The organism is Streptomyces sp. NPDC006691, from assembly GCF_042869955.1.
Lineage (GTDB): Bacteria > Actinomycetota > Actinomycetes > Streptomycetales > Streptomycetaceae > Streptomyces.
This window is the reverse complement of record NZ_JBIAGW010000024.1, coordinates 1-56346: the sequence shown is the minus strand read 5'-3', so window position 1 is coordinate 56346 and position 56346 is coordinate 1. Positions and strand designations below refer to the sequence as shown.

The window sequence follows — 56346 nt, the reverse complement described above, 5'->3', positions numbered from 1 at the left end:
GGAGAGGCAGTACGAGAACATGCCCTCGCCCTTGGCCAGCGGGCCCAGGTACTTCTTCTTCAGCTCCTCGGAACCGGAGAGGATCACCGGCAGCGAGCCCAGCTTGTTGACGGCGGGGATGAGGGAGGAGGAGGCGCAGACCCGCGCGACCTCCTCGATCACGATGACGGTCGCGAGCGCGTCGGCGCCCGCGCCGCCGTACTCCTCCGGCACGTGCACGGCGTGCAGGTCGTTGGCGACCAGCGCGTCGAGCGCCTCCCGGGGGAAGCGGGCCTGCTCGTCGACCTCGGCCGCGTACGGGCCGATCTTGGCCTCGGAGAGCGAGCGGATGGCGTCGCGGAGCATGTCGTGCTCCTCGGACGGGCGGTACAGGTCGAACTCCGAGTTGCCAGCCGTTCCGGCCAAGGTCTCTCACTCCCCAAGGGACGCTAACTACCGTTAAGTAACCTAATTTTAGGGGGCGGGACGGCCGCAGGCATACGTGAGCTTGGCGACAGCCCGAAAAAGGGGCCCCGACCGGGCCCGACTATGCTCGGGCAGCGCGTTTGTCGCCCGTATGCCCGAGCCCGCCTCCCGAGCCCGTACTTCCAGGAGCACCGCATGGCCCTCAAGATCACCGTGATCGGCACCGGATACCTCGGAGCCACCCATGCCGCGGCCATGGCGGAGCTGGGATTCGAGGTGCTCGGCCTCGATGTGGTCCCGGAGAAGATCGAGATGCTGGGCCAGGGGCGCGTCCCCATGTACGAGCCCGGCCTCGAAGAACTGCTCCGCAAGCACGTCGCGGGCATCGAGGGCGCGAGCGGGCGGCTGCGCTTCACCACCTCCTGGGAGGAGGTCGGCGCGTTCGGCGACGTCCACTTCGTGTGTGTGAACACCCCGCAGAAGCACGGCGAGTACGCCTGTGACATGAGCTACGTCGACGCCGCCTTCGGCTCGCTCGCCCCGCATCTGCGCGAGGGCGCGCTCGTCGTGGGCAAGTCCACCGTGCCGGTCGGCTCGGCGGCCCGGCTCGCCGAGACCCTGCCCGAGGGTGTGGAGCTGGCGTGGAACCCGGAGTTCCTGCGCGAGGGCTTCGCCGTCGACGACACCCTGCACCCGGACCGGCTCGTGGTCGGCGTGGAGAGCGAGCGCGCCGAGAAGCTGCTGCGCGAGGTGTACGCGGGCCCCATCGGCGAGGGCTCGCCGTTCGTGGTGACCGACTTCCCGACCGCCGAGCTGGTCAAGACGGCCGCCAACTCCTTCCTCGCCACCAAGATCTCGTTCATCAACGCCATGGCCGAGGTGTGCGAGGCCGCCGACGGCGACGTGGTGAAGCTCGCCGAGGCCATCGGCCACGACGAGCGGATCGGCAAGAAGTTCCTGCGGGCCGGCATCGGCTTCGGCGGCGGCTGCCTGCCCAAGGACATCCGGGCGTTCATGGCCCGGGCCGGCGAGCTCGGCGCCGACCAGGCGCTGACCTTCCTGCGCGAGGTCGACTCGGTCAACATGCGCCGGCGCGGCCACATGGTGGAGCTGGCCCGCGAGGCGGTGGGCGGCGAGACCTTCCTCGGCAAGCGGGTCGCGGTGCTCGGCGCCACCTTCAAGCCCGACTCCGACGACGTACGGGACTCCCCCGCGCTGAACGTCGCCGGGCAGATCCACCTCCAGGGCGGCCAGGTCACGGTGTACGACCCGAAGGGCATGGACAACGCCCGCCGCCTCTTCCCCACGCTCGGCTACGCGCCGACCGCCCTCGACGCGGTACGCGGCGCCGATGTCGTCCTGCACCTCACCGAGTGGCGCGAGTTCCGCGAGCTCGACCCGGCCGAGCTGGCCGGGGCCGCTGCCACCCGGATCATCCTGGACGGCCGCAACGCGCTCGACCCGGCCAAGTGGCGGGACGCGGGCTGGACCTACCGCGCGATGGGCCGCCCGCGCGCCTGAGCCCGGCGGCCTTGAGCCCCGCGCCTCCGTGCCTTGAGCCCTGCGCCTACGCCCCGTCGAGGTCCTCGATGGTGGCGCTCGACGCGGCCCTGCGAGGGGCGGTCGCCCGGGCCGTGAACTCCACGTCCCGGATCACCCGGGCGAGGTTCTCCCAGGTCAGCGCGGCGACCTCGGAATCGGTCCAGCCCCGGTCGAGGAGCTCGGCGATCAGGGTGGGATAGCAGGAGGCATCCTCAAGGCCGGTGGTGCGCGGCGCCCCGGTGATCAGCCCGTACGTCCCCGAGAGCCCCACATGGGCCGGCCCGGCCACCTCGCGCACCCGCTCGATGTGGTCCGCCACATCGCGTACGGAGACGGCCGGGCCGCCCCGCTCGATCTGCTCCGGGGCGAAGCTCACCAGACAGACCCCGCCCTGGTGACCCAGCGCCTTCAGCAGGTCGTCGGAGGCGTTCAGGGGGTGCTGGGTGAGCGAGGCCGCCGCCGAGCGCGACAGCAGCGCGGGCGCCTTCGAGGCGTCCAGCGTGCGGCGCCAGGTGGCGGGGGCGGCGCCGGACAGGTCGAGCAGTATCCCCAGCCGGTTCGACTCGCGCACCACCTCCAGACCGAAGCGGCTCAGGCCCGGCTCGGTCCAGGGGGTCCCCGGGGTCAGGGCCAGTGCCCGTACGCCGAGCACGTGGTAGGCCCGCAGGGTGCCGAGGGAGTTGCCGAGGGCGTGGGCCGCGACCGGGCCGAGGAACGAGGCGATGCGGCCGCAGTTGCGGGCGTCCGCGAGGTCCCCGGCGGTCAGCGCGAGGCGCAGCCACTCGGGGGAGGCGGCGATCAGGGTACGGATCCGGTCGAGCCGTTCCAGGGTGGCGCCGGCCGGGTCGGGGCAGCCGGGGTCGGAGGTCAGCGCCCAGAACTGCGCGCCGACGCCGCCGGCCCGGAGCCGGGGCAGATCCGTGTCGAGCGAGCTCTCACCGACCTCCAGGTCGTGCCAGGGGGCCTGCGCGAGGGCCTTCGCCAAGGTGTTGTGCCCGTCCGCCACGGGGTGCGCGGCGAGCAGGTCGCGGGCGCGGCCGAGGCGGTCGTCGGTGTCCGGGGCGGGTGCCGGGTCCGGGGGTGCGGCGGCCGGCGTGTCGAGTTCGCCGACCGCCGAGGTGCTCTGGGGGTCGTCCTGCAGATCTGCCATGACGGGCTCCCGGTATCGGCGGTGACGGCAGTACGGCCACGGTGTCACGGCGGGGCGGGCGGGTCACGGCGGACGGCGCGTTCGGGGGACCCCGAGGGCTCCGCCCCCGGACCCCGCGAGCCCCTCACCCCGCGAGCCCCTGGGGCTCCGCCCCAGACCCCGTTCGCGCCTGAACGGCGCTCGTCCTCAAACGCCGGACAGGCTGAAATGCCACGATGCGAGCCCGCACCGGGAAGGCTCGGCGCTCGGGAGGGCTAGCCGTCCAGGTCCGCCAGGGTCGCGTTGGAGGGGCCGCGCCGGGCGGACTGGTCGGCCGCGACCGACTCCGCGTCACGCAGGGCCCGTACCGCGTTGGACCACGTCAGCTTCGCCAGGTCCGCCGAGGACCAGCCGCGGGAGAGGAGCTCGGCCACCAGGTTCGGGTAGCCCGAGACGTCGTCCAGGCCGGCCGGGGTGAAGGCCGTGCCGTCGAAGTCGCCGCCGAGCCCGATGTGGTCGACGCCCGCGACCTCCCGCATGTGGTCGAGGTGGTCCGCCACGGTCGCGGCCGTGGCGACCGGCCGCGGATTCGCCGCCTCGAACGCCTCGTGCAGCTTCATCGCCTCGGGCGAGGTGTCCAGGTGGTGCAGCCCGTGCGCCCGCAGGTTCTCGTCCGCCGCCCGCGTCCACGCCACCGCCGCCGGCAGGATGAACTTCGGCACGAACGTCGCCATCGCCACGCCGCCGTTGCCGGGCAGCTGGGCGAGCACGTCGTCCGGGACGTTGCGCGGATGGTCGCAGATTGCCCGCGCGGAGGAGTGGGAGAAGATCACCGGGGCCACCGACGTCGACAGCGCGTCCCGCATCGTCGTCGCCGCCACGTGCGAGAGGTCCACCAGCATGCCCATGCGGTTCATCTCGCGCACGACCTCGTGGCCGAACGGCGAGAGCCCGCCCACGCCCGGCTCGTCCGTCGCCGAGTCCGCCCACGCGAGATTGTCGTTGTGGGTCAGGGTCATATAGCGCACGCCCAGCGCGTACAGCGCGCGCAGCGTGGCGAGGGAGTTGTTGATCGAGTGGCCGCCCTCGGCACCCTTGAGCGAGGCGATGCGGCCCTCGGCGCGGGCCTTCTCCATGTCGTCCGCCGTCAGCGCGGGCGCCAGGTCGCCGGGGTAGCGCGCCAGCATCTGGTCGACGCAGTCGATCTGCTCCAGGGTCGCGCTGACCGCCTCGTCACCGGCCAGGTCGGTCCGTACGTACACGGACCAGAACTGCGCCCCGACCCCGCCGGCCCGCAGCCGGGCGAGGTCGGTGTGGGTGCGGCCGGTCAGGTCGGTCGCCAGGTCGCAGCGGTCCAGGTCGTAGCGGGCCTTCGCGCGCAGGGCCCAGGGCAGGTCGTTGTGGCCGTCGACCACGGGGTGCGCGGCGAGCAGCGCGCGGGCTTCGTCGAGATGAGTCGTGGCAGGTGTCATGGGACTCACTTTCCGAATCCGAAGGCGCCCGAACCCTCGACCTTCGCCCGCAGCCGCTTGCCCTTCTCGGTGGCCTGGTCGTTCAGCTCCTGCTGGAACTCCCGCATGCGGGCGAGGAGTTCGGGATCCTGGGTGGCCAGGATGCGGGCCGCGAGCAGCCCCGCGTTGCGCGCGCCGCCGACCGACACGGTGGCGACCGGCACGCCCGCGGGCATCTGCACGATGGAGAGCAGCGAGTCCATGCCGTCCAGGTACTTGAGCGGGACGGGGACGCCGATGACCGGGAGCGGGGTCACGGAGGCGAGCATGCCGGGCAGGTGGGCGGCGCCGCCCGCGCCCGCGATGATCGCCTTCAGGCCGCGGCCCGCGGCCTCCTCGCCGTACGCGATCATCTCGCGCGGCATCCGGTGCGCGGAGACGACGTCGACCTCGTAGCGGATCTCGAACTCGTCCAGCGCCTTGGCCGCGGCCTCCATGACCGGCCAGTCGGAGTCCGAGCCCATGACGATGCCGACGACCGGACCGGCGTTGCTGGTGGTGCTCATTCGGTGATCGTTCCCCTGAGGTAGTCGGCTGCGTGGCGGGCCCGCTCGCGGACCTCCGCGAGGTCGTCGCCGTAGGTGTTGACGTGGCCCACCTTGCGGCCCGGCTTCACGTCCTTGCCATACATGTGGATCTTGAGCTGCGGGTCGCGGGCCATGCAGTGCAGGTACGCGTAGTACATGTCCGGGTAGTCGCCGCCGAGCACGTTGCACATCACGGTCCACTTCGACCGCGGGCGCGGGTCGCCCAGGGGGAGGTCGAGGACGGCGCGGACGTGGTTGGCGAACTGCGAGGTGATCGCGCCGTCCTGGGTCCAGTGGCCGGAGTTGTGCGGGCGCATCGCCAGCTCGTTGACGAGGATGCCGGGCACCCCGTCGGCGTCGCGGATCTCGAACAGCTCGACCGCGAGGTGGCCGACGACACCGAGCTCGGACGCGATGCGCAGGGCGAGCTGCTGTGCCTCGCCCGCCAGCTCGTCGCCGAGGTCCGGCGCGGGGGCGATCACCGTGTCGCAGACCCCGTCGACCTGGATCGACTCGACGACCGGGTAGGCCACGGCCTGGTCGCTGGGGGACCGTACGACGTTGGCCGCCAGCTCCCGCACGAAGTCGACCTTCTCCTCGGCGAGGACGTCGACGCCCGCCTTGAAGGCGTCGGCCGCGTCCGCCTCGGAGCGCACGAACCACACGCCCTTGCCGTCGTAGCCGCCGACCACCGTCTTGAGGATGACGGGATAGCCGTCGCCCTCCGCGGCGAACGCGCTCACGTCCGCGGGATCGGCCACGATGCGGTGGCGGGGGCAGGGCGCGCCGATCGCGCTGAGCCGGGCGCGCATCACCCCCTTGTCGTGGGCGTGCACCAACGCGTCGGGCCCCGGCCGGACGGCGATGCCGTCCGCTTCCAGGGCCCGTAGGTGCTCGGTCGGCACGTGCTCGTGATCGAAGGTGATCACGTCACAGCCGCGCGCGAAGTCACGCAGCGTGTCCAGGTCGCGATAGTCGCCGACGACGACCTCGCTCACCACCTGGGCCGCCGAGTCCTGCGGGGTGTCACTGAGGAGCTTGAATCTGATGCCGAGGGGGATACCCGCCTCGTGGGTCATGCGGGCGAGCTGACCGCCGCCGACCATGCCGACTACCGGGAACGTCACGCCTCCAGGGTATCCGCCGCCCCGGCGGGCCCTCCAGGGCCGGGTTCCGGTGCGCGGAATCCGGGTGCCCACGGGCAATGCACAGGGGGGGTGGTTAGCATGGGCGGGTTGACTGGCACGAAAAGCACACCGACTCGGACGGGGCTGGGCGATCACCATGAGTGCACAGGGCGCGTCGCCATCGCGGCTGCGACTGCTCGTCCGCGAGGTCGCCAAATTCGGCGCCGTGGGCGGTCTCGGGGTGCTCGTGAACATGGGCGCCTTCAACCTGCTGCGGCACGCGACCGACCTCCAGGTGGTGCGGGCCAGTCTGCTGGCCACCGCGATCGCGATCGCGTTCAACTACGTGGGCTTCCGCTACTTCGCCTACCGCGACCGTGAGAAGAGCGGCCGGGCCCGTGAGCTCACGCTGTTCCTGCTGTTCAGCGTCGTCGGCGCGGTGATCGAGAACGGAATCCTGTACGTGGCGACGTACGGCTTCGAGTGGAACAGCCCGTGGCAGAACAACTTCTTCAAGTTCCTCGGCATCGGGCTCGGCACCCTGTTCCGGTTCTGGTCCTACCGCACCTGGGTGTTCCGCGCGCTCCCGGCCCGGGAGGCAGTACAGACGGCCGAATCGTTTCTCGACGACCCCCGGCCCGCCGTCCCCGCCAAGCACTGACCGTCGGCCCCACTGACCGCACCCCCGAGCAGGCCCCCGGGCCGCTTCCGGGTCCTGGCCGGCCGCTTCCGGGGCCCAGCGGATCGTCGGCTCAGCGGATCGTCGTCGTACGCTCCGGCTCCCGGTGGCCGCGCGCCTCGCGGCTGAGGAAGAGCGCGAACACGGCCGGCTGCTGCTGGAGCATCTCAAGGCGTCCCCCGTCGGCCTCCGCCAGATCGCGGGCGACCGCGAGGCCGATGCCCGTGGAGTTGCGGCCGCTGATGGTCCGCTCGAAGATCCGCGCACCCAGGTCGGGCCGCACTCCGGGGCCCTCGTCGGTGACCTCGACCACGGCCTGGTTGCCGGTGACGCGGGTGCGCACCGCGACCGTGCCGCCGCCGTGCATCAGGGAGTTCTCGATCAGCGCGGCGAGCACCTGGGCGACCGCGCCGGGGGTGCCGACCGCCTTGAGGCCGGTCTTGCCGGAGCGGACGATCGCGCGGCCCTCGCCGCGGTAGGCCGGGCGCCACTCCTCCAGCTGCTGCTTGACGACCTCGTCGAGCGAGAAGACCACGGCCGAACCGGTGCGCGGATCACGGCTGTTGGTGAGGAGCCGCTCCACCACGTCGGTGAGCCGCTCGACCTGGGTGAGCGCGATCGTGGCCTCGTCCTTGACCGTGTCGAGGTCGTCGGTGAGGGCGATCTCCTCCAGGCGCATGGACAGCGCCGTCAGCGGCGTGCGCAGCTGGTGCGAGGCGTCGGCCGCGAGCCGCCGCTCCGCCGTGAGCATCCGGCCGATCCGGTCGGCCGAGGAGTCGAGCACATCGGCGACCCGGTCCAGCTCGGGCACCCCGTACCGCTTGTGCCGCGGGCGCGGGTCGCCCGAGCCGAGCCGCTCGGCGGTCTCGGCGAGGTCGGTGAGCGGGGAGGCCAGCTTGTTGGCCTGGCGTACGGCGAGGAGTACCGCGGACACGATGGCGAGCAGGGCGACCGCGCCGATGATCAGCAGCGTGCGCCCGACCTCCTTGGTGACCGTGGAGCGGGACTCCTCGACCAGGACGGACTCGCCGCGCTCGCCCACGGCGGTGCCCTTGATGACCGTGCCCTCGGGCTTCTGCCCGATCTCCATCACCGGGCGGCCGGGGATCGCGATGCGGGCGTAGCGCTTGGGGTCGATCTGTTCGTTCAGGACCTGCGCGTTGATCGTCTCGTTCGCCAGGGTGCGGCTGTCGACGACGGACACCAGCCGCAGCGCCTCGGAGTTGACGCTCTCCTGGGCACTGCTGCTGATGGTCCGGGTCTCGACGATGACGAGGGAGACGCCGAAGACCGCGATCACCACGAGAACGACCGCGAGTGTGGAGTTGATCAGCCGACGGCGCATGTGCGGAGGTGCTCTAACTCTTCTCGAAGCGGAAGCCGACTCCGCGGACGGTGGCGATGTAGCGCGGGTTGGCCGCGTCGTCGCCGAGCTTCTTGCGCAGCCACGAGATGTGCATGTCGAGCGTCTTGGTCGAGGACCACCAGGTGGTGTCCCAGACCTCGCGCATCAGCTGATCGCGGGTCACCACCCGGCCCGCGTCCCGGACCAGGACCCGCAGCAGGTCGAACTCCTTGGCGGTGAGCTGGAGCTCCTCGTCGCCCATCCAGGCGCGGTGCGACTCGACGTCGATCCGCACGCCGTGGGTGGCGGGCTGGGGCGCCGGCTCGGTGGCCCCGCGCCGCAGCAGCGCCCGGACCCTCGCGAGGAGTTCGGCCAGCCGGAAGGGCTTGGTCACATAGTCGTCGGCACCGGCGTCGAGGCCGACCACGGTGTCCACTTCATCGGCGCGGGCGGTGAGCACGAGGATGGGGACGGTGTGTCCCTCGGAGCGCAGCCTCCGGGCGACTTCGAGGCCGTCCATGCCGGGGAGCCCCAGGTCGAGCACGACCAGGTCGGCGCCCCCCTGCAGTCCGGCGTCGAGGGCGGTCGGGCCGTCCTCGCGCACCTCGACCTCGTATCCCTCCCTGCGCAGGGCGCGGGCCAGCGGCTCCGAGATGGACGCGTCGTCCTCGGCGAGCAGTACACGGGTCATGGAGGTGATGGTAGTCCGCGACGGCGACAATGCGTCAGGTGATCCACCCGCCCTGCGGCTCTGTGGAGTGATCTTGTTTAACACCTTCGAATATGGGTGAGCGGTTCCAGGGAAGCCTGTGATCCATGTCTCAAGTCCTTCCATATGCCGCAGTGTGGTGACGTATGGTGTCCCGACGCCTATAGCACTACTCAAGGACCTTTGGCCTGCTTGGCGCGCCAAGGGTCTCTTTTCTGCACAAGACCGGCTGAGCCAGTCTTGAGATCAGTGAATGACCTACGGGCCGGGCCCCAGCGCGACGAAGCGCACGGGGTGTGGATCCCGGTGTGGTCCGTCCGTTCCGCGCTCCCCCACGGAGCCGGACCCCGAAGGCGTCGGGGGGACGGCTGCCATGCCGGTGCCGGCCCTCCCCCACCGGGCGCGACTCAACGCTCACGAAGCGCGCGTCCCGAGCAAGCAAGGATCGACCATGGCGTCCAGCCTGACGAAGGACTCCGCCAGTACCACTGGCAGCGAGAAGACCTTCTTCGGCCACCCCCGCGGCCTGGCCACTCTGTTCATGACCGAGATGTGGGAGCGGTACAGCTTCTACGGCATGAAGGCCCTGCTCCCGCTGTACTTGATCGCGCCCGGTGGCCTTCACATGAATCCCACCACCGCCACCGCGATCTACTCCGTCTACATGGCGATGGTCTACCTGCTCGCCATGCCGGGCGGCTGGATCGCGGACCGCTTCTGGGGTCCGCGCAAGACGGTCGCGATCGGCGCCGGCATCGTCATCCTCGGCCACATCACGCTGGCGGTTCCCTCGACGCCCTCGTTCTTCGCGGGTCTCGTGCTGGTCGCGCTGGGCTCCGGCCTCCTGAAGGCCAACATCTCGACGATGGTCGGTCACCTCTACAAGGGTCCCGAGGACCCGCGTCGTGACGGTGGCTTCACGCTCTTCTACATCGGCATCAACATGGGTGCCTTCCTCGCCCCGCTGTCCATCGGCACCGTCGGCGAGAAGGTCAACTGGCACTTCGGCTTCACCCTCGCCGCGATCGGCATGGCGCTGGGCCTCGCCCAGTTCCTGCTCGGCTCCCGCCACCTGAGCGCGGAGAGCGACGTCGTCGCTCAGCCCGTGACGCAGGAGGAGAAGCGGTCCGTGCTCCGCAAGGGGCTGATCTGGCTGATCGTCGCCGCGGCCCTCTACATCGGCCTCGCCGTGACGGGGAACTTCGCCGACTGGGCGATGATGCCGGTCACCATCGCCGGTCTGGTCATCCCGATCGCCGTTCTGGCCCGCATGAAGCGCGACAAGGACCTCAGCGAGGTCGAGCAGTCCAAGCTCTCGGGTTACGTCTGGTTCTTCGTCGTCGCCGCCGTCTTCTGGATGATCTACGACCAGAACGGCTCGACGCTGTCGATCTTCGGCAAGAACTCGACCACCAACGACCTGCTGGGCTTCCACTTCCCGACGTCCTGGTACCAGTCGCTGAACCCGGTGTTCATCATGGCGCTGGCCCCCCTCGTGGCCTCGGGCTGGCTGTGGCTGAACAAGCGCGGCAAGGAGCCGAGCACGGCGGTGAAGTTCGCCTCCAGCCTCGCGCTGATCGGCATCTCCTTCGTCGTCTTCCTCATCCCGCTGATCGACACCGCGAACAACGGCGGCCGGGTCAGCCCGATGTGGCTGGTGGCCATCTACTTCGTCCAGACCGTGGGTGAGCTGTGCCTGTCCCCGGTCGGCCTCTCCGTCACCACGAAGATGGCCCCGGCGAAGTACAGCTCGCAGATGATGGGCGTCTGGTTCCTCGCGGTCACCGCCGGTGACTCCCTGGCCGGTCTGCTCACCTCGCCGCAGCTCAACGTCAACCTCAACACCGTCGGCGCGGTCAGCGTCGAGGCGGTCGTGGCGGTCGTGGCGGGCATCGGCATCTGGATGTACCGCAACAAGGTCAAGCGGCTGATGGGCAGCGTCAACTGACGCGCTCCGTACGCCTGTGAAGGGCCGCCGCACCGAAAAGGTGCGGCGGCCCTTCGCTTTGCCGGGGGCGTCAGCGCGTGCCGCGCAGCCGCTTCCACGGGGTGAAGGTGAAGATCGCGCCGCCGAGCAGCAGCACGGTGCCCGCGACCAGGCCGAGCGCGCGCAGGGCGCCGTTGTCGCTCGCGCCGGTCTGGGCGAGGCCGCCGGAGCCGGCCGTGGAGGCGCTGGATCCGCCGGTGGCCGCCGAGCCGCCCGCCGCGCCACTGCCGCCCGCCGCGCCGCCGGGCTGGGCCGAGGTGTCCAGTTCCAGGGAGACGGGCGCCGAGCCGGAGACCTTGCACGGGATGTGGATCGGGGAGCCGCCGAGCGTCACGTCGATGGACAGGTCGCCCGGGCTCAGCGTCGACTTGCCGGAGGCGCCCGGCTTGTAGGTACCCGTCATGTCGGTGAGGCTGACCGGGGCGCCCGACTTGATCGGGTCGGGGTTGGCCGGGCCGGTGACGGCCACCGTGCCCTTGTCGGCGCCGCCGACGACGACCTGCATGGACGGCTTGAGCGCGCCCGCCGGAAGGTCGGCCGGGCTGTTCATGACGCCCTTGGCCGTCTTGACCGTCAGGCCGTAACTCCCGCCGCTCTTCTTGGCGTTGATGGTCACCTTGGACTGGATACTGGCCGGTCCGGGCGAGGTGCAGGCGAAGTTGACGGCGACCTCCTTGCCCGGGAAGTCGGTCTGGCCCCCGCTGCCTCCGGTGGTCCCGCCGGAGATGGTCCCGCCGCTCGTGGTGCCGCCGGAGGTCGATCCGCCGGACGTGGACCCGCCGGTGGTGCCGCCGGAAGTCGTCGTGGCGCCCGAGGTGGTGGACCCGGTGGTGCCGCCCGAGGTGGTCGAGCCCGTGGTGCCCCCGGACGTCGTCGTGCCCCCGGTCGTCGAGCCACCGGTGGTGCCGCCCGCGTCCGTCACCTTGATCGTCGCGGAGACGCCGACCGTCGCCTTCGGCGTGCACTTGGTGTCCGTCGACATGATCTGGTTGACGTTGATGTTGTAGGCGTCCGGCGTCAGCGTGACGTCACCGGCCTTGGTCAGCTTCAGCTTGGCCGTCATGTCCGAGAGGACCATCGGGCTGTTCTTGGGGATGGGCGGGTTCTGCCGCGGGCCCTTCATCGCGATGTCCGCGGTCTGCGCGCCCGCCGCCTTCAGGGTGCCGGTGGGCTGGACGACGTCCTTGTTGAGGTCGAGGACGTTCGGGTTGTTCGAGGCGGCCTGGGTGAACTTCCAGACGACGTCCACCTCGTCGCCCACCTTGGCCGTGGCGGGCGCGGTGATCTGCACCTTCGTCGTACCTTCGACCGGCGGCAGACCGGAGATGGACGGCGGTATGCACTCGGTGGCGTACGAGACTTCGGCTGCTTGTGCGGGACCTGCGGCCAGCATGATCCCCGCGCCGCCGAGCATCAGCGCGAGACCGGCCGCGCTCATCCTCCGTTGCGTGGTCACGGATTTCCCTTCGTCGTGGAACGTTACGGACGGTTGGGGTGGTTCTCGGACGGTGCGGAGTCGGGGGTGAACCACGGCAGCGCGGCCGTGGTTCCGTGCGGGGCGGCGCCCGGATCGGGGGCGGGCGCGGCAGGCGGCGGGCCTCCGGCGGGCGGTGGGCCTTCGGCCGGCGTCCGGCGCACCTTCGGCAGCCTCACGGTCACGTCGGGCAGCCGTACGCCCCGGTGGCGGGCCTGCTCGGAACGCCGGGGGACGCGCGGGCGCAGCCGGTCGACGACGACCATGCCGATGCGGAAGACGGCGGCGGGCACCACCAGGCAGAGCAGGATCCAGAAGAGCGTGACGCCCCAGGGCCGGTCCACGCCCCACGGCTCGGTGGCGAGCAGCTTCTTCGCGTACTGGAGTGAGACCTGGTAGTCGCCGTGGGCGCCGGGCGACAGCTCGAAGTCGAGTTTGATCTCGGCCTTCTGGCCGGCCTGGATGGTGCCCTTCCACTGCCGGTCCTCCCACTGGGGCGCGAACACGCCGTGGGCGGTGCCGAGTTGGAACACGGGATCCTTGACGGGGCCCGAGCCCAGGTTGCCGACGGTGAAGACCAGGGTGCGGGCGGGCGGCGCGCCGAACCAGGTGAGCAGCGAGCCGCTGCCGTCCAGGCGCGGCTCGGTGAGCACCGCGAGCTTGCCCGCGCCGGCAGCGGGCAACGGCTCCTCGGGATGCCCCGTGATCTTCAACTCGGTGTCCACCACGGCCTGTTCGCCCTGCACGGTCGCCACATGGACGACGCACGGGCAGGGCTTGGGCGGCGGCGCGGCCGAGAGGACCTTGCTGAAGGACCCCTTGTCGTCGGTGGTGACGGCCTGACCGTCCGCGTTGGAGCAGGAGTTGGTGCCGCCGATGACGCCGAGCTCGGGGTTGGACTCCCCGCACACGAGGAGCATGAGCAGCGCCCCGGGCCGCCACCCCTTGCCGGTGACGGTGATGTCCGCCCCCTTGGGGACCTCGCTCCGGGAGAGCGCCACGCTGCGCCCGGGCACCATCGGGGCCGCGTACGAGGATCCGGTGATCAGCAGGGCGAGCAGGCAGGACAGCAGACCGGCCAGCAGCGGGGCGAGGGCCGCGCCCCCGGGACGTGGCTTCACTGAGGGGCTCCTGTCTGCGCCAACTCGCGTTCCACTAGCGGGACTTCGACCGGCTCGGCGGAGCGCCGCCGATGGCGCCGGACCAGCCGGAGGGCGGCTGCCACGCCGCCGAGGGCCACCAGAGCCGCCCCGGCGACCGCGCCCCACGGCACGAAGACGGCGCTCGCCCGGGCCGTGGCGTGGGCCCCGCCGTCCGCGGTCACGTCGAGCCGTACGGTGACCCGGTCGAGGGCGGGCGGATGCGGCCAGGGTTCGCTCAGTTCGACGCGCTGGCCGGGCAGGAGCTCGACGGGCAGCGCCTTGGCGGGGTGGTTCGGCCCGCGCCCGAACACGCCGTCGGCGCGCAGCGCGAGGCTCGGGGCCAGGTCGGTGTTGCCGCGGTTGACCAGGGCGTACCGGATCAGCCCGTGGGCCTTGTCGACGCGTACGGACTCCACGGTGAGGGCGCTCAACGTCGGGCCCGCTACGCGGAGTTGGAGACGCACCCCGACCTGGCGTCCGCCCGCTTCGGCCAGCAGGGCGGCGGGGTGGTCCCCGGGCTGCGCGCCGGACGGGACGGTGACGGCGAACGGTACGTCGGCGCGGGTGTGCGGCGGGATCCTGACCTCGGGTGCGGCGAGGGCGATCCAGGGGTCGGGGGTCGGGCGCACGGCGAAGTCCCCGTTGGTGGCGTTGTAGGCGGCGGCGCCGCGCAGCCTCACGGTGAGCGGGGCGCCGGAGGGGTTGCTCAGCGAGACGGTGTCCTCAAGGACCGCGCCGGGCGGTCCCTCCAGATAGAAGTAGGGCCGCCCGTCGGCGCTGGGGCGGGTCCCGCCGCCGGATGCGGGCGCGGCGGTCCAGTCCCCGCTCGCTGTCGGCGCGGCCACGGCGGCGGGCGCCGAGAAGGCGCACAGCAGCAGGGCCGTGACCGGCAGGGCCAGGCGGATCGGACGCATCGGCGGCTCCTCGGACGCGAGGCGGGTTCCTTGCGGGGTGCCCTTGCGGGGTGCCCTTGCGGGGGTTCGTCGTTGGTTCGCCTGCTGGGGTTGCCCGCGAGGTCTGCTTGCGGCGTTTCCTCGTGCGGCTCGCTCATGAGGCTTCCTCGCGGGGTCTCCTCGTGGGCGTACGGACTCAGGCCCGTTGGTTGCGCCGGGTCAGCCAGAGCACTCCGGCCGCGCCGACCAGGACGACCGTGCCGCCGAGCGTGCCGAGCGCCACGGCCGAGTCGAGCGGGCCGGTCTTGGGCAGGGCCGCCGGAGCGCCGCCACTGGTACTGCCACCGCTGCCGCCGGTGCTGCCGCCGCCACCGCTGCCGGTGCTGCCGCCCGAGCCGGCGGCTCCGGTGACGTCCAACTCCAGGGACGGGCCGGGGCTGTTGCTGGCCGTGCAGGTCGTGGTGGTGCCGAGCGCCTTGATGGTGAGGACGCCGGCCGTGAGGGTGACCTTGCCGTTGGCCTTGGGTACGTACGTTCCCGACAGGTCGCTGATCTTGATGGGCGAGTTGGCGGGAATCTCCGCGGTGTTCGCGGGGCCCTTGACCGCGATGGTGCCCTTGTCGGCGCCGCCCAGGTTGATCAGGGCGCTGGGGTTCATCGCGCCGGCGCCGAGCGCGACCGGGCTGGAGGACACACCCTTCTGGAAGGTCATGGTCACGTTGTAGGAACTGCCGCTCTTGACCGCCTTGATGTCGATGGGCGAGACGGCGCTCTTCGCCCCGATCGGGGTCTGGCAGTTGTAGTTCACGTCCACGACGGACGCCTGGGCCGCGGGGGCGGTGATCAGCACCACCGAGCCCGCCACCGCCGTCGCCAGCGCGAGGGCTGTCCTCTTCCGGTACGACACCTCTGGTTCCCCTTATGCCGGTTGAGCCGGAGGCCGCCAAGTTACTGACGGCACATCAGATTGGGCGCTCAAGGTACGCCGGGGAGGTTGTCGAGGGAAGACAAAGAACGGGCCGGATCGAGGCCCGGGCACGCCTGCGCCCCGGCGGCCCGGAGCACGGGTGACCGTGAACAGGAGTTACCCGGGTGCCCCGCGTTGCGCCGGAAGGGGACCGCGCGAGCGCACCGGCCGGGGCCGCCGGGACCGGCCGAATCCCGGGCATCGGGGGGCGGCCCCTTCCGGAAGCGAGGGGCCGGACCCCGCGGGGAGCGGGCGGCGGGACCCGCGGAGAGCCGGGCGGGCGCGTGGGGCCGGGCCCGCCGGCAGGAGCGGGCAAGGGAAGGCGAGACGCCGGTCGATGACATCGGCCGGCGTCCATGGATCGGTGGATCGGCACACCAGACATGAGGGGCTCGGCAAACGCCCGAGCCCCTCATGTCGAAGGCGGGAGAAACCCGCGGACACCCCGGCCTCGCCCAAAGGGCGAGGGCGACGAAGGGCTTACGCCGGGGCCGCCAGCTCCGCCCAGACCGTCTTGCCGGCCACGCCCGGTGTGCGCACCACGCCCCAGTCGAGGCAGAGGCGCTGCACGATGAACATGCCGTGTCCGCCGGGTCGCCCCGCGCGGTGCGGGGTGCGGGGCGCGGGCTGGCCCGAACCGAGGTCGCTGACCTCCAGGCGCAGCACCTTCGCGGTGTGCGAGACGCGCAGCCGCTCGGGACCCTCGGCGTGCAGGCACGCGTTGGTCACCAGCTCGGAGACGACGAGCAGCACATCCTCGCAGGCGGCGCGGCCCTCGGCCGTCGCCGCCGGGAGCCAGCCCCAGTCGTAGAGGGCCTGCCTGGTGAAGTCGCGGGCCATCGGAACGATGCCGCTCGCCCCCGACAGCTCCAGGACGCGTGCGGATACTACGGGGGCCGGGCTGTCGTTTTCCGACAGCCCGGCGTCGGGCCCGGCACCTTGGGATTCGGGCCCACGGTCGCCCGGAGCCTGCTCCCGGGTGGTGCTCATCAGCGCTTCACCTCACCGATTCGCCAATGTCTTCAGTCTGGTCTCCTGCCCGGACGAATCCGGGTCAGTCACTCAGAGCGGTATCGAGCGAATCATGCACGGTGAAGACCGCCTCCGCCCCCGTGATCTCGAATACCCGAGCCACCACGGGCTGCATGGCCACCAGATGCACCCCGCCGCCCAGCTCCTCCGCCTTGAGGCGGGCGCCGAGCAGCACGTTCAACCCGGTGGAGTCGCAGAACTCCAGCTGCGAACAGTCCACGACGAGCCGAATGCGCCCCTGGTCGAGGGCTTCCTCCAGCGGCTCCCTGAGCAGATCCGCGGTGTGGTGATCCAGCTCACCCGCGGGTGTCAGAACCTCGCTGTGACCAACGGTGCGGACTCCGACCCGGAGCCGGCCCCGATTCGTGCTGCCGACCGTGCCGCGGTCCATGCCGTCCCTCTTCGCCGATTCGTCGTAACTTCCCAGGAACACTACGCCTTCCCTACGCCATCTGGAACCCGAACATCACACCAAAACAGACATATACCAACAAAGAAGCCTTGCGAGAGCCTACTTAAAGCGGGTAGGGGTAGTAGGGACAGCTATTCAACACGACCGGCCACGGAGGCGCCGCACACCGCGGACAACACGTATGGGCATCGGCAGCCATATGCCGAGAACGATGGAGGAGACCCATGTCACCCCGGCTCGACGAATCGCTTGCGGATACGTCGATCAAGCAGGAACCGCAGGACATCCGCCCCCCACATGCACGATCGCACGAAACCGAGGGACTTGAGGGACTTCCCGAAATCCCGCCCTACACCGAGGTCGGCCCCGTCGACGCCCGGGCACTGTCGAAGACGCTCTTCGCGCGCCTGAACGCACTCGAAGAGGGCACCCCCGAGCACGCCTACGTGCGCAACACCCTGGTCGAACTGAACCTCGCCCTGGTCAAGTTCGCCGCATCGCGCTTCCGCACCCGCAGCGAGCCGATGGAGGACATCGTCCAGGTCGGCACGATCGGTCTGATCAAGGCGATCGACCGGTTCGAGTTCGACCGCGGGGTGGAATTCCCCACCTTCGCGATGCCGACCATCGTCGGCGAGATCAAGCGCTTCTTCCGCGACACCTCCTGGTCGGTGCGGGTTCCGCGCAGGCTCCAGGAGCTCCGTCTGGACCTCGCCAAGGCGGGCGACGAACTCGCCCAGCAGCTTGACCGCTCGGCCACGGTGGGCGAGCTCGCCGAACGCCTGGGCATCACCAAGGAAGAAGTCGTCGAAGGCATGGCGGCGAGCAACGCGTACACCGCGAGCTCGCTGGACGCCCAGCCCGAGGAGGACGACGCCGAAGGCGCGCTGAGCGACCGCATCGGCTACGAGGACCACGACCTCGAAGGCGTCGAGTACATCGAGTCGCTGAAGCCGTTGATCGCGGAACTGCCCGCGCGGGACCGGAAGATCCTGTCGCTGCGCTTCGTCGCCAACATGACGCAGTCCGAGATCGGCGAGGAGCTCGGCATCTCCCAGATGCACGTCTCCCGGCTCCTCGCGCGCACCCTGCGCAAGCTCCGCAAGGGGCTGACCGTCGAGGAGTGAGCACAGCTGTCCGAAGGGCCCGCACCGTCGAGGTGCGGGCCCTTCCGCGTTGTTGACGCGGCGGTGCGCACTGGGTCACATTGAGCGCTGGGCCTGCGGGGGTCTGGGGGGACTTCATGGCGTACGAAGAGCTTGAGGCGCCGATGCGCGAACGCCTGGGACGCGAGTGTCTCTACGTGCCGTCCGGCCGGCTCGGGCTCTACCTCGCGCTCAGACACCGGTGCCCGCCCGGCGGCCGGGTCCTGATGTCGCCGGTCAACGACGACGTGATCTTCTTCGTGGTCCTCGCGGCCGGCCTGCGACCCGTCCAGGCGCCGCTCGACCCCCTGGACGGATCCCTCGACACGGCGGCCGTACCGGACGCGCTCTGGTCCGGGCTCTCCGCCGTCCTCACCACCAACCTGTACGGCAACCCCGACCCCGCGCCCGAACTGGCTTCCCTCTGCGCCCGGTTCGGCATCGCGCTCATCGAGGACGCGGCTCACGCCATCGGCAGCGAGACGGCCGGGCGCAGGGTCGGCACGTTCGGCGAGGCTTCCGTCTTCAGCCTCTCCAAGCACACCGCGGCCAAGGCGGGCGGCTTCCTCGCGCTCGCCGACCCGGGCCTGCGCGAGGCGCTCGCCACCTCCCGCGACGCACTGCTCGCCCCCCGCAGGTCCGGCGCCGAACTCGCCTACTGGGCCCGCCCGTACGCCGAGTCGGCCGTACGGGGGCTGCGTCTGGCCCCGGCCGCCCGGGCGGTGCTGCGGATGCTCGGCCGGCAGGAACGCGAGGACATCCGGATGCCGCTGCGTCCCGCGGAGCTGACCCGCGCCGCCGAGTCCGCACCCGGTCTCGCCGCCTTCCACTCCTGGGCCCGGGTCGACATGCACGACTACCGGGCGACTCCCGGAGGGGCCCGGCTCGCCCGCATCGGGCGGAAGCTGGGCAGGCTCGATGACGTACTCGACGCGCACCGCGGGGGCGCCGAGCGGCTGCTCGCCACCGAGTGGGCGCGGCCGAAGCCGGGGCCCGTCCAGCCGCTGTTCCGCGTTCCGCTGCTGGTCGAGGACCGCGACGCGGCCCGCGCGGCGCTCGCCCGGGAGCGGATCACGGTGGGCTATCTGTACGACCCGCCGCTCGACGACTACGCGGGCGAGGCGTTCACCGATCCCTCGCCCGCACCGGAGGCCGCCCGCTGGTTCGCCCAACACGCCCTGCCCGTCGACCCGTTGAGGGCCGAGCGCACCATCCAGGTGCTGCGCGCGGCCGGCGTGCGGCCCGCGCGGGGCGGCCCGGCCGGTGCCTGACACGGCCCGAACGGGGATCGAGGACATGGCCACCGCGCCGTCGGACCGGGCCGTGACGGACGGCGGCGAGCCCACCGGCAGCGGCGACTCGATGTTCCGCAACGCCTACGCCCTCATGCTGTCCACCGCCGTCTCGGCGGCGCTCGGCCTCGGCTTCTGGCTGGTCGCGGCCCGCTACTACAGCGAGGAGTCGGTCGGACAGGGCTCAGCGGCCATCGCCGCGATGAAGCTGCTCGCCTCGATCACCGCCACCACCATGATCGGCGCGGTGGTCCGTTACGTGCCGCGCGCCGGGCGCTCCACCGCGACGCTGGTGCGCCGCGCGTACCTCGCCAGCACCGGCGTGGTGGTGGTGGCCTGCGTCGTCTTCCTCTTCTCGCTGCCGCTGTGGGGGCCCTCGTACGCGCCGCTGTCCGGGCTCGCCGCCGGGGCGGTCTTCACGGTGTCGTCGGTGACCTGGGCGATCCTGACGCTCCAGGACGGCGTCCTCACGGGTCTGCGCAAGGCGATCTGGGTCCCGGTCGGCAACGCGGTGTTCTCGCTCGGCAAGCTGCTCCTGCTCGCCGTGTTCTCGGCGCTCACCCTCGGCGTCTTCGTGTCGTGGGCCGTGTCGATGGCCCTGTCCGTCCTGCCGCTCGGCTGGCTCGTCTTCCGCCGCCTCATCCCGGCGCAGGCCGCCGCCGACCGGGACCGGCCGGTTCCCGAGCTGCGCGAGATCGGCCGCTTCCTGGCCGGCGACTCGGTCGGGGCGCTGTTCTCGCTCGCGATGATCAACCTGCTGCCGGTGATGGTCGCGGTGCGCTTCCCGGCCGCACAGAACGGCTTCTTCTTCATCGCCTACACGGTGGGCGGAACCATGGAGTTCATGGCCGTCAACATGGCCTCCTCGCTGACCGCGCACTCCTCGCACAGCCCCGACAAGCTGGCCGACGGAGTGCGGGGCGCCCTGCGCCGGATGGCGCTGCTGCTCATCCCGGTGGTCCTCTTCCTGGTCCTGTTCGCCCGCCGGATCCTCGGGCCCTTCGGTGACGACTACGCCCAACACGGCACGCTGGTACTCCAGTTGCTGGCCGCCGCCGCGATTCCCCGGGTCGCCGTCGAGCTGTACATCGGGGTGCTGCGCGTCCAGGGCCGCACCGGCATGCTGGCGATCCTCCAGTGCGCGATGTGCACCCTGGTCCTCGGCGGCGCCTCGGTCCTGCTCGGTGTGTTCGGCATCTCCGGGGCGGGCTGGGCCCAGCTGTGCGCGATGACCCTGATGGCCCTGTGCTGCGTACCCGGACTGCGCGGCGCCCTCGCGGGCCGCGCCGCCATCCGCACGCCGAGTGCCACCAAGCCGCCCGACTTCGGCACGAGTTGGGCCCGGAAGGCACAGGCGGCCAGGACCGAGGAGGCGCGGGAGTACGGCACGCGCTGGGCCACCCAGACCGCGTATCTGCGCGGCGGCATGGACACGGCGACGCCCGCCCTCGGCATCCCGGTGTACGTCCCCGGGGCGCACCCGGAACAGGGCTCCGCGACGACCCTGCACCTGCGCCTGCCGCCCGGCCCGGCGGCCCGCGAGAGCGACGAATCGCGCCTCACCACCGCGCTGTGGCTGCTGCTGGGCCTCGCCGCGGGACTCTTCTGGGTGCCGCTCTCACGGGCCGGGGGCGCGGCGGGACCGCGGCTCGACGGCACCGGTCTGCTGCACGCGCTGCCGCCGGTGAGCCTGACCGCGGGGGTGCTGCTCATCGTGGTGTGCAGCGCGGCGCTCTCCCTCTACCGGCCACGGCCCGGCCTGTTGGCGGCCGGCCTGTGGGTGACGGTGGCGGCCCTGCACACCGCCCCGGTCATCCTCGGCGTACCGCCCGAACGGCTGTCCGGCCCCTGGCACACCCCGCTGGCCCGCTTCCTGTCCGAGACGGCGGGCCTGGCCGGGCCCTCGGGTGTGGAGCGCTGGCTGCCCGTGGTCCTGCAACTGCTCTGCCTGGCCCTGGCGACGGTGGCGCTGCTGGCCCTTGGGGTGCACTGGCGGATCACGGCGGCCGTGGTGTGGGTGCTGGCGGTCGCGGGCTGGGCGGCCCAGCGGACGTTCGCCGGGGTGGCGCTGCCGGTCTTCGTCGGACTGTGCGCGGCGACGGCGGCGGCACTGGTGCACCGCCGCCTCAGTCCCCCTCGCGCCTGACCCGCTTCGTACGCTCCACCGCCCCCCGGGTCGCGGCCGGCAGCGGCAGCCCCGGAAACGCGCAGGCGACGGTGGAGAACGCGGCGAGGGACACGAGGAAGGCGGTGGCCGAGAAGCCGTGCACGAGGAAGAGGCAGGTGGACACGAGCGCGCCGAACGAGAGGCTGAGCGGGGCGGCGAGCGCGAGCGCCTCCAGTCTCGCCCCGGGTCGCAGGGCCCGCGGCTGCGGGTGGAGCAGGGCGAGCCCCGGGCCGAGGCTCACGTACAGCAGTACGGGGATCCAGCGGGCCGGGGTTGCGGCGGGCAGCGCGGTCGCGCCGAGTGCGGCCCAGCCGGACAGGGCGAGGACGGCTCTGATCTGGTTCTGGCCGATCGTCATGGCGACCTCCGGGTCGTGGATGGCTGGGCGCTCAAGTCCCGCGGCCCGGGGCCCTCCCGGGAACGGGGGCTGGGGGCGGAGCCCCGAGGGGCGGCTCAGTCGGGGCGCGGGGGGACGTATTGGAGGACCTCGCCGTAGGGGCCCCGTTCCAGCAGCCGGAACCTCGGCGAAGCCTCAAGCTTGGAGCGCAGCTCCGCGAAACCTCCGGGCGGAAGCAGCCCCTCCCCCGCCGTGTAGACGTCCTGCGTCCGCGTGAGGACGAAGTACACCGGCCGCCCGTCATGGGGGAGTTGCGGCTCCAGATACCCCACCGGGTCCCGCAGCATGATCGCGTTCTGCGGCTCCTCCTGCTCGGCCACGTACCAGTGTTCCAACTGGTCGTAGCGGTGCAGCGCCTGCGGGAAGGACCCGGTGACCGCGAGGATCATCGAACCCTTGGGCGCGCTGTCGAGGAGCCGGGTCACCATCGCCGTCTCGGCGGGCGGCGTGTAGTACATCCGCTCCTTGCCGTAGTACGCGGGGATGAACCCGGCCACCAGCAGCACGAGCACCACCGGCAGCGCGACGGCCGCCACGCGGCGGCGGACGACGGGGCCGATCCGCCCGCCTCCCTGGCCCGCCGCCGCCGGGACCAGCGCCGCCGCCGCGAAGAACGCCGCCCCGGGCAGCCCGAACAGGTAGACCCGGAACAGCATTTCACCGCCGTAGTCGTTGACGGCGAACAGCGGGACCGGAGCCACCGACACCAGGAGCAGCGGCAGCGCGCTCCTGACCAGCTTGCGCCGCAGGACCACCGCGATCGCCGCGAGCACCGCGACCACCAGGACCATCACGATGTCGGCCCGGCCCTGCAACACCGGTCCGTGACCGGTGAGTTCGCCCGCGTAACCGGCCCGCGAGTTGTTCAGGAGGTTGCCGACGGACTCCTTCAGCGAGGACAGCGTCTCCACGAACAGCGGGCGGCCCATCGTGACGTCCCAGATCAGCATGATCACGGCCGTGACGGCGAGCAGCCCGGGGTTGCGGTAGCGCCGGGTCAGGTTGAGCGCGAACAGGGCGACGCACAGCATCACCGGGGTGAGCTGGTGGGTGAAGTTGATGGCGGCGATCAGCGGGGCCAGGATCGCGACGCAGACCGCGCGCTGGCGCCCGGTGGTGGGCGGCGGGACGCTCGCCGCGGCCGGGTCGAGGTTGGCCCGGGAGCGCAGTTCGCCCGCGGCCCCGGGACGGACGAAGTGGCGGAACACCACGGCCAGTACGGCCAGGTCCAGGATCAGTGCCAGGCCCTGGGGCGAGAAGTAGTCCTGGCCGACCCAGTTGGCGACCTCGAAGATCCACACGCCGGTCCACACCAGACGCCAGTCCTCGGCGAAGGTGCGGTAGATCAGGACGAGCACCGGGATGAGGACGACGCCGTAGAACAGCGGCGCCCAGTTGAGGTACGACGCCGCGGTGTCCACGCCGAAGGCGCGCACCAGGCCCGCGTTGAGCGTGAAGAAGCCCGGCCACTGGTCGTACGCCGCCATGTTCCCGGACAGCGGCACGCCCGGCCGCAACTCCTGGTTGGCCAGCAGGTGGTTGACCACCGCGTCGTGCTTGGACGCCCATGGGTAGCGCACCGCGTCGTACAGGATCGAGGTGGGCGCCTTGAGGGCGAAGAGCAGGGCCACGCTGTAGAGGCCGGGCCACCAGGGCGCGGTGCCGGCCCGCCGCAGACTGACGACGAATCCGCCGGTCAGGACGGCGAGCGAGAGGTAGAACGCGGCGGGCAGCCGGTCCATCAGGCCCCAGTCGTCCATGTGCCGGAAGTCGATGCCCGGCAGGGAGTACACCCACAGGGCGGTGGCCGACACCAACGGCAGCCAGGTGAAGAGGATCTGAGGTCTCATCAGGTCCGGCACGGAGCGGCGCCGAGCGCCCGCCGCCGGGCCGTCCGCCCGCTCGTCGGCCGCGTCACCGGGGGGCTGCTGCGCGCTCCCCCGGGCCGGTGCGGGCACACGGTGCTGCACAGTGCGACTCCCCCCACGCATGTGGTCACGGCCGTCACGCCGCGGTCCCCTGGCTGTCCCCTTCGAGCGAGTATAGGAACACTCCTCGCACCCGTGTGGCTACACCGCGAACGGCCCCGGGCCCGCTCATCCCGCGAAGACGGGACCCTTCACCGCGGCTCTCGTGCGGCGGTACAGCCGCCAGCCCACGGTCAGCGGCGAGTCGTTGTAGGGGGCGGCACGCGCCCCCTGCCCGCACATCCACGCCGTCACATCGGCGAGCGTGTGGCTCCGGCGCACGATGAGCCGGGCGATCCGGTACGCGTCGTCGCGCTCCGAACTGAGCGCGTGCCGTACCGCGACGGCCGTCTCGTAGCCGGCGGCGCGCGCGGCCCGGCGCACGGCGGGGTTGTTGTAGCCGTGCGGGTAGGCGAGATGGTCGATCCGGTGGCCGAGGACGTCCTCCAACTCGGCCTTGGCGTCGGCCAGTTCACGGTGCAGGGCCTGGCGCCCCAGGGTGTCGAGCTGGGGGTGCGAGACGGTGTGGGCGCCGATCTCCACTCCGTACTCCTCCAGGAGCCCGGCCTGACCGAGGGTCATCATCGGCGCGGGCGGCAGCAGACAGCGCCGGCCGCGCTTGATCGCGCCGGTGGTGAGGTAGGCGGTGGCGGGCACGCCCCGCTCGGCGAGCGCCTCCGCGGTGCGCCGGGGCAGGTCGGCGAAGCCGTCGTCGAAGGTGAGCACGACCGGCCGGGGCGGCAGCGGGGCCCGCCCGGCGAAGTGGGCGGCGAGCGTCCCGATGGTCACGGGGGTGCGTCCGCTGTCCCGGATCGCGTCCAGGTGGGCCTCGAACTGCCGCGGCGGGACGGTGAATTCGGCGATCCAGGCGGGCGGGTCCTCCATCACCGCGTGGTACAGGAGCACCGGGACGCCCGGCGCCCCCGCGCTCACCGGGTCACCTCCCACGGCCGCCGGTGGCCGCGCACCCGGTGCCGGGCGCGGAGGTAGCCGAGCGGCCCGTACAGCATGCCCCGGCGCTCCAGGCGGGACAGTGCCCGCGGCCACGGATGGTTCCGCGCGCCGTGCTCTCCGGGTACGGCCTGCTCCCCGGCGTCGCGGTGCGCGCTGATGGCGAGCGCGTGCGCGAGTCCGCGCGGCACCCGGGCGAGCAGCGCGGGCAGCAGGGCCGGGCGGCGGGCGATGATCGCGGTCAGATAGGCGGTGAGCCCGGCGCCGTAGCCGTAGGCCTGGTTCTCCAGATCGCGCCAGGTCTCGCGGTGGTGGTGCCAGACCAGCGCCTCGGGGGTGTAGCTGAGCCGGTGTCCGGCGACGACGACCCGGGCGAAGGCGTAGAGGTCGTCACCGCCCCTGGCCGGGGTGCCGGTACCGGTGGCCGGGTCGAAGCCGCCGATCGCACGGATGACGTCCGCCCGGAAGGCCATGTTGGCGCCGGAGCCGAACCGGCCCGCCGTGAACGGGAACAGCGGCTCGTCGGGCGGGGGTCTGCGCGGGTCGAAGTGGCGGGGCGCGAAGCCCTTGGTGAAGCCGCCGTGACTCTCCAGGAGGATCTGGGCGGGCGTGGTGAGGCGGGCGGGCAGGATCAGTCCGGTCGCACAGCCGAGCCGGGGGTCCGTCGCGAAGGGCGCGGCGAGCGAGGACAGCCAGCGCGGGTCGGCGATCACGTCGTCGTCCGTGAACGCGAGGATCTCGCCGTGCGCGGCGGCGACGCCCCGGTTGTGGGCGGCGGCGAGCCCCGGCACGGGCTCGACGGCGTAGCGGACGCCGAGCGGGGCGTAGCGGCGCTCGATCAGCTCGCGGGTCCGGTCGGTGGCGGGGTTGTTGTCGACGACGAGGATCTCGTGGTCGGGATGGTCCTGTGCGAGCAACGAGTCCAGGGCGCGGGCGAGTTGGGCGGACCGCTCGCGGGTCGCGACGACCACACTGGCGCGGACCGGCGTCGGCGCGGGCGCGGGCCGCTCCTCGGGCACGAACCCGGTGAGCTGCTTGCGGGCCGCCGCCGCCAGGACCCCGGCCGCGTCCTCGCCGTGGTGCACCCGCCCGAGGACCGTGCCGACCGGCCGCCCCCGCAGCCGGACCAGGACGTACACCTCGCCGGGGCCGATGGGCGGCCCGCCCGGCGCGGGTCTCAGGGAGAGCACGTCCCCGTCGAGCCCGTCCAGGTCCAGTTCCCCGACGCCGATCCCCTGCCCGGCGTCGCGCTGTCTCTCCAGGTCCTGGGCCCATGGCCCCTGCGGTGCCTGCGACGACCTGTCCCACACTGTGCTGTCCCCCCGTGCTCCGCGTCTTCCGATGGCCTCGACGGCCGCGCCCCGACGGGGGCTACCTTCCGGCGCCGCGCAACCGCGCGGCCCGCTTGAGGCCGCGCTGCGCGAACCCGGCGAGCCCCGGCCGTCGCCGTACGAACCCATGGGCCCGGCGGGAGGGCTCCCGGCCGATCCAGTGCAGCACCGCGCCCGCGCCCGGCCGGGTGGCGGCCCCTTCGTACACCGGTATCTCGCCGGTCTTCAGGGCGTCCTTGTACTCGGCGGCCCCCCGGCCGAGGTCGAGCATCCCGATGCCCTCGGCGGCCGCGGCCTCCGCCATCCGCAGATGGAGCACCAGGCCCGGCGAGTACTTGGCGTACTCCGGGTCGTACGACGGGAACCAGCAGGCCAGAACCGTGCGCGAGCGCAGCCCGAAGTGCGCGGCGATCGGCGCGTCCCCCGCGTACAGCACCGAGAGCACCCCCGAGCAACCGGGCGCGCGGGTGTGGGCGAGCTGTCGTACCAGGGTGCTGATCCACTCCTGGGCGAACCGGTCGCGCCGCCCGGTGCGGCGGTACTGCGCGGACTTCCACTCCATGAGGCGGGCCAGCGCCGCCGGGTCCCGCTCGTCGAAGACGAACCGGACCTCGCCCGTCTGACGCCCGAGTCTGCGCTCCTTGGCGGTGGTGGTCCGGAAGAACTTCGGCGACCGCTCCCGCAGGATCGCCTCGTACGCCGCGTAACCGGCTCCCACGTCGATCACGTAGGAGGCGTACTCGGCGGCGGCGTCCGGCACGAACAGGGACTGGCCGTCCTCCAGATTGTCGAACTCCCAGGAGGACAGCCCGCACGCACGCAGCAACTCACCACTGCCGCATGTCAGTTGAGACCGGCCGATGATCCCCTGGGCGTCCGAGACGCCGAACCCGATGGCGCGGCCCTGCCCCAACTTCCCTTTCTGGTAGGGGAAGAAGGCCGCGGGCTCGCCGCCCTCGTACACGACGGCCACCCGCGCCGAGGAGCGCACCCGGCCGACGGCCAGGGTGAACTCCGGCTCCATGAAAGGATTCTCCGGCGCCTGCGTCCTGGCCCGCAGTTCGCGCCAGACGTCCAGCTCCGCGGCGCTCAGATCGCCGGGTCTGACCACCCGCACACGCCCCCCGGCCCCTGCGGCGGCGCCGCTCCCGCGCGGACTGCCCATTTCGACCCCCCGGTCTCCCCCGAGCCACGCTGCCCCTGGACGGTACCGGTCGATTTCACCCGACGGTAGGTACCGTTCCGCGGTTTGTGACCATATGGAGACGCTTGGTACGCCGTCGACGTCGTGGCCCGTTCATGACCTGTGCGAGCGGGCGGTACGGGAGGGGCCGGGCGTACGGGTGGGGCGCCCGGCGTGAGCTAATGCACGGTATGAGCTACTTCATGACCGACCTGTCGGGCGCCTCCGTCGAAGAGCCCGACGAGGCCACGATGCGCACGATCCTCGACGGCCTGGCCGACGCCGACGACGAGCACCCCGATGTCTCCCTGACCCATGAGAACGGCTGGTCCCTGAGCGCCTTCCCGAGCGGCGAGCTGCTCTGGCTCCTCTGGGAGAACCTGGACGAGCCGGACGCACAGCCGCGCCAGATCCCGGCGGTGGCCAAGGACGAGGTGCTGCGGCTCTTCGGGCTGCTCGCGAGGGGCGAGACGGCGGAGATCGACCGCCTGGCCGCGTCCTGAGGCGCGGAGGTCGGACCTGAGCCCCGGAGGCGGCACGGGCCCCGGAGGCCGAGGGGCGTGCGGCGCATATTCACCGGGCAATCGCGCTCCCGTGCGCCGTCCCGGCCGGGGAACCGGCACCCCGGGTTCCGGGCATCTTCCCCTGCGTAGCCGGAGGCGCAGCGGTCCGGGGAGGGCCGCGCGGGCGAAGGGGACACGGCCGATGGAGAAATGGCTGTGGCGGCGGAGTTCATGCGGGACGGCGGATGCGGCGGCGGTGCCGCCGTCCGTCGCCCGGGAGCCGGATCCGGCGGCTCCCGAACGCAGGGTGGCCGGGGCGGCGACGGCCGCCGCGGCCGGCTCCGCCCCTCCTTCGTCCACGCCGGGGCCCGGCCCTTCCACGCCACTGGCCGGGCCCCGACCCCCGCACGCTCAGACCCGGCGGCCCGCCCGCCAGACCTCGTCGACCAGGGGCACGCCCGGGCGGTAGGCGAGGTGGACGTGCGAAGGCGCGTCCAGGAACGCCAGGTCCGCGCGGGCGCCGGGAGTCAGGCGTCCGATGTCGGTGCGGCGCAGTGCGGCGGCGCCGCCCGCGGTCGCCGACCAGAGCGCCTCGTCCGGCGTCATCCCCATGTCGCGTACGGCGAGCGCGATGCAGAACGGCATCGAGGACGTGAAGGACGAGCCCGGGTTGCAGTCGGTGGACAGCGCGACGGTCGCACCGGCGTCCAACAGCCGCCGCGCGTCCGGCCATTGAGCCCGGGTGGAGAACTCGGCACCGGGCAGCAGGGTCGCGACCGTCGCGCTGTTGGCGAGCGCGTCGACGTCCGCGTCCGTGAGGTGGGTGCAGTGGTCGGCGGAGGCGGCATCCAGCTCCACGGCGAGCTGTACGCCGGGCCCGTACGTCAGCTGGTTGGCGTGCACGCGCGCCAGCAGCCCCTTGGCCTGGCCTGCGGTGAGGACGGCCCGCGCCTGGTCCCCGTCGAAGGCGCCCTTCTCGCAGAACACGTCGACCCAACGGGCGTACGGGGCACAGGCGTCCAGCATCGCCCCGGTGACCAGGTCGACGTAGGCCGCCGGGTCGTCGGCGTACTCGGGGGCCACGATGTGCGCGCCGAGGTAGGTGACCTCGTCGGTGTGCTCGGCCGCGATGCGCAGGGCGCGGGCCTCGTCCTCGACGGTGAGCCCGTACCCGGACTTGGTCTCCTGGGTGGTGGTGCCCTGCCGCAGCGCCTCCGCGAGGTAGCGGGCGACGTTGGCGCCCAGCGCCTCGTCGCTCGCGGCGCGGGTGGCTGTGACCGTGGTGCGGATCCCGCCGGCCTGGTAGGGCCGGCCGCTCATGCGGGCGTTGAACTCCTGGGTCCGGTCGCCCGCGAAGACCAGGTGGGAGTGGGAGTCGACGAAGCCGGGGATGACGGCCCGGCCCTTCGCGTCGACGGCGTCGTCGGCGGCGGGGGCGTCGGCCGTGCGGCCGGCCCAGGCGATCCGCTCGCCCTCGATGACGAGGGCGGCGTCCTCGACGAGGCCGAGGGGCCCGTCCCCCCGCTCGGGGTCGTTGGTGACGAGGCTGCTGATGTTCCGCACGAGGGTGGTGCGCATGGGTTCCTTTCCGCATTCGGCTCCGGGTCGGCCGCCGGGGGGCTACGTTCGCAAGGCGGCGATCGCCGTCGACAGGGCCGAGGGCACATCCGGTACCAGGGCGTGGACCCCGTCCCGCACCACGACCCGGCCCCCCACCACCACGTGCCGCACATCGGACGCGGTCGCCGCGAACACCGCCGTCTCCGCGGCGAGCCGCGGCACCGCGCCGGCCGTCCGGACGGAGTCGAGCGCGATCGTGGCCAGGTCGGCCGGGGCCCCGGCCTCGATGCGGCCGGCCTCCGGCCAGCCGAGCGCCGCGTGGCCGTCGGCCGTCGCCGCGCGCAGCAGCGCGGCCGCCGTCCAGTGCCCCCGCCGCCGCGTTCGCAAGCGCTCGTCGAGCTCCATCGCACGCGCCTCTTCGAGGAGGTCGATCACCGCGTGGCTGTCGCTGCCCAGCGAGAGCGGGGAGCCCGCCCGCTGGAGGGCGACCGCGGGCCCGATGCCGTCGGCGAGGTCGCGTTCGGTCGTGGGGCACATGCATGTGCCCGTCGCGGTGGACCCGATGAGCGCGATGTCCCCGTCCGTGAGGTGGGTGTTGTGCACGCCCGTGGTCCGGGTGCCGAGCACCCCGTGCTCGGCGAGCAGCTGCGTGGGTGTCATGCCGTACGCGTCGAGGCAGCCCTCGTTCTCCGCGGTCTGCTCGGAGAGGTGGACGTGGAGCGGGGCCCGCCGGGCCTCGGCCCATGCGGCGACCGTGCCCAACTCCCTTGCGGGGACGGCCCGTACGGAGTGGACGGCCGCGCCGATCCGCGCGTGCTCCCGCTCCTTGAGCGCCGCGCAGCGCTCGGCCCACGCCTCGGCGGTGCCGTCCGAGAAGCGCAGCTGGTGGCGGTCGGGGGCCGCGCCGAAGCCGGAGGAGAGGTAGGCGGTGTCGAGCAGCGTGATGCGGATGCCCGCCTCGGCGGCCGCGGCGATCAGCGCCTCGCCCATCGCGTTGGGGTCGTCGTAGGGGGTGCCGTCCGGCGCGTGGTGCAGATAGTGGAACTCGCCGACGGCGGTGATCCCGGCGAGCGCCATCTCCGCGTACACCGCGCGGGCGAGCGCGTGGTAGGAGTCCGGGGTGAGCCGGGACGCGACCTGGTACATGGTCTCGCGCCAGGTCCAGAACGTCCCCGAGCCGACCTGCACGGTGGCGCGCAGGGCCCGGTGGAAGGCGTGCGAGTGGGCGTTGGCGAGGCCGGGCACGGTGAAGCCGCGCAGCACCTCGGCACCGGGCGGCGGGGCCTCGACTCCCGTGCGGACGGCGGAGATCCGGCCGTCGCCGGCGACCTCCACGACCACGCCCGGCTCGACGACGGGGTCGAGCCAGGCGTGCTCAAGCCAGTACGTCACCTGCACGCCAGGCCCTCCAGTACATCGGCGAGTGCGAGCACCCCGGCGACGCAGTCGTCCTCGCCGGCGAACTCGGCCGGGGAGTGCGAGACGCCCGTGGGGTTGCGTACGAACAGCATGGCGGTCGGGATCGAGCCGGACAGGATTCCGGCGTCGTGTCCCGCGCCGGTGCCGAGCACCGGGGTGTGACCGCCGAGGATCTTGGCGATCTCGTCCCGCAGGGCGTGCTCGAACTCCACGACGGGCGTGAAGGACTCCCGTACGACGCTGAGGTCCACGCCGTCGCGCTCGGCGCGCTCCTTCGCGGCCCGCTCGATCGCGGCGACGACCGTGTCCAGGGTGGACTGGTCGGCGGCCCGCGAGTCGAGCCAGCCGCGCACGAGGGAGGGGATGGCGTTGACGCCGTTGGGCTCGCAGGAGATCTTGCCGAACGTGGCGACCGCGCCCGCGAGTTCGGCCTCGCGGCGGGCGGCCAGGACGGTCTCGGCGTACGTCAGCATCGGGTCGCGGCGGTCCACCAGGCGAGTGGTGCCGGCGTGGTTGGCCTCGCCCGCGAAGTCGAACCGCCAGCGGCCGTGCGGCCAGATGGCGGAGGCGATGCCGACGGCGTCGCCGCTGAGGTCGAGGGCGCGGCCCTGTTCGACGTGCAGCTCCACGAACGCGCCGATGCGGGCGAGGCGTTCGGGGTCGGGGCCGATGGTGTCCGGGTCGTACCCGGCCCGCTCCATGGCCTGCGGGAGGCTGATCCCCTCCTGGTCGCGCAGGCGGTGCGCGGCGTCCACGGTGAGCTGTCCGGCGGTGAGCCGGGAGCCGACGCAGGCGAGGCCGAAGCGGGCGCCCTCCTCGTCACCGAAGTTGGTGACGGCGAGCGGGCGGGTCAACTCCGTTCCCCTGCGCCGCAGTTCGTCGAACGCGGCGAAGGACGAGACGACGCCGAGGGGGCCGTCGAAGGCGCCGCCGTCCGGGACGGAGTCCAGGTGCGAGCCGGTGACGACGGCGTCACCGGCCGCCGGATCGCCGTCCCAGGCCCACTGGTTGCCGTTCCGGTCCAGCTCGTAGGCGAGTCCGCGGGACTCGGCCTGCGCGCGGAACCACTCGCGGCACTCGGCGTCGGCGCCGGTCCAGGCGTGGCGGCGGTAGCCGCGGGTTTGGCTGTCGCGGCCGATGGGTGCCAGCTCGCGCCACATCTCCTGGAAGGAGGATCCCCCACCCCGCCCCTTCCCGAGACCCTCCGGGGGATGCGGCTGGGCTGCGGACCGTGTGTGGCTGGTCGCGCCACCGGCGGGGTTGGGGTTGGCCACCTCCGTGGCTGCGGCGGGGTCGCTGGGTCCCTGCTCGGCCGCGGACCGTGCGGGGCTGGTCGCGCAGTTCCCCGCGGCCCTGGAGGGGTCGGACGCGGGGAGCCCCGTCGCCTCGGCCGGGGTCGCGGCGGTTCCCGCGCCCCTGGCGGCACCGGGCGCCGGCGTGTTCAGCCCGGCCGGCGATTGAGGACGAGCGCCCTCAAGGCGCGAACGGGGGTCTGGGGGCGGAGCCCCCAGGGTCGGGTCGGGGGTCACTCGCTCTCGCCCTCCCGCATGGGAACGCGCACGCCCTTCTCGTCCGCCACCCGCTCGGCGATGTCGTACCCGGCGTCGACGTGCCGGATGACACCCATCCCGGGGTCGTTGGTGAGGACCCGGCGGATCTTCTCGCCCGCCAGCTTCGTACCGTCCGCCACCGAGACCTGCCCCGCGTGGATGGAGCGGCCCATGCCGACACCGCCACCGTGGTGGATGGACACCCAGGACGCCCCGGAGGCCACGTTCACCATGGCGTTCAGGAGCGGCCAGTCGGCGATCGCGTCGGAGCCGTCCAGCATCGCCTCGGTCTCGCGGTACGGGGAGGCCACCGAACCGCAGTCGAGGTGGTCGCGGCCGATCGCGAGCGGCGCCGCGAGCGTGCCGTTGCCGACCATGTCGTTGAACATGTCGCCCGCCTTGTCCCGCTCGCCCTGGCCGAGCCAGCAGATCCGCGCGGGCAGCCCCTGGAAGTGGACCCGCTCGCCCGCCATCTTGATCCAGCGGTGCAGCGACTCGTTCTCCGGGAAGAGGTCGAGCAGCGCCTTGTCCGTCTTGTGGATGTCGGACGCCTCACCCGAGAGGGCCGCCCAGCGGAAGGGTCCCTTGCCCTCGCAGAACAGCGGGCGGATGTAGGCCGGCACGAAGCCGGGGAAGTCGAACGCCCGCGCGTAGCCCGCCAGTTGGGCCTCGCCGCGGATCGAGTTGCCGTAGTCGAAGACCTCGGCGCCGGCGTCCATGAAGCCGACCATCGCCTCGACGTGCCGCGCCATCGACTCACGGGCGCGGGTGGTGAAGCCCGCCGGGTCCTTCGCCGCGTACGCCGCCATGTCGTCGAAGGCGACGCCGACGGGCAGGTACGCGAGCGGGTCGTGGGCCGAGGTCTGGTCGGTCACGATGTCGATGGGGGCGCCTTCGGCGAGCATCCTCGGGAGGAGTTCCGCCGCGTTGCCGAGCAGGCCGATGGAGAGCGGCTTGCGGGCGTCGCGCGCCTCGACCGCCAACTGGAGCGCGTGCTCCAGGGAGTCGGCCCGCACGTCCAGGTAGCGGTGCTCGATCCGGCGCTCGATGGCGCGCGGGTCGACGTCGATACAGATCGCGACGCCGTCGTTCATCGTCACGGCGAGCGGCTGGGCGCCGCCCATGCCGCCGAGCCCGGCGGTCAGGGTGATCGTCCCGGCGAGCGTGCCGTGGAACTTCTTCGCCGCGACCGCGGCGAACGTCTCGTACGTGCCCTGGAGGATGCCCTGCGTGCCGATGTAGATCCAGGAGCCGGCCGTCATCTGGCCGTACATGGTGAGGCCGAGGGCCTCCAGACGGCGGAACTCCTCCCAGTTCGCCCAGTCGCCGACCAGGTTGGAGTTGGCGATCAGGACGCGCGGCGCCCACTCGTGGGTCTGCATGACGCCGACCGGCCGACCCGACTGGACCAGCATCGTCTCGTCCTGCTTCAGGGTGCGCAGCGTACGCACCATCGCGTCGAAGGAGCGCCAGTCACGGGCGGCCTTGCCGGTGCCGCCGTAGACGACGAGCTTGTCGGGGTGCTCGGCGACCTCGGGGTCGAGGTTGTTCTGGAGCATGCGCAGCGCGGCTTCCTGCTGCCATCCCAGGGCGCTCAGTTCCGTACCGCGCGGTGCCCGTACGGGGCGGGGTCCTGACATGGCGATGCCTCCTCGTGACCTGATCCAGTTATTCACATCCTGGGTTACTGAATAGAACTAGTCAATAGCGGCGTAGGCTCTGCGGGCGGGCCGACCCGGTGATTGGCTGGATCGCATGACTTCCCAGGCAACGTCCGCCACGGCCGGGACCACCGCGGCCGAGCGCCGCGATCAGGCCGTGCGGGCCGCGGTGGAGCAGGGTCTGGCCGGGCCGGACGCCGCCATCGTCGCCCTCCTCGACATCACCGGCATCCGCGCGGGCGCCGCCGCCCTGCGGGACGCCTTCGCCGCCGTCACCGAGGCCCCCGTGCTGCACGCCTTCGCCGTAAAGGCCTGCCCGCTGGTGCCGGTGCTCCGGCTGCTGCGCGCGGAGGGGATCGGCGCCGAGGTCGCGAGCCCGGGCGAGCTGGCGCTGGCCCGCGCCGCCGGAACGGCGGCCGCCGACACCGTGCTCGACTCCCCCGCCAAGACCCCCGCCGAACTGCGCGAGGCGCTCGCCCTGGGTATCGCGGTGAACGCGGACAACCCGCAGGAGCTGGCCCGCATCGACGCGCTGGTGGCGTCGACGCCCACCACCTCGCCGATCGGCCTGCGGGTCAATCCGCAGCTCGGCGCCGGGTCCATCGACGCGCTGTCCACGGCGACGGCCACGTCCAAGTTCGGCGTCGCGCTGCTCGACGACGGCGCGCGGGACTGGGTCGTACGGGCCTATCGCGAGCGCCCCTGGCTGACCCGGCTGCACACGCACTCCGGCTCGCAGGGCGTGGCGCTCTCCCTCATGGCGCGGGGCGTACGGGTGGCCTACGAGCTGGCCGAGGAGATCAACGCGGCGGTAGGGCGCCGGCAGGTCGACACCGTCGACATCGGCGGAGGACTTCCGGTCAACTTCGGCTCCGACGAGGAGACACCGACGTACGCCTCCTACGCCCGGCTCCTCAAGGAGGAGGTGCCGGGTCTGTTCGACGGGCGGTACGGCCTGGTGACCGAATTCGGGCGCTCGCTGCTCGCCAAGCACGGCACGGTTCTCGCCCGGGTCGAGTACGCGAAGAGCTCGGGCGGCCGGCCCATCGCGGTCACCCACGCCGGGGTGCAGATCGCCGCCCGCACCGTGTACGCGCCCGCCTCCTGGCCGCTGCGGATCGCGGCGTACGACGCGAAGGGCCGCCCCAAGTCGGGGCCGTCCGTCGCCCAGGACATCGCGGGGCCCGCCTGCTTCGCGGGCGATCTGCTCGCCGAGAACCGCCCGCTGCCGCTGCTCGAACAGGGCGACTACACCGGAATTCTGGACACGGGCGCCTATTATTTCGCCCACCACTACTCCTACAACTCCCTGGCCAGGCCGGGCGTTTACGGCTTCACGGCGAGCGACGAGGGTGTCCGGTTCGCGACCGTGCGCGACCCCCAGCCCATCGAGGACCTGGTCGCGGAGGCGGGCGGCGCCCACGCCGACGGGCTCCTGTGAGCCGTCGGGCATAGTCCCGCCCGTCCCGAACTGCCGCGCCCACAGCAGGAGTTCGGTTTCTGCCCAAAGGGCCGCACCCTAGCCAAGCGTGGCAAGCGCCGCTGGAAAATGCCAGAACTCCCACCAGCGGTTGCAACGGTGCGTAACGTCTTGGTCGCTGCCGCACGCCCGTTCCGGCGGCCCTTCGTGACATCCATGCGCCGCGCCGGGAGGAGGTTCCGCGTGCCCGGAATCGACGAGTGCCTGCTTGAGGCGATGCTGCTCCCCGGAGCGCTCGGGGCGGGTGTGGCCGACTGGACGAGCGGGCTCGCGCTCGGCGCCATCGGCCAGTCGCCCGGCGGGGACCACGAGGCGACCGCCGCCGAGACCGCCGAGCTGGCCCGTACGGCCGCCGAGCATCCGGGGTTCGGCGCCGCCGCCGAGGAGGGCTCGGCCGTCGGCCCGCCCGTCGAGGACCTGATCATCACCACCCGTACCGCCTATCACGTGCTCTGTTTCGTCGAGACGGCCTTCGACAGCAGCGTCTTCCTGCATCTGTGGCTGGACCGCCAGGACGGCAATCTCGCGCTCGCCCGGCTGCGCCTTCGCGACCTGGCCGAACGGCTGGTGCTGTGATGAGCACCGCGATACGGAAGCCGCCCCAGGAGACGCGGCACGGCGTCTCCCCCATGCTGGTCCGGCTCGTCACCGAACGGGCCACCGGCGCCCTGCTGCGCGACCGCGGCACCCTCTACCTCTGCGACGGCCAGGTGGTGCACGCGGAGAGCCCCGCGGCCCCCGGCATCGACGTGCTGCTCACCGCCGCCGGGCGGCTGCGCCCCGAGGGCTGGCAGGAGGCCGTGGACCGGGCGGGGCCGCGCGGCCGGGTCGGCCGGTTCCTGGTGGAGAGCGGCCAGGTGGGCGACGGCGAACTGGAGATATGCCACCTCGGCGCGCTGCACGACGCGGCGTTCTTCGCGCTCGCCCCCACCAGCGGCCCCACCCGCTTCCGCTACGGCGTCGCGCACTGGATGGGCCCGGTCAGACCGGTGCCGGCCGAGGCGGTGGAGCGGGAGGCGGCCCGCCGCAGGGAGCTCCTGGAGGGGATCTGGCCCTGCCCGGACCTGGACACCGCCCCCGTCGTGCGCAGCACGCGCCCGCCGGACGCGCCGCTCACCCCGCGCCAGCGGGCGGTGCTCGCCCTGGCCGACGGGGCGCGCACCCCGCTGGACATCGCGCGGCTGCTCGGCCGGCCCGCCTTCCACACCCTGGTCGACATGCGCAGGCTGGCGGCCGTCGGGGCCGTCGAGCCCCCGCGCGCCCCCGCGCCGCCGCCGGACACCCACGCCTGGGCCGCCCGGATGGCCGCCGAGACGACCGCCCCCGACGTGGCGCTGCTGCGGCGGCTGCGCGACGCACTGGAGGCCACGCTGTGATCCGCGCACTGCGGCAGCGTGCCGAGAGGAGACAGCTCATGGCGGCCGAGACGGAAGTCGCCGAAGTCCTCGAAGAACTACGGCGGTTGAGGGCCCGGCTGCCCCAGCTCACCGGCGCGCTCGCCGCGAGCGCGGACGGTTTCGTGCTCGCCCAGGACGGCGCGGCCGATGCCGTCGAAGGGGTCGCGGCGCTCACCGCGGCGGCCCTCGGCGTCGCCCAGCGGCTGACCGAGACGACCGGACAGGGCGGCTTCCGCGAGCTCCTCGTGCGCGGCGAGACGGGTTACGTCGCCACGTACGCGGCGGGCTGCAACGCCGTGCTCACCCTCCTCGCGGAGCCCCGCGTCAACGTCGGCCGGCTGCACCTCGAAGCCCGCCGCTCCAGCACGCGCGTCGGCGAGCTGATCGACGGCGCCCTCGACCGGCAGGAGACCCCATGAACGGCACCGGCACACCGAGCCGGAACAGCCCCCGAAGGAAAGGAACGACGACACCCATGAGCAACACCGAAACGACGCTCAAGGAAGCGATGACCTCGATCGAGGGCGCCCTCGGCGCGGCCCTGGTCGACTACAGCAGCGGCATGGCCCTCGGCACCCTGGGCGGCGGCAAGGAACTCGACCTGACGGTCGCCGCGGCAGGCAACACCGACGTGGTGCGCGCCAAGGTGCGGACCATGGAGATGCTCGGCCTCAAGGAGGAGATCGAGGACATCCTGATCACGCTCGGCAGTCAGTACCACCTGATCCGGCTCCTCAAGGGCCGGGGCAACAGTGGCCTGTTCCTCTACCTCGCCCTGGACAAGAAGCGGGCCAACCTGGCCATGGCCCGCCACCAGCTGCGGAAGATCGAGGACGAGCTGGAGGTGTGAACTCCGTTCCGTCAAGGGGCCGTTCAGTGACGCCGCGCCCCGCCGGGCGCGGCGTCGCCCGCGCCGAGCCCGGTCGTCCGGAAGCCCCGCACCGCCCTGCCGACCGGTGCACCGCGCGGCACCCAGTCGGTGCGCACCCACAGGAGCGCACCGGCCGCGCGCTCGGTCCGGCCGAGCCACGCCGCCTTGAGCCGGAGCCCGGCGCCCGCGCCCGCCATCAGCAGGCCGCCCGCGCCGGGCAGCGCGAAGGACGATCCCGCCGCCACCACGAAGGCGAGGAGCAGCCACCAGCGCCAGGCCCGTCGCCACGTGCCTACGGTCACGGCCCGGTCCTGGAGGAAGTCGGCCTTGGCGGCGCGGGTGGCGGCCTCGGCGAAGTGCGCGTAGCGCCGGCGCCGGGCCCCGAACACGACGGCCGCCGTGACGAGGAACAGGGCCGCGCCCGCGAGCAGCCCGATCCGCCGGCCGGTCAGGCTCACCGGAAGCACCGCCCCGAGCCCCGCGGCCACCAGCCCGAGCCACCACAAAGGGGCCGCCCCGGCCCGTACGACCACCGCCACGCGCGCCAACGCGACGCCTCCGCGCCCCATGTCCCCGCACCTCCATGCCTCGCTTTGCTGGCGCGGAGGTTAGCCCGGCAATCTGAGCGGTTCGTGAGAGGCCACGCCGCTTGGCCCCCGGCGGAGCCGCTCGCGCCGTTCCTCGCGCCCCTGCCCCCTTCGGCCTCGCACCGTGCCCGCTTCTCGCGCCCCTGGCAGTAACGGTGCCGGGGCATCGTCAGCCCGTCATGGGGGTCCCCCCTGGCCCTTAGGGCCTTGGGGGAGTTCGAGGACGAGCGCCGTTCAGGCGCGAACGGGGTCTGGGGCGGAGCCGCAGGGAGGCGGGGCTCGGGGTGGCTACTCCACGAACAGCCCCCGCGCGGCGGCCCGCGCGTCGAACTCCTCCAGGCGGGCCTGCGCGTCCGGCAGGTCGTCGCACATGGCCTCCAGAAGCACCCGCCCCAGCAGCATCGGCGCACACGCCGTGTCGAAGGCGAGCCCGGTGCCGACCGCCGCCGGAATCAGCAGATCGCTGTACCTGGCGACCGGTGCGAACGCCGAGTCGGCGACCGTGACCACGGTGAGCCCCGCGGACTGGGCGTACGCGAGCGCCTCCACGACCTCCTTGGGGTGGCGCGGCAGCGCGAAGCACAGCAGCGCCGAAGCCCCCGCCCGCAGCGCCGCGTCGATCCGGTCGGCCAGCATGGTGCCGCCCTCGTCGAGCAGGCGGACGTCGGGGTGGACCTTGGCCGCGAAGTAGGCGAAGCCGCGGGCCTGCGAGGAGGCCGCGCGCAGGCCGAGCACGGGCAGCGGGCGCGAGGCGGCGAGCAGGCGGCCCGCGCTCTCGACCGGGCCCGGGTCGGCGAGCAGCCCGGCCAGGTGCTGGAGGTTCTCGATCTCGGCCCGCACCGCCTGCTGGTACTCGTTGTACGAGGTCTCGACGGCCGCCTCGGCCGGGGCGGGAGCCACCTCGCGCAGATGGCGGCGCAGCGCCGGGTAGCCGTCGAAGCCGAGGGCGACCGCGAACCGGGTCACCGACGGCTGGCTGACCCCGGCGAGTTCGGCGAGCTCGACGCTGGACAGGAACGGCACGTCGGCGGCGCGGCGCACCATGCAGTGCGCGATGCGCCGCTGGGTCGGGGTGAGCCGGTGCCCCTCGAAGAGCTGTTGCAGCCGTGCGGCAGGGCCCTCGCTCATGCCGTCCCCCTTCATGCGTGCCTGTCCTTCATGCGTGACTGTCCTTGAACCGGTCGAGCAGTGCGGCGGCCTTGTCGACGTCGTCGGTCAGCGGCCGGTCGGTGACATCCTCGTCGAGCACCGCGTCCGCGAGCGCGTACGCCCGCCCGACCGGCAGATCCGGGTCGGGGCGCAGCCCGCGCTGGCGCAACGCCCTTACCGCCGCGACGAGTTCGCACCCCACCACGAGCCGCAGCGCCCCGCCGAGCCGCAGTGTCTGGCGGGCCGCGAGCGAGGCGAAGCTGGCCTGCTCCTCGACGCCCCGAGAGAGTACAGCGTGGCCGAGCGAGGCCGGGGCGGCGAAGGCCCGCAGATCGCCGAGAGCGGCGCCGGCCGCGTACTCCAGGATCATCACGCCCGACGAGGCGGCCTCGCCGTCGGCGAGGAACGGCTTGAGCCGGGTGTAGGCGGGCTCGTTGAGCGCGGACAGGCGCGAGGTGGAAAGCCGCGCGACCTGGGTGACCGAGAGCCTGAAGTGGTCGAGCGCCAGGGCGAGTTGGGCCAGGTAGAAGCCGCCGTGGTGGTAGGCGGCGAGGTCGTCGGACGAGATCAGCGGGTTCTCGGCGGCGGCGTTGATCTCGACCGCCAGCACCCGCTCCAGGGCGTCGGCCGCGTCGTGCGCGGGCCCGTGGATCTGCGGCAGACAGCGGAAGCCGTACGGGTCCTGGATGCGGCCGAGCGGCGGGGTGGGCCGCTCGGGGGCGCCGAGCAGCTCGCGCATGCGGGCGGCGGTGGCGTACGAGCCGGGGTGCGGGCGGGCCGCGTGCACCGGCTCGGCGTACGCCTCGTAGGAGCCGTCCACGGCGAGCAGCGAGAAGGCCCCGACGATCTCGGTGGCCGCGATCAGGCGGCGCAGTTCGTCGAGGGCGAGCGCGGCCTGGCCGAGGGTGAGCGCGTTGGAGCTGATCAGGGCGAGGGCGTCGTTGTTGTCGAGGGGCTGCGCCTCGGGCTCGGGGCCGCCCTGCCAGGGGTGTTCCCCGGCGAGCGCGAGGCCGACCTGGGAGAGGGCGGCGATGTCGCCGGTGCCGACCGAGCCGAACTCGTTGACCACCGGATGCGCTCCGGCCTCCAGGGCCTCGCACAGCGCGCCGACGACGCTGGGGCGAAGGCCCGCGCCGCCCGCGAGCAGTTGGTTGGCCCGCACCGCGAGCATCGCGCGGACCTCGCGGGCGGGCAGCGGGGCGCCGATCGCCCCGGCGTGGCTGCGCAGCAGGCGCAGGCCGTGCCCGGCGGCGGCCTCGGTCGGCACGGCCTCGCTGCGGTTGGCGCCGACCCCGGTCGAGCGGCCGTACACCCGCCCGGAGGCGGCGAGTTCGCGGGCGGTGTGCCAGGCGTGCTCGACGCGGCGCATCGCCCCGGTGCCGGGCACCGGGCGGGCGGTGCCGTCGGCGAGCCGGACGACGTCGGCGACGGGCAGGGTCTCGCCGTCGAGGACGACGACCCCGGCCGGCGAATCCTGCGAGGCGTCCACGACGTGGGACGACAACATGCGCGAACACCACCATTTCCGGACGCGGCGACAACGGCCCGGGTGCGAGCCATTGACAAGTTATTCAGACACCCAGAACTCTGCATGACGATATACAGCCGGGCAAGCCTTCACGCCTCCTCGTCCCGAAGGAGCACACCCTCCCCATGGCCGAACCAGTCGAATCCCCAGGCCGGACCGCCTCTCTCGTCGAGCGCCGCTCCATCGACGTCGTCCCCGACGCCGAGCGGCACGGCACCGCCTTCAGCCAGTTCACGCTCTGGCTCGGCGCCAACCTCCAGATCACCGCCGTCGTGACCGGCGCCCTCGCCGTGGTGTTCGGCGGTGGCGCGTTCTGGTCGCTCGTCGGCCTGGTCGTCGGCAACCTCCTGGGCGGCGCCGTCATGGCGCTGCACTCCGCGCAGGGCCCGCGCCTCGGGCTGCCCCAGATGATCTCCTCGCGGGCCCAGTTCGGCGTGCGCGGGGCGGTGGTGCCGCTGCTCCTGGTGATCGTGATGTACGTCGGCTTCTTCGCCAGCGGCAGCGTGCTCGCCGGTCAGGCGGTCGGCGAGCTCACCCACCTCGGCGAGACCCCCGGCATCGTGATCTTCGCCCTGATCACCGCGGTGACGGCGACGATCGGCTACCGGGTCATCCACGCGCTCGGCCGGGTGGCCAGCGTGATCTGCGCGCTCGCCTTCGTCTACCTCGGCATCCGCCTCCTGGACCGCGTCGACCTCACGACGGTCCTGCACGACCGGGCGTTCCACCTGCCGATGTTCCTGCTCGCCGTATCGCTGTCCGCGTCCTGGCAGCTCGCGTTCGGCCCGTACGTCGCGGACTACTCGCGCTACCTGCCCCGCACGACCAGCGGCCGTGCCACCTTCTGGTGGACGCTGGCCGGGTCCGCGCTCGGGTCGCAGTGGTCGATGACCTTCGGCGTCCTGGTGGCCGCCACCGCCGGCGACGCCTTCCTCGACAACCAGGTCGGGTACGTCGTCGGCCTCGGCGGCGCCGGCCTGATCGCCTCGTTCCTGTACTTCACGATCGCTCTCGGCAAGCTCACCATCAACGTGCTCAACACCTATGGCGGCTTCATGTCGATGGTGACCAGCGTCAGCGGGTTCCGCGCCCAGAAGACCATCGGGCCGCGCGCCCGGGCCCTCTACATCGGCGGCATCATGGTGGCCGGCACGGCGGTCGCCCTCGCGGGCAAGGACTCGTTCCTGACCTCGTTCAAGGACTTCCTGCTGTTCCTGCTGACCTTCTTCACGCCGTGGTCGGCGATCAACCTGGTCGACTACTACCTGATCTCCCGCGAGCGCTACGACATACCGGCCCTCTTCGACGCGCGGGGCCGCTACGGCGCCTGGCGCTGGGACGCCCTGGCGGTCTACGTCGTCGGCGTACTCGCCCAACTCCCCTTCCTGGCCACCAGCTTCTACACCGGCCCGCTCGTCGCGCCCCTCGGCGGCGCCGACCTCTCCTGGCTCGTGGGGCTCGCGGTCCCGGCGGCGCTCTTCTTCGTGCTGGCACGGGGACGGAATACGGGGGGTAGCCCCACTGTGGATCCGGGCTCCGCTGCGTACCTTGAAAACCATGGATGTCCGTGATCCCGCGCCCAGGCCCAGTCTCGTGAAGGACGCCGAGCTCAAGAAGGAGCTCGACGCCACCCTGCACGCCCGCAGGGAGCTCGGCGCGGACTACGAGCCCGCCCTCATCGAGTCCTTCCTGGAGAAGGTGGAGCAGCGCGTCGATGCGTCCGTGGACCGGCGGGTGCGGCGGCAGCTGGCGGAGCAGCAGATAGTCGTGGCCCGCGGCGGCCGCCCGGCCCGCAGCGGTTCGGAGAGCCACTTCGGCGAGCGCTTCGGCTTCGCCCTGATCTCGCTGGTCCTCGCGGTGCCGCTGTCCGCGATCGGCGGGGTCAACGGCGGCTTCGACGGCCTCGTCGTGACCTGGCTCGGCATCGTCGGCGTCAACGCGGTGCACGCGGCCCATCGCTGGCCCTGGCTGAAGAGCCGGCGGCCCGGCGCGGAGGGCTGAGCTCAACCGCCTTGTGCGCCAGCCTTGTTGACGGCCCCGCGCAGGAGTGGTCGCGGGGACCGCCGCACCCCCGGGTTGCCCGAGGGGCGGGACGACGGCGGTCCCCGCGAGGGACACGGGTCCGGGTCAGAACCGGTCCGCGTCCTGGGCGTCCTGGGAGATCCGGGAGCCGCTCCGGAGGTTCCTGACGCCGCTGGTGTGCCGGCCGGGGCCCCCTGCCCGGGTTCCCCCGCCGACATCCACCACTGTGCACGAGCCGTGTTAAGCCGGTGCTGCGCGCACATGTCGCGCTCGTACCGTTCGCACGACATCACCGGGCGCCGCCCCCGAACGCACCCGGCCCCCGCTTCCCGCGAGCGAGTCGCGGGGAAGCGGGGGCCGGGTGACCGGGTGACCGGGCGCTACGGCAGCTGCTGCGGCGTGCGGGCGAGGAACGCCAGCAGGTCCTGGCGGCTGACCACACCGGTCGGCTTGCCCTCGACCAGCACGATCGCCGCGTCCGCCTTGCCGAGCACGGACATCAGGTCGCCGACCGGCTCGCCGGAGCCGACCTGCGGCAGCGGCGCGCTCATGTGCTTCTCCAGCGGGTCGTCGAGCAGGGCCCGCTGGGTGAACAGGGCGTCGAGCAGTTCGCGCTCGACGACCGAGCCGATGACCTCGGCGGCCATCACATCGGGGTGCCCCGCGCCCGGCTTCACGATGGGCATCTGCGAGACGCCGTACTCGCGCAGCACCTCGATGGCCTGGCCGACCGTCTCCTCGGGGTGCATGTGCACCAGCGAGGGCAGGTGGCCGGCCTCCTTGAAGCCGAGCACGTCGGAGACGCGCGCCGAGGGACCGGCCTCCTCCAGGAAGCCGTAGTCCGCCATCCACTCGTCGTTGAAGATCTTCGAGAGGTAGCCGCGGCCGGAGTCCGGAAGCAGCACGACGACCACGTCGTCGGGGCCGAGGCCCTCGGCGACCTTCAGCGCCGCCACCACGGCCATGCCGCAGGAGCCGCCGACCAGGAGGCCCTCCTCCTTGGCGAGGCGGCGGGTCATCTGGAAGGAGTCCTTGTCGGACACGGCGACGATCTCGTCGGTGACGTCCTGGTCGTAGGCGGTCGGCCAGAAGTCCTCGCCGACGCCCTCCACCAGGTACGGACGGCCGGAGCCGCCGCTGTAGACCGAGCCCTCCGGGTCCGCGCCGACGACGCGCACCTTCCCCTCGCTGGCCTCCTTGAGGTAGCGGCCGGTGCCGGAGATGGTGCCGCCGGTGCCGACGCCCGCGACGAAATGGGTGATCTTCCCGTCGGTCTGCTCCCACAGCTCGGGACCGGTGGTCTCGTAGTGCGAACGGGGGTTGTTCGGGTTGCTGTACTGGTCCGGCTTCCAGGCCCCGGGCGTCTCGCGCACCAGGCGGTCGGAGACGTTGTAGTACGAGTCCGGGTGCTCGGGGTCGACGGCGGTCGGGCAGACCACGACCTCGGCTCCGTACGCGCGCAGGACGTTGATCTTGTCCGTGGAGACCTTGTCAGGGCAGACGAAGATGCACTTGTAGCCCTTCTGCTGGGCCACGATCGCCAGGCCCACACCCGTGTTGCCGCTGGTCGGCTCGACGATGGTGCCACCGGGCTTGAGGGCGCCGGACTGCTCGGCGGCCTCGATCATGCGGACGGCGATCCGGTCCTTGACCGAGCCGCCGGGGTTGAAGTACTCGACCTTGGCCAGGACGGTCGCCTGAATGCCCTGGGTCACACTGTTGAGCCTCACCAGCGGGGTGTTGCCTACGAGGCTGATCATCGAGTCGTGGAATCGCACCGTTGTCTCCGGGTCTCCGATTAGGTCCCGCCAGCGTATGCGGACCAGGACGGGGCGTTCACCTTCGCACGGGATTGAGCGACACCCGCTACCGGGCAGTTAGCTGTTGTACGACTGCAAGCTCCATGGAGGTGGCGGTGGCGGGGACCGGTTCGAGGGCGAGGGTGGCGCGGCGGATCGCGACGGGCGCGGCATTCGGCGGCGGCGGCATCGGGCTGATCGCGGGCGCCGCGGTGGGCGTCGTGCTCGCCGAGGTCGCGCTGGCGAAACGCTCGGTGGGCGGCGGCTCCCCCCAGGCCCCGAACGCCGACGGGCTGTACGGCACCGCCTTCGCGGACGGTACGAAGCCCCTCAGGCTCGGCATGCTGGGCGACTCCACGGCGGCCGGGCAGGGGGTGCGCCGGGCGGGCCAGACCCCGGCCGCGCTGCTCGCGTCCGGGCTCGCGGCGGTCGCCGAGCGCATGGTGACGCTGCGGAACGTGGCGCTGCCCGGCGCCCGCTCGGACGACCTGGAACGCCAGGTGTCCCTGCTGCTCGCCGACCCGAACCGGATCCCGGACGTCTGCGTGATCATGATCGGCGCGAACGACGTCACCACCCGGATGGCACCCACCGCCTCGGTGCGCTACCTCTCCACCGCGGTGCGCCGGCTGCGTACCGCCGGGGCCGAGGTGGTGGTGGGCACCTGTCCCGACCTCGGCACCATCGAGCCGGTCTACCAGCCGCTGCGCTGGCTGGCCCGGCGGGTCTCGCGCCAGCTCGCGGCGGCGCAGACGATCGTGGTGGTGGAGCAGGGCGGGCGCACGGTGTCGCTGGGCCATCTGCTCGGCCCGGAGTTCGAGCAGAACCCGCGGGAGCTGTTCGGTCCCGACAACTACCACCCCTCGGCCGAGGGCTACGCGACCGCGGCGATGGCGGTGCTGCCCACGCTGTGCGCCTCGCTCGGCCTGTGGCCCGAGTCCGACCACCCCGACGCCTCGCGCAACGAGGACATCCTGCCGGTGGCGAAGGCGGCCTCGGCCGCGGCCGCTCAGGCCGGCACCGAGGTCACCGGGGCGCGGGCGCCCTGGGCCCTGCTCAAGTACCGCCGCCGCAGGCGGCTGCCGGCCCCGGTGGAGCCGGCCCCCAACGGCTCGCACACGGGGCGGTAGGGGGCGGCCCGGGGGCTTCCGGAAGCCACCGGGCGCCGCGGGGCGGTCCCGCGCAGCCGCTTGGACCGCAGGCCTGACCGCAGGCCCGGCCGAAGGCCAGGGAGCCGCACGGCGTGCGCCCTGAGCGACCGCTTAGAAAAGAGTCCGGCATCACACGCCACCCCGGATGACCAATCCACTACGTGCGGGTAACTTCCCAGGGAGTCCTGCCTTCCCATCCCCTGGAGCCGTGATGCCCGAAGCCGTGATCGTCTCGACCGCCCGCTCCCCCATCGGCCGCGCCTTCAAGGGCTCGCTCAAGGACCTCCGCCCCGACGACCTCACGGCCACGATCATCCAGGCCGCGCTCGCCAAGGTGCCCGGCCTCGACCCGCGCGACATCGACGACCTGATGCTCGGCTGCGGACTGCCCGGCGGCGAGCAGGGCCACAACCTGGGCCGCATCGTGGCCGTACAGATGGGCATGGACCACCTGCCGGGCTGCACGATCACCCGGTACTGCTCGTCCTCGCTCCAGACCTCCCGCATGGCCCTGCACGCCATCAAGGCGGGCGAGGGCGACGTGTTCATCTCGGCCGGTGTCGAGATGGTCTCCCGCTCGGTCAAGGGCAGCAGCGACGGCCTGCCGGACACCCACAACCCGCTCTTCGCCGACGCCGAGGCGCGCACCGCCGCCGTCGCGCAGTCCGAGGGCGCCTCCTGGCACGACCCGCGCGAGGACGGCCTCATCCCGGACGCGTACATCGCGATGGGCCAGACCGCCGAGAACCTGGCCCGCCTCAAGGGCATCTCGCGCCAGGAGATGGACGAGTTCGGCGTGCGCTCGCAGAACCTCGCCGAGGAAGCCATCAAGAACGGCTTCTGGGAGCGGGAGATCACCCCCGTCACGACCCCGGACGGCACCGTGGTCGGCAAGGACGACGGCCCCCGCGCCGGCGTCACCGTCGAGGGCGTGTCGGGCCTCAAGCCCGTCTTCCGCCCCGACGGGCTCGTCACGGCCGGCAACTGCTGTCCGCTCAACGACGGCGCCGCCGCCCTGGTGATCATGAGCGACACCAAGGCGCGCGAGCTGGGCCTGACCCCGCTGGCCCGCATCGTCTCCACCGGCGTCACGGGCCTGTCGCCCGAGATCATGGGCCTCGGCCCGGTCGAGGCGTCCCGCCAGGCGCTGAAGCGCGCCGGCCTGACCGTGGACGACATCGACCTCTTCGAGATCAACGAGGCCTTCGCCGCCCAGGTGATCCCGTCCTACCAGGACCTCGGCATCCCGCTGGACAAGCTGAACGTGAACGGCGGCGCCATCGCCGTCGGCCACCCCTTCGGCATGACCGGCGCCCGCATCACCGGCACGCTGATCAACAGCCTCCAGTTCCACGACAAGCAGTTCGGCCTGGAGACCATGTGCGTCGGCGGCGGCCAGGGCATGGCGATGGTCGTCGAGCGCCTGAGCTGATGCCTCAACCGGGCGGCCGGAGCGCTGTGTTGACCGTCGGTCGACGCAGGGTTGACGCCCCGGCCGCCACAGGTTGAACGCGGAGGGCGACGCCGGTGCCTCTGACCAGGGCACTCCTCTCCCACAGGGCGCTCACAGCCAATCGTTCCGCGTCCTAACCGTGACCGAATCTCCCCCAGGATGTGACGTATCTCTTGCGGGAAGAGAATTTCCCCAGGTCAGCGTAGGTGCGGGGTTAAACCCCAGGCCCAAAGACCTGTCCATTTCGTGACGTAATGCACTGACACCACGAGCGGGCTCACGACAAGCTGATGTAGGAAGTCGGGGAATCGTTTGAATCCGGGAGTAAGTCAGTGAGCGCCATGCCTCTTGCCCTGCTGCTGACCACGGCCGCTGCCACGGCCGTGGGCGCCGCTGCCCTGCACGCCGCCCACGGGCTGCGCAAGCAGGTGGTGGCTCTGCGCGAAGACCTGGCAGCCGCCCGTGCCGAACACCGCACCGACCACGTGACCCTGCCCCAGCAGGCCCGCTCCGCCGGGACCCCGGCCGCCGAGATACGGGCCGCCGTCGCCGAGGCGCTCGCCGAGGAGCGGGAGCGCGAGCTGGCCGAGGCGCGCGCCTTCTGGGCCGCCCAGGAGGCCAGGGACGCCGCCGACGCGCCCTCCCCGATGCTGGGCGGGCTCGCCGGACTCGGCGAGGACGCCGCGTTCTTCCTGCCCCGTCAGGCGGACTTCGCGGGCCTGGAGGCCGAGGCCCTGGAGATGGCCGAGGCCCTGGAGACCGCGGAGGAGTTCCCCGAGGACTCCCCCGAGCTCGCCGCGGCCCGCCGCCGCCACCCCTCGCACCCCGACTTCGTGCCGGTCCAGACGCCCGTCGTCGCCGACCACGAGGCCACGGTCTCGCGCCTGGAGGAGCTCGCCGAGGCCCGTACCGCGCTCGCGGACGTGCGCCCGGGCCCGCTCGGCACGCTCGACGTGTACGTCTTCGCGGACGGCACCACGCTCTGCATGACCCCGGGCCACCGCGAGACCGCGGAGCGCCTCTCGGACGCCCTGCGCGACGGCGAGGCGCCGGTGCTGCTCGGCGGCTCCGGAGTGTCCGGCGCGTACGCGCTGACCTTCTCCTGCGGCGAGGAGAGCGTCTACATCCTCGCGGACCGGGTCATCGCCTCGCTCTGACGGCGACAGCGGCCGGCGGAAGACCGGCCCGGCCGCACCGCGTCCGCCGAAGGCCGCTCCCCGCGTCTAACCGAAGGCCCGCTCCTGCGCGGCTTCCACCAGCTTCACGGCCCCGTCCGGCTCCCCGCCGGGCGGGGTCTTCGCCGTCCGGAGCGCCCCGGCCAGATCCCGTCCGGCGACCACGACTTGGTCGGCCACCGCGAACAGACCGGCGTCCGGCATGATCAGCGGCTCGCGGTCCGGGAACTCGACGCGCTGCGCCAGAACCGCCAACTCCCTTGCGAGCGCAAGTCCTTCGGCGGCTGCGCCACGGCGGAGCCGGCTTTCGGGAGCGGCGCGCAGCCGGTCGGCGAAGCGGTCCACGGCCAGGATCAGAGGGTTCACATCGAGCACGCCGTGACCCTACGCGCCTCTCCCGCACTGTTGCCAATACGCGAACACTCAGGCACGGTGCAGTGAAGGACCAGTAAGCGCAACGCCTCCGGAGGCGCCGATGTCCCAAGTCTTCTCCGAAGAGACCCATCGCAACCTGCTCTCCCGCATCCCCCATTGCACCGGTCGTGAAGTGTCCGACTGGCTCCGCACCGTCGAGGAAGGCCCCTCCCTCTTCCGTTTCGAGGAGAAGGTCAGCTGGCTCCGGAGCGAGCACGATCTCGCCTATGGGCACGCCAAGGCGATCATCCATGAGTACGACCTGAGGCGAGCCGCGCGCCGACTGCTCTAGTTCCGAGCCTGTTCCCAGTTCCAGGAGGAATCACTTCGCGTCACTCCGCTTCCCGCACCCCCGCGAGAAGCGCACCGCCATCACCGCCCCTTCGCCCCGCCGACGACCCCGTCGGCGGGGCGAAGCGCTGCGTCGGGACGCGCGCCGGGCCGAACACCGCCTTCAGTAGGTGAACTCCCGTTCCCGGCAAGGGCTTTCACTGTTTTACCTCTTGACGCTCTCGACGACGGAGAGCACAGTGACCGCGCAGCCCGTCGTTGAGAGCGCTCTCAGAGCGCTTTCTTTCCGAGAGAGGCCCCCCACATGCGCCCCACACCCCCCAGACGCGGCCCGGCCCGGCGAGCCGTGACCGCCCTGCTCTCCACCCTCGGCCTCGCGGCCGCTTCCGCCGCCCTCGTCGCCCTGCCCGCCTCCGCGTCCGCCCCACCGCCCCCGGCGGGCTGGACCACCGTGTTCAGCGACGACTTCAACGGCCCGGCCGGCTCCGGCGTGGACACCGCCAACTGGCAGTACACGACCGGCACCAGCTACCCCGGCGGCCCCGCCAACTTCGGCACCGGCGAGGTCGAGACGATGACCTCGTCCACCAACAACGTCTCCCTCGACGGTGCCGGCAACCTGCGCATCACCCCGCAGCGCGACGCCGCAGGCAACTGGACGTCGGGCCGGATCGAGACCAGGCGCTCCGACTTCCAGCCCCCGGCCGGCGGCAGGCTCCGCATCGAGGCGCGCCTTCAGATGCCCAATGTGACGGGCGCCGCCGCCAAGGGCTACTGGCCGGCGTTCTGGGCCCTCGGCGCGCCCTTCCGGGGCAACTGGTGGAACTGGCCCGGCATCGGCGAGCTCGACATCATGGAGAACGTCCAGGGCCTCAACAACAACTGGTCCACCATGCACTGCGGCACCAGCCCCGGCGGCCCCTGCAACGAGACCACGGGCATCGGCGGACAGAAGGCCTGCGACGGCGCCACTTGCCAGGCCGGCTTCCACACCTACGCCGTCGAGTGGGACCGCTCGGGCCCGACCGAGCAGATGCGCTTCTCCCTGGACGGCGTCACCTTCCACACGGTGAGCCAGAACCAGGTCGACGCGGCGACCTGGACCAACGCCACCAACCACGGCTACTTCGTCATCCTCAACGTCGCCATGGGCGGCGGCTTCCCCGGCGCCTACGGCGGCGGCCCCGACGCGGGCACCCAGCCGGGGCACCCGCTGGTCGTCGACTACGTCACCGTCCAGCAGTCGGGCTCCGGCACCACCACCCCGCCCACCACCCCGCCCCCGGGCAACCGCGACGCCTACGGCACCATCCAGGCCGAGTCGTACGACCAGCAGTCCGGAGTGGTGAAGGAGACCACCACCGACAGCGGGGGCGGCCAGGACATCGGCTCCCTCGCCCAGGGCGACTGGGCGCTCTACCAGGGCGTGAACTTCGGTACGACGGCGGCCAGACAGTTCTCCGCCCGGGTGGCGAGCGGCGCGGCCGGCGGGGTCAGCGGTCTGGTGGAGGTGCGCCTGGACAGCCGGAGCAACGCGCCCATCGGCAGCTTCGCCGTGGCCAACACCGGCGGCTGGCAGAGCTGGCGCACGGTCCCGGCGAACATCAGCGGCGTCACGGGGACCCACGACGTGTACCTGACCTTCACCAGCGGCCAGGGGGCGGACTTCGTGAACGTCAACTGGTTCGGGTTCGGCCACTGATGGGGCGCGCGCGCATGAAGACCGTACGGCTCCTCCTCGCCGCCGCGACGACGAGCGCCCTGCTGTTCCTCGGCGCGGGCGGCGGCACGGCCACGGCCGCCGCCGGCGCCCCGCGGGCCGCCGCCGCGGCCGGCTTCCCGATCGTGTTCCAGAACAACACCCACGGCGCGTACACCGACGCGCAGATCTACGTCACCGTGCTCGGCCAGATCACCCCCGGCCAGTGGTCCTACCTCAAGCCCGACGGCAGCACGGCCCACATCAACCACCTCGACGCCAACGCGCCGGGCCATCTCACCAAGCACGGCGTGAACTACCCGAACATGTCGTTCACGCTGACCCGGGCGGGCGGCCGGGTGCCCTCCCCGTCCTCGATCCGCGGCGGCCGCGTCTACCTCTCGCTCGGCTCGCCGCTCTACATCCCGGTCTCGCCCGACGACCAGGGCTGGGGCGGCCCCGACCCGAACAACCCCTCCGACCCCAACAACGACGTGTACTACGACTGGTACGAGTACACCTTCGTCAACGGGCAGGCGGCGTACGGCGGGAACACCACCCAGGTCGACCAGTTCGGCTTCCCGATGACCTCCCGGCTGCGCCAGACCTCCAGCGGCTACGACACCACCCGCGGCATCTCCAAGACCCGCGCGCAGGTGATGTCCGCGTACGCGGCGGGCGTCGGTGCGGCCTTCAAGCCACTGCAGTCCGGCTACCGGATCATCGCCCCGCGCTCGGCGGCCGGCTTCCCCGCGGACTACCTGACCTCGACCATCAACCAGACCTGGAGCTATTACGCGTCCCACCCCTTCACCCTGAACGCGCCGGGCGAGACGTTCTCCGGTCGGGTCGCGGGCGACACCCTGACCTTCACCAGGAACGGCTCGGGCTCCTTCACGCTGCACAAGCCGACCTCGCGCGAGGTCATGGCCTGCTCGGGGGCGCTCGCCTCGGGGAGCGACGAGGAGAAGCGGCTGGGCGCGGAGTTCTGCGCCGCCTTCAACCGGGGCGTGGCCCAGGACACCTCGCTCTGGCACACCCCGTCCGCGTACTACCGGGGTACGGGCCCCAAGAACGACTACGCGGCCTTCTTCCACACGGTCGGCCTGGACGGGCGCGCGTACGGGTTCCCGTACGACGACATCGACGACCAGTCCTCGGTCCAGATCCTGGGCAATGCGAACCCGCCGACGGATCTGACCCTGTCGATCGGCTGGTGACCCCCCGCACACGGCGAGGGGCCCCGCCCGGCAGTGCGCCGGGCGGGGCCCCTGGTGACGTGCACCGTCAGCGGTGTCAGTCGTTGCCTTGCAGGATGGAGATCAGCCGCAGCGCCTCCAGGTAGATCCACACCAGGGTCATGGTGAGGCCGAAGGCCGCCAGCCAGGACTCCTCGCGCGGAGCGCCGTAGGTGATGCCGTCCTCGACCTGCTTGAAGTCCATCGCCAGGAAGCAGGCACCGAGCACGATGCCGATGATCCCGAAGAGGATGCCGAGGCCGCCGCTGCGGAAGCCGAGGCCGTCACCGCCGCCGATCGCCGAGAACAGCAGGTTGACCAGCATCAGCAGCATGAAGCCGATGGCCGCGGCCATGACGAAGCCGACGAAGCGGCGGTTGACCCGGATCAGCCGGGTCTTGTAGGCGATGAGGACACCGGCGAAGACCGCCATCGTGCCGAGCACCGCCTGCGGCACCGCGCCCGCCGACACGTGCGTGGTGACGGCCGAGCTGATCACGCCGAGGAAGACGCCCTCGAAGGCGGCGTACCCGAGGATCAGGGCCGGCACCGGCTTGCGCTTGAAGGACTGGACCATGGCGAGGACGAACGCGATCAGCGCGGCGCCGACGGCGATGCCGTACGACTTGCCGATGTTCGCCGCGTCGACCGGCAGCGCCAGCCAGGCGACGACCGCACCGGCGACGACCGTGCCGAGCGTGATCGCGGTGCGCGACACCACGTCGTCGATCGTCATCACGCCGGAGCGGGCGGGTGCCTGCGGGGCGCCCTGCTGCGTGTCCTGCTGCGCGTAGGGGTTCGTGGCGTACGGGTTCGTGGGCGCCTGCGCGTACGGGTTGCCCCCGGCCTGCGGCTGCTGCGCGGTGTTGAAACCGGCGTAGCCGTTGTCGCGGCTGAACCCCCGTCGCGAGAAGACCGGGTTGCTGCTCCTCATCTCACTCCTCCATGGCCACCGTGCGCGGCCTTGTCGTCAAGGGTAATGGGCACGCAAAGAAACCGGCGTACTGCCTAAGGAGGATCTTCACCCTGAGGGGAGGGCTGTGCAAGGGTCCGCCACCCGACGCGCGGGTGCCGGACCCACCGGTCACCGAATCCGCAGGCCGGCGAGGTAGGACCGCACATTGCGTCGGGTCTCCGGCACACTGTCGCCGCCGAACTTCTCCGCCACCGCATCCGCCAGGACGAGCGCGACCATGGCCTCCGCCACGATCCCGGCGGCCGGCACCGCGCACACGTCCGAGCGCTGGTGGTGCGCGGTGGCCGCCGCGCCGGTGGCCACGTCGATGGTGGCCAGCGCCCGCGGCACGGTCGCGATCGGCTTCATGGCCGCCCGCACCCGAAGCGGCTCGCCCGTGGACAGGCCGCCCTCCGTGCCGCCGGAACGATCCGAGGCCCGCGCGATACCGTCCGCGGTCCGGACGATCTCGTCGTGGGCCTGCGAGCCGGGCACCCGGGCCAGCTCGAACCCGTCCCCGACCTCCACCCCCTTGATCGCCTGGATTCCCATCAGCGCCGCGGCCAGGCGGGCATCGAGCCGACGGTCCCAGTGCACGTGCGAGCCCAGCCCGACCGGCACCCCGTGGGCCAGCACCTCGACCACGCCGCCCAGCGTGTCGCCGTCCTTGTGGGCCCGGTCGATCTCGGCAACCATCGCCTTCGACGCATCCGCGTCCAGGCAGCGCACCGGGTCCGCGTCCAGCCTCCCCACATCGGCCGGGACCGGGTGGCGCCCGCGCGGTGCCTTCGCCGCCCCCAGCTCCACCACATGGCTGACGATCTCGATCCCGGCCGTCTCCCTCAGATACGAGCGCGCCATCGCGCCCAGCGCCACCCGCGCCGCGGTCTCCCGGGCACTCGCGCGCTCCAGGACCGGCCGGGCGTCGTCGAAGCCGTACTTCTGCATCCCGGCCAGATCCGCGTGCCCGGGGCGCGGCCGTGTCAGCGGCGCGTTGCGGGCCGACGCGGCCAGTACCGCCGGATCCACCGGGTCGGCCGCCATGGCCTGCTCCCACTTGGGCCACTCGGTGTTGCCCACCATCACCGCGACCGGCGAGCCCATGGTCAGTCCGTGCCGCACCCCGCCCAGGAAGGTGACGTCGTCCCGCTCGAACTTCATCCGCGCACCACGGCCATGGCCCAGGCGCCGCCGCGCCAGATGCTCGGCCACCGCCTCCGTGGTGACCGGAACACCGGCGGGCAGCCCCTCCAGCGTCGCCACCAGTGCGGGTCCGTGGGATTCCCCAGCGGTCAGCCAGCGCAAGCTGCTCAACGGTGCTCCTTCGTCATGTCCCCTATGCCATAAGGGAGTTCGTGCTGCGGGAACAGCCGGTGCAGCTCGGCATGGAACCCCGGGAACGTCTTGGCCACACATCGCGGGTCGTCCAGGGTGACCGTGCCGGGGGCGGCGAGACCGAGTACCGAGAACGCCATGGCGATGCGGTGGTCGCGGTGGCAGGCGATCCGGGCGGAACGTGGCCTGCCCGGGTGAACGGTGATCCAGTCCTCGCCCTCGGCGACCTCGATGCCCATCGCCCGCAGGTTCGCCGCGACCGCTCCAATGCGGTCCGACTCCTTCATCCGCGCGTGCCCGATCCCGCTGATGGTGACGGGCGCGTCGGCCAGGGGCGCGATCGCGGCGAAGGTCATGAAGGTGTCCGAGAGGTCGCCCATGTCGACGGCGAAGCCCCCGCGCAGGCGTCCGGTGCCGGTCACCTCGACCGCGTCCCGGTCCAGCCGCACCCGGGCACCCGCCCGCTCCAGGACCTCCACGAACCGCACATCGCCCTGAAGGCTCCCGGCGCCCAGGGCCGGCACCCGGACCGTCCGCCCCGTGACGGCGGCCGCCGCGAGGACGTACGAAGCCGTGGAGGCGTCCGGTTCGACGTCCACGTCGGTGGCGGTGTAGCCGCCGGGCGCCACGCCGAAGGAGCCGTCCCCGCCTTGGGTGACCCGCGCGCCGAACCGGCGCATCAGGGCCACCGTCATGTCGACGTACGGACGGCTGACCGGCCTGGCGGTGCGCAGCAGCAGGCCGTCGCGCGTCAGCGGCGCCGCCATCAGCAGTCCGCTCAGATACTGACTGCTCATCGAGGAGTCGACGGCGATCTCTCCGCCGTCGAGCCCCGCGGCCCGGATGCGTGCGGGGAGCGTGCCGCCCGGTGCCGATGCGATATCGGCGCCGAGCCCCGACAGCGCCTCGAACAACGGCAGTTGGGGGCGTGCTCGAAGCTGTCCGGTGGCGTCGAAGTCGAACACCCCCCTCCCCGTGGCGGCGAAGGGCGGCAGGAAGCGGGCCGCGGTCCCGGCATCGGCACACCACAGCCGCGCCTCGGCCACCACCGGTCCGCCACCGGCCCCCGTGACCTCCCAGTACGTGTCCGAGGGGCCGGACTCCACGGGGACGCCGAGCGCGTTCAACGCGTCCCGGAACGCCAGCGTGTCCTCGCTCACCAGCGGGAGCCGGATCCGGCTGGTGCCTTCGGCGGCGGCGGCCAGCAGCAGGACCCGGTTGGTCAGGCTCTTCGAGCCCGGGATGCGGGCGCACAGCACGGGTCTCGCGGTCCCCGCGGCACTGTCCACCGCGCTCACGGCCGGTTCCCGACGGCCTTCGGCCCCGTGCCGTCCCCAAGTGCGGCACGGGCGGCGGCGGTGACGTGTTCGGTGGTGAAGCCGAACTCCTGGAACAGGAGCTTGCCGTCGGCGGAGGCGCCGAAGTGCTCCAGGGAGACGATGCGGCCCGTGTCGCCGACGAAGCGGTGCCAGGTCAGGCCGATGCCGGCCTCGACCGCGACCCGTGCCTTGACGGACGGCGGCAGGACGCTGTCCTTGTACGCCTGGTCCTGCTCGTCGAACCACTCCACGCACGGCATCGACACCACACGGGTCGGGATGCCGGCGGCCTGGAGCTCCTCGCGGGCGCCGACGGCGAGCTGGACCTCGGAGCCGGTCGCGATGAGGACGGCCTGCGGGGCGCCGCCCTCGGCTTCCAGCAGGACGTAACCGCCCTTGGCGGCGTCCTCGTTGACGTCGTAGGTCGGCACGCCCTGACGGGTCAGCACGAGGCCGTGCGGGGCGCCCTTGCCGAA

51 protein-coding genes (1 of these 51 only partly in view) are annotated in these 56346 nt (G+C 72.5%); 20 read left to right on the top strand and 31 right to left on the bottom strand.

Annotated elements, in window-relative coordinates; genetic code table 11:
- On the bottom strand, positions 1–405 hold the 5' end (the start) of the coding sequence (locus ACFYNP_RS33870; protein WP_267907176.1) for an acyl-CoA dehydrogenase family protein. The gene continues 762 nt to the left of window position 1, outside the view; 405 of the gene's 1167 nt are visible here — the first part of the coding sequence; it begins with the start codon at positions 403–405; its stop codon lies beyond the left edge, outside the window.
- Positions 406–600: 195 nt separating this feature from the next.
- On the opposite strand from ACFYNP_RS33870, the gene ACFYNP_RS33865 reads away from it, so the two are divergent.
- Positions 601–1926 (top strand): UDP-glucose dehydrogenase family protein, encoded by a 1326-nt coding sequence (locus tag ACFYNP_RS33865; RefSeq protein ID WP_388416419.1) that lies wholly within the window; start codon positions 601–603, stop codon positions 1924–1926.
- 46 nt (positions 1927–1972) lie between these two features.
- On the opposite strand, the gene ACFYNP_RS33860 is transcribed toward ACFYNP_RS33865, so the two are convergent.
- The 4 genes from ACFYNP_RS33860 to ACFYNP_RS33845 all read right to left on the bottom strand — a co-directional run bounded on the left by ACFYNP_RS33860 (position 1973) and on the right by ACFYNP_RS33845 (position 6220).
- Complete coding sequence (locus ACFYNP_RS33860; protein ID WP_388790991.1) at positions 1973–3097, bottom strand: dipeptidase; 1125 nt, start codon at positions 3095–3097, stop codon at positions 1973–1975.
- A gap of 254 nt (positions 3098–3351) precedes the next feature.
- Entirely contained in the window at positions 3352–4548 is a 1197-nt protein-coding gene (locus ACFYNP_RS33855; protein ID WP_388790989.1) for a dipeptidase, read from the bottom strand.
- A gap of 5 nt (positions 4549–4553) precedes the next feature.
- Positions 4554–5093 carry a 5-(carboxyamino)imidazole ribonucleotide mutase gene (gene purE, locus ACFYNP_RS33850; RefSeq protein WP_100574202.1) on the bottom strand — a complete coding sequence of 180 codons (540 nt, stop codon included), beginning with the start codon at positions 5091–5093 and terminating at the stop codon, positions 4554–4556.
- A complete protein-coding gene (locus ACFYNP_RS33845) occupies positions 5090–6220 on the bottom strand; it encodes a 5-(carboxyamino)imidazole ribonucleotide synthase (protein ID WP_388416833.1) in 1131 nt (376 codons plus the stop codon). Before ACFYNP_RS33845 ends, purE begins: the two co-directional genes overlap by 4 nt.
- 178 nt (positions 6221–6398) lie before the next feature.
- Here ACFYNP_RS33845 and ACFYNP_RS33840 point away from each other — a divergent pair, with 178 nt between their 5' ends.
- Positions 6399–6902, top strand: coding sequence for a GtrA family protein (locus tag ACFYNP_RS33840; RefSeq protein WP_100574201.1), 504 nt, complete (start codon positions 6399–6401; stop codon positions 6900–6902).
- A 91-nt stretch (positions 6903–6993) separates the two neighbouring features.
- Here the strand turns inward: ACFYNP_RS33840 and ACFYNP_RS33835 are convergent, their stop codons facing one another.
- Together ACFYNP_RS33835 and ACFYNP_RS33830 are read right to left on the bottom strand one after the other, a co-directional pair.
- A complete protein-coding gene (locus tag ACFYNP_RS33835) occupies positions 6994–8265 on the bottom strand; it encodes an ATP-binding protein (RefSeq protein ID WP_388416429.1) in 1272 nt (423 codons plus the stop codon).
- 13 nt (positions 8266–8278) lie between these two features.
- The gene (locus ACFYNP_RS33830) at positions 8279–8956 is read right to left on the bottom strand and encodes a response regulator transcription factor (protein ID WP_100574199.1); all 678 of its coding nucleotides are present in this window, start codon (positions 8954–8956) and stop codon (positions 8279–8281) included.
- A gap of 469 nt (positions 8957–9425) precedes the next feature.
- Here ACFYNP_RS33830 and ACFYNP_RS33825 point away from each other — a divergent pair, with 469 nt between their 5' ends.
- Positions 9426–10922 (top strand): peptide MFS transporter, encoded by a 1497-nt coding sequence (locus tag ACFYNP_RS33825; RefSeq protein WP_388416431.1) that lies wholly within the window; start codon positions 9426–9428, stop codon positions 10920–10922.
- A 70-nt stretch (positions 10923–10992) separates the two neighbouring features.
- Here ACFYNP_RS33825 and ACFYNP_RS33820 read toward each other — a convergent pair whose 3' ends face one another.
- The 6 genes from ACFYNP_RS33820 to ACFYNP_RS33795 all read right to left on the bottom strand — a co-directional run bounded on the left by ACFYNP_RS33820 (position 10993) and on the right by ACFYNP_RS33795 (position 16860).
- A complete protein-coding gene (locus tag ACFYNP_RS33820) occupies positions 10993–12399 on the bottom strand; it encodes a hypothetical protein (RefSeq protein ID WP_388791047.1) in 1407 nt (468 codons plus the stop codon).
- Positions 12400–12440: 41 nt separating this feature from the next.
- The gene (locus ACFYNP_RS33815; protein WP_388416434.1) at positions 12441–13556 is read right to left on the bottom strand and encodes a hypothetical protein; all 1116 of its coding nucleotides are present in this window, start codon (positions 13554–13556) and stop codon (positions 12441–12443) included.
- Positions 13553–14491, bottom strand: coding sequence for a hypothetical protein (locus ACFYNP_RS33810; RefSeq protein WP_388790987.1), 939 nt, complete (start codon positions 14489–14491; stop codon positions 13553–13555). Before ACFYNP_RS33810 ends, ACFYNP_RS33815 begins: the two co-directional genes overlap by 4 nt.
- 175 nt (positions 14492–14666) lie before the next feature.
- Entirely contained in the window at positions 14667–15377 is a 711-nt protein-coding gene (locus tag ACFYNP_RS33805; RefSeq protein ID WP_388790985.1) for a peptidase, read from the bottom strand.
- A 540-nt stretch (positions 15378–15917) separates the two neighbouring features.
- The gene (locus tag ACFYNP_RS33800) at positions 15918–16427 is read right to left on the bottom strand and encodes an ATP-binding protein (protein WP_388416443.1); all 510 of its coding nucleotides are present in this window, start codon (positions 16425–16427) and stop codon (positions 15918–15920) included.
- Positions 16428–16491: 64 nt separating this feature from the next.
- Complete coding sequence (locus tag ACFYNP_RS33795; RefSeq protein WP_382597246.1) at positions 16492–16860, bottom strand: STAS domain-containing protein; 369 nt, start codon at positions 16858–16860, stop codon at positions 16492–16494.
- Between the two features lie 245 nt (positions 16861–17105).
- Between ACFYNP_RS33795 and ACFYNP_RS33790 the strand changes: the two genes are divergently transcribed.
- The 3 genes from ACFYNP_RS33790 to ACFYNP_RS33780 all read left to right on the top strand — a co-directional run bounded on the left by ACFYNP_RS33790 (position 17106) and on the right by ACFYNP_RS33780 (position 21464).
- Complete coding sequence (locus tag ACFYNP_RS33790) at positions 17106–18008, top strand: RNA polymerase sigma factor SigF (protein WP_388790983.1); 903 nt, start codon at positions 17106–17108, stop codon at positions 18006–18008.
- 116 nt (positions 18009–18124) lie between these two features.
- Entirely contained in the window at positions 18125–19297 is a 1173-nt protein-coding gene (locus ACFYNP_RS33785) for a DegT/DnrJ/EryC1/StrS family aminotransferase (protein WP_388790981.1), read from the top strand.
- A gap of 25 nt (positions 19298–19322) precedes the next feature.
- Positions 19323–21464: a lipopolysaccharide biosynthesis protein gene (locus ACFYNP_RS33780; RefSeq protein ID WP_388790979.1), complete on the top strand. Its 2142-nt coding sequence runs from the start codon at positions 19323–19325 to the stop codon at positions 21462–21464.
- On the opposite strand, the gene ACFYNP_RS33775 is transcribed toward ACFYNP_RS33780, so the two are convergent.
- The 5 genes from ACFYNP_RS33775 to ACFYNP_RS33755 form a co-directional block, all read right to left on the bottom strand.
- Complete coding sequence (locus ACFYNP_RS33775) at positions 21445–21843, bottom strand: hypothetical protein (RefSeq protein WP_388416453.1); 399 nt, start codon at positions 21841–21843, stop codon at positions 21445–21447. The two genes, ACFYNP_RS33780 and ACFYNP_RS33775, sit on opposite strands and share 20 nt — an antisense overlap.
- Positions 21844–21938: 95 nt before the next feature.
- Positions 21939–23852 (bottom strand): hypothetical protein, encoded by a 1914-nt coding sequence (locus ACFYNP_RS33770; RefSeq protein ID WP_388790977.1) that lies wholly within the window; start codon positions 23850–23852, stop codon positions 21939–21941.
- Between the two features lie 126 nt (positions 23853–23978).
- Positions 23979–24755 carry a polysaccharide deacetylase family protein gene (locus ACFYNP_RS33765; protein ID WP_388416840.1) on the bottom strand — a complete coding sequence of 259 codons (777 nt, stop codon included), beginning with the start codon at positions 24753–24755 and terminating at the stop codon, positions 23979–23981.
- A 23-nt stretch (positions 24756–24778) separates the two neighbouring features.
- Positions 24779–26032: a glycosyltransferase gene (locus ACFYNP_RS33760; protein ID WP_388791045.1), complete on the bottom strand. Its 1254-nt coding sequence runs from the start codon at positions 26030–26032 to the stop codon at positions 24779–24781.
- Between the two features lie 139 nt (positions 26033–26171).
- Positions 26172–27296 carry a GNAT family N-acetyltransferase gene (locus ACFYNP_RS33755; RefSeq protein WP_388790975.1) on the bottom strand — a complete coding sequence of 375 codons (1125 nt, stop codon included), beginning with the start codon at positions 27294–27296 and terminating at the stop codon, positions 26172–26174.
- Between the two features lie 209 nt (positions 27297–27505).
- On the opposite strand from ACFYNP_RS33755, the gene ACFYNP_RS33750 reads away from it, so the two are divergent.
- Entirely contained in the window at positions 27506–27817 is a 312-nt protein-coding gene (locus ACFYNP_RS33750) for a hypothetical protein (RefSeq protein WP_388790973.1), read from the top strand.
- Between the two features lie 411 nt (positions 27818–28228).
- Here ACFYNP_RS33750 and hutI read toward each other — a convergent pair whose 3' ends face one another.
- From hutI to hutU, 4 genes are all read right to left on the bottom strand, one after another.
- Positions 28229–29395, bottom strand: a complete 1167-nt coding sequence (gene hutI / locus ACFYNP_RS33745; protein ID WP_388416462.1) for an imidazolonepropionase — start codon at positions 29393–29395, stop codon at positions 28229–28231.
- Between the two features lie 42 nt (positions 29396–29437).
- A complete protein-coding gene (locus tag ACFYNP_RS33740; RefSeq protein ID WP_388790971.1) occupies positions 29438–30775 on the bottom strand; it encodes a formimidoylglutamate deiminase in 1338 nt (445 codons plus the stop codon).
- Positions 30766–31956, bottom strand: coding sequence for an allantoate amidohydrolase (locus ACFYNP_RS33735; RefSeq protein ID WP_388790969.1), 1191 nt, complete (start codon positions 31954–31956; stop codon positions 30766–30768). Before ACFYNP_RS33735 ends, ACFYNP_RS33740 begins: the two co-directional genes overlap by 10 nt.
- A gap of 365 nt (positions 31957–32321) precedes the next feature.
- On the bottom strand, positions 32322–33986 hold the full coding sequence (hutU, locus tag ACFYNP_RS33730) for a urocanate hydratase (protein WP_388790967.1): 1665 nt from the start codon (positions 33984–33986) through the stop codon (positions 32322–32324).
- A gap of 115 nt (positions 33987–34101) precedes the next feature.
- Between hutU and ACFYNP_RS33725 the strand changes: the two genes are divergently transcribed.
- The 5 genes from ACFYNP_RS33725 (at position 34102) to ACFYNP_RS33705 (ending at position 37734) form a co-directional block, all read left to right on the top strand.
- Positions 34102–35448, top strand: a complete 1347-nt coding sequence (locus ACFYNP_RS33725) for a diaminopimelate decarboxylase (RefSeq protein WP_388790965.1) — start codon at positions 34102–34104, stop codon at positions 35446–35448.
- A gap of 222 nt (positions 35449–35670) precedes the next feature.
- Positions 35671–36063 (top strand): hypothetical protein, encoded by a 393-nt coding sequence (locus ACFYNP_RS33720; RefSeq protein ID WP_388790963.1) that lies wholly within the window; start codon positions 35671–35673, stop codon positions 36061–36063.
- Complete coding sequence (locus ACFYNP_RS33715) at positions 36063–36863, top strand: transcriptional regulator (RefSeq protein ID WP_388790961.1); 801 nt, start codon at positions 36063–36065, stop codon at positions 36861–36863. Before ACFYNP_RS33720 ends, ACFYNP_RS33715 begins: the two co-directional genes overlap by 1 nt.
- 38 nt (positions 36864–36901) lie before the next feature.
- On the top strand, positions 36902–37303 hold the full coding sequence (locus ACFYNP_RS33710; RefSeq protein WP_234376116.1) for a roadblock/LC7 domain-containing protein: 402 nt from the start codon (positions 36902–36904) through the stop codon (positions 37301–37303).
- 56 nt (positions 37304–37359) lie between these two features.
- The gene (locus tag ACFYNP_RS33705) at positions 37360–37734 is read left to right on the top strand and encodes a hypothetical protein (RefSeq protein ID WP_388416479.1); all 375 of its coding nucleotides are present in this window, start codon (positions 37360–37362) and stop codon (positions 37732–37734) included.
- Between the two features lie 23 nt (positions 37735–37757).
- On the opposite strand, the gene ACFYNP_RS33700 is transcribed toward ACFYNP_RS33705, so the two are convergent.
- From ACFYNP_RS33700 to ACFYNP_RS33690, 3 genes are all read right to left on the bottom strand, one after another.
- The gene (locus ACFYNP_RS33700) at positions 37758–38324 is read right to left on the bottom strand and encodes a hypothetical protein (protein ID WP_388790959.1); all 567 of its coding nucleotides are present in this window, start codon (positions 38322–38324) and stop codon (positions 37758–37760) included.
- A gap of 306 nt (positions 38325–38630) precedes the next feature.
- Positions 38631–39470 (bottom strand): MurR/RpiR family transcriptional regulator, encoded by an 840-nt coding sequence (locus ACFYNP_RS33695; RefSeq protein WP_388790957.1) that lies wholly within the window; start codon positions 39468–39470, stop codon positions 38631–38633.
- A gap of 28 nt (positions 39471–39498) precedes the next feature.
- A complete protein-coding gene (locus tag ACFYNP_RS33690; RefSeq protein ID WP_388790955.1) occupies positions 39499–40998 on the bottom strand; it encodes an aromatic amino acid ammonia-lyase in 1500 nt (499 codons plus the stop codon).
- Between the two features lie 146 nt (positions 40999–41144).
- Here ACFYNP_RS33690 and ACFYNP_RS33685 point away from each other — a divergent pair, with 146 nt between their 5' ends.
- Together ACFYNP_RS33685 and ACFYNP_RS33680 are read left to right on the top strand one after the other, a co-directional pair.
- The gene (locus ACFYNP_RS33685) at positions 41145–42590 is read left to right on the top strand and encodes a purine-cytosine permease family protein (RefSeq protein ID WP_388790953.1); all 1446 of its coding nucleotides are present in this window, start codon (positions 41145–41147) and stop codon (positions 42588–42590) included.
- Entirely contained in the window at positions 42577–43020 is a 444-nt protein-coding gene (locus ACFYNP_RS33680; RefSeq protein WP_388790951.1) for a hypothetical protein, read from the top strand. The genes ACFYNP_RS33685 and ACFYNP_RS33680 overlap by 14 nt, the downstream gene beginning before the upstream one ends.
- Before the next feature lie 401 nt (positions 43021–43421).
- On the opposite strand, the gene ACFYNP_RS33675 is transcribed toward ACFYNP_RS33680, so the two are convergent.
- Positions 43422–44819 (bottom strand): cystathionine beta-synthase, encoded by a 1398-nt coding sequence (locus ACFYNP_RS33675; RefSeq protein ID WP_388416496.1) that lies wholly within the window; start codon positions 44817–44819, stop codon positions 43422–43424.
- Between the two features lie 164 nt (positions 44820–44983).
- Between ACFYNP_RS33675 and ACFYNP_RS33670 the strand changes: the two genes are divergently transcribed.
- The 3 genes from ACFYNP_RS33670 to ACFYNP_RS33660 all read left to right on the top strand — a co-directional run bounded on the left by ACFYNP_RS33670 (position 44984) and on the right by ACFYNP_RS33660 (position 48601).
- Positions 44984–45970, top strand: a complete 987-nt coding sequence (locus tag ACFYNP_RS33670) for an SGNH/GDSL hydrolase family protein (RefSeq protein ID WP_388416499.1) — start codon at positions 44984–44986, stop codon at positions 45968–45970.
- A 232-nt stretch (positions 45971–46202) separates the two neighbouring features.
- Positions 46203–47423 carry an acetyl-CoA C-acetyltransferase gene (locus ACFYNP_RS33665; RefSeq protein ID WP_388416501.1) on the top strand — a complete coding sequence of 407 codons (1221 nt, stop codon included), beginning with the start codon at positions 46203–46205 and terminating at the stop codon, positions 47421–47423.
- A 362-nt stretch (positions 47424–47785) separates the two neighbouring features.
- Positions 47786–48601 (top strand): hypothetical protein, encoded by an 816-nt coding sequence (locus ACFYNP_RS33660; RefSeq protein WP_388416849.1) that lies wholly within the window; start codon positions 47786–47788, stop codon positions 48599–48601.
- A 66-nt stretch (positions 48602–48667) separates the two neighbouring features.
- On the opposite strand, the gene ACFYNP_RS33655 is transcribed toward ACFYNP_RS33660, so the two are convergent.
- Positions 48668–48994, bottom strand: a complete 327-nt coding sequence (locus tag ACFYNP_RS33655; protein WP_388790949.1) for a hypothetical protein — start codon at positions 48992–48994, stop codon at positions 48668–48670.
- Positions 48995–49094: 100 nt separating this feature from the next.
- Between ACFYNP_RS33655 and ACFYNP_RS33650 the strand changes: the two genes are divergently transcribed.
- The 3 genes from ACFYNP_RS33650 (at position 49095) to ACFYNP_RS33640 (ending at position 52243) form a co-directional block, all read left to right on the top strand.
- Entirely contained in the window at positions 49095–49325 is a 231-nt protein-coding gene (locus ACFYNP_RS33650; protein ID WP_053725101.1) for a DUF4287 domain-containing protein, read from the top strand.
- Positions 49326–49628: 303 nt separating this feature from the next.
- Positions 49629–51026: a glycoside hydrolase family 16 protein gene (locus ACFYNP_RS33645; protein ID WP_388790947.1), complete on the top strand. Its 1398-nt coding sequence runs from the start codon at positions 49629–49631 to the stop codon at positions 51024–51026.
- 14 nt (positions 51027–51040) lie between these two features.
- Entirely contained in the window at positions 51041–52243 is a 1203-nt protein-coding gene (locus ACFYNP_RS33640) for a glycoside hydrolase family 64 protein (protein WP_388790945.1), read from the top strand.
- 76 nt (positions 52244–52319) lie between these two features.
- Here the strand turns inward: ACFYNP_RS33640 and ACFYNP_RS33635 are convergent, their stop codons facing one another.
- The 4 genes from ACFYNP_RS33635 to ACFYNP_RS33620 all read right to left on the bottom strand — a co-directional run.
- The gene (locus ACFYNP_RS33635; RefSeq protein WP_388416511.1) at positions 52320–53195 is read right to left on the bottom strand and encodes a Bax inhibitor-1/YccA family protein; all 876 of its coding nucleotides are present in this window, start codon (positions 53193–53195) and stop codon (positions 52320–52322) included.
- Positions 53196–53345: 150 nt separating this feature from the next.
- Entirely contained in the window at positions 53346–54530 is a 1185-nt protein-coding gene (aroC, locus tag ACFYNP_RS33630; protein WP_388790943.1) for a chorismate synthase, read from the bottom strand.
- A complete protein-coding gene (aroA, locus tag ACFYNP_RS33625; RefSeq protein ID WP_388790941.1) occupies positions 54527–55849 on the bottom strand; it encodes a 3-phosphoshikimate 1-carboxyvinyltransferase in 1323 nt (440 codons plus the stop codon). Before aroA ends, aroC begins: the two co-directional genes overlap by 4 nt.
- Positions 55846–56346 (bottom strand): transketolase C-terminal domain-containing protein (locus ACFYNP_RS33620; protein WP_388790939.1); only part of this gene is annotated, 501 nt, incomplete at its 5' end. The genes ACFYNP_RS33620 and aroA, both read right to left, overlap by 4 nt.

Bases quoted from the DNA above. Each gene is read 5' to 3' on its own strand.
- ACFYNP_RS33780 (WP_388790979.1), top strand. From the start codon at position 19,323: ATGGCCACCGCGCCGTCGGACCGGGCCGTGACGGACGGCGGCGAGCCC.
- ACFYNP_RS33710 (WP_234376116.1), top strand. From the start codon at position 36,902: ATGGCGGCCGAGACGGAAGTCGCCGAAGTCCTCGAAGAACTACGGCGG.
- ACFYNP_RS33820 (WP_388791047.1), bottom strand. From the start codon at position 12,399: ATGAGCGCGGCCGGTCTCGCGCTGATGCTCGGCGGCGCGGGGATCATG.
- ACFYNP_RS33835 (WP_388416429.1), bottom strand. From the start codon at position 8,265: ATGCGCCGTCGGCTGATCAACTCCACACTCGCGGTCGTTCTCGTGGTG.
- ACFYNP_RS33810 (WP_388790987.1), bottom strand. From the start codon at position 14,491: ATGCGTCCGATCCGCCTGGCCCTGCCGGTCACGGCCCTGCTGCTGTGC.
- hutI (WP_388416462.1), bottom strand. From the start codon at position 29,395: ATGCGCACCACCCTCGTGCGGAACATCAGCAGCCTCGTCACCAACGAC.
- ACFYNP_RS33860 (WP_388790991.1), bottom strand. From the start codon at position 3,097: ATGGCAGATCTGCAGGACGACCCCCAGAGCACCTCGGCGGTCGGCGAA.
- ACFYNP_RS33795 (WP_382597246.1), bottom strand. From the start codon at position 16,860: ATGGACCGCGGCACGGTCGGCAGCACGAATCGGGGCCGGCTCCGGGTC.
- ACFYNP_RS33685 (WP_388790953.1), top strand. From the start codon at position 41,145: ATGGCCGAACCAGTCGAATCCCCAGGCCGGACCGCCTCTCTCGTCGAG.
- ACFYNP_RS33695 (WP_388790957.1), bottom strand. From the start codon at position 39,470: ATGAGCGAGGGCCCTGCCGCACGGCTGCAACAGCTCTTCGAGGGGCAC.
- ACFYNP_RS33735 (WP_388790969.1), bottom strand. From the start codon at position 31,956: ATGTGGCGCGAGCTGGCACCCATCGGCCGCGACAGCCAAACCCGCGGC.
- ACFYNP_RS33790 (WP_388790983.1), top strand. From the start codon at position 17,106: ATGTCACCCCGGCTCGACGAATCGCTTGCGGATACGTCGATCAAGCAG.
- ACFYNP_RS33775 (WP_388416453.1), bottom strand. From the start codon at position 21,843: ATGACGATCGGCCAGAACCAGATCAGAGCCGTCCTCGCCCTGTCCGGC.
- ACFYNP_RS33865 (WP_388416419.1), top strand. From the start codon at position 601: ATGGCCCTCAAGATCACCGTGATCGGCACCGGATACCTCGGAGCCACC.
- ACFYNP_RS33855 (WP_388790989.1), bottom strand. From the start codon at position 4,548: ATGACACCTGCCACGACTCATCTCGACGAAGCCCGCGCGCTGCTCGCC.
- ACFYNP_RS33750 (WP_388790973.1), top strand. From the start codon at position 27,506: ATGAGCTACTTCATGACCGACCTGTCGGGCGCCTCCGTCGAAGAGCCC.
- ACFYNP_RS33840 (WP_100574201.1), top strand. From the start codon at position 6,399: ATGAGTGCACAGGGCGCGTCGCCATCGCGGCTGCGACTGCTCGTCCGC.
- ACFYNP_RS33725 (WP_388790965.1), top strand. From the start codon at position 34,102: ATGACTTCCCAGGCAACGTCCGCCACGGCCGGGACCACCGCGGCCGAG.
- ACFYNP_RS33755 (WP_388790975.1), bottom strand. From the start codon at position 27,296: ATGGGCAGTCCGCGCGGGAGCGGCGCCGCCGCAGGGGCCGGGGGGCGT.
- ACFYNP_RS33640 (WP_388790945.1), top strand. From the start codon at position 51,041: ATGAAGACCGTACGGCTCCTCCTCGCCGCCGCGACGACGAGCGCCCTG.
- ACFYNP_RS33785 (WP_388790981.1), top strand. From the start codon at position 18,125: ATGGCGTACGAAGAGCTTGAGGCGCCGATGCGCGAACGCCTGGGACGC.
- ACFYNP_RS33645 (WP_388790947.1), top strand. From the start codon at position 49,629: ATGCGCCCCACACCCCCCAGACGCGGCCCGGCCCGGCGAGCCGTGACC.
- ACFYNP_RS33845 (WP_388416833.1), bottom strand. From the start codon at position 6,220: ATGGTCGGCGGCGGTCAGCTCGCCCGCATGACCCACGAGGCGGGTATC.
- hutU (WP_388790967.1), bottom strand. From the start codon at position 33,986: ATGTCAGGACCCCGCCCCGTACGGGCACCGCGCGGTACGGAACTGAGC.
- ACFYNP_RS33650 (WP_053725101.1), top strand. From the start codon at position 49,095: ATGTCCCAAGTCTTCTCCGAAGAGACCCATCGCAACCTGCTCTCCCGC.
- purE (WP_100574202.1), bottom strand. From the start codon at position 5,093: ATGAGCACCACCAGCAACGCCGGTCCGGTCGTCGGCATCGTCATGGGC.
- ACFYNP_RS33660 (WP_388416849.1), top strand. From the start codon at position 47,786: ATGCCTCTTGCCCTGCTGCTGACCACGGCCGCTGCCACGGCCGTGGGC.
- ACFYNP_RS33825 (WP_388416431.1), top strand. From the start codon at position 9,426: ATGGCGTCCAGCCTGACGAAGGACTCCGCCAGTACCACTGGCAGCGAG.
- ACFYNP_RS33800 (WP_388416443.1), bottom strand. From the start codon at position 16,427: ATGAGCACCACCCGGGAGCAGGCTCCGGGCGACCGTGGGCCCGAATCC.
- ACFYNP_RS33705 (WP_388416479.1), top strand. From the start codon at position 37,360: ATGAGCAACACCGAAACGACGCTCAAGGAAGCGATGACCTCGATCGAG.
- ACFYNP_RS33700 (WP_388790959.1), bottom strand. From the start codon at position 38,324: ATGGGGCGCGGAGGCGTCGCGTTGGCGCGCGTGGCGGTGGTCGTACGG.
- ACFYNP_RS33635 (WP_388416511.1), bottom strand. From the start codon at position 53,195: ATGAGGAGCAGCAACCCGGTCTTCTCGCGACGGGGGTTCAGCCGCGAC.
- ACFYNP_RS33665 (WP_388416501.1), top strand. From the start codon at position 46,203: ATGCCCGAAGCCGTGATCGTCTCGACCGCCCGCTCCCCCATCGGCCGC.
- ACFYNP_RS33680 (WP_388790951.1), top strand. From the start codon at position 42,577: ATGGATGTCCGTGATCCCGCGCCCAGGCCCAGTCTCGTGAAGGACGCC.
- ACFYNP_RS33830 (WP_100574199.1), bottom strand. From the start codon at position 8,956: ATGACCCGTGTACTGCTCGCCGAGGACGACGCGTCCATCTCGGAGCCG.
- ACFYNP_RS33690 (WP_388790955.1), bottom strand. From the start codon at position 40,998: ATGTTGTCGTCCCACGTCGTGGACGCCTCGCAGGATTCGCCGGCCGGG.
- ACFYNP_RS33715 (WP_388790961.1), top strand. From the start codon at position 36,063: ATGAGCACCGCGATACGGAAGCCGCCCCAGGAGACGCGGCACGGCGTC.